We start from the raw sequence: 57671 nt of genomic DNA, 5'->3' as shown, positions 1-57671 counted from the left end.
TTTTCTTCGAGAGTGCTGAGGAAACCGCCGCGCGGCGGACTGGACGCCTTGGTCGCTTTGCCGGAGCCTGACGTCGATCCTTCGAGCTTTGTTTTAGTGGTGGCGTAGTACACACCCGCGCCCATGACGAGGAATCCAAGCACTCCGACAGGAATGAACTGGTTCCAGATTCCCAAAAGCAGCACGGCGAGACCCGCGATGGTTACAAGCGATCCGATCACGATGCGACGCGTAGACATTGAGCGGTTACTGCTCGACGCCATGGAGTGTGCAAACTTGGGATCGTCGGCATGAAGCTGTTGTTCCAATTGATCAAGCAGTCGCTGCTCGTGCTCCGAGAGTGCCATCACTGCCTCCTTGCTACTGATACCGAATCCCGTTAATCCAACAACGAACTCAGCCGGGAACTAGTTCCCGGCTGCCGCCGCCGCGGATATGCTGCAGCTTGCTGATTTGGGCGGGTCAACACCTGGTCGAATCCCTACTAATAAGGATAGTTTGCATTGAGGCCTAGGGAAAGCCACAGTAAGGCAACGGAGGCCCTGCCAGCTACGGAATATCACTCCTGCGACGCCTGCTTCGACTGGTGTCCCTCCCCCGTGGCGGACGGGGGCTTCAGCAACCGGGCAGGCATGACCATTGACGCCCCGAATCTCACGTTCACCTTGTCGAGGGCCTGCTCTGCGAGGCGCCAGTTGTCGTCCTGGCGGTCGATCGTCAGCTGATGCGAACTGCCGGCTGCTCCCTCGAGGCGCTCTGCGCGGATTCCGATGAGACGCACGCTGAGCGGGCGCTCTCCCACTGATTCCAGGAGCTGGCACGCCGCCGTGTACAGCGCATGAGCACTGTCAGTCGGCTCGGGAAGGCGGCGCGAGCGTGTCAGCGTAGAGAAGTCCGCGTAGCGAAGCTTCAGCGACACCCCGGCGGCGCGCAGCTGCGCTGACCGCAGTCGGAATGCCGTGCGGTGCGCAAGGCGAAGCAACTCGGCATGAAGAGTGTCGTCGTCAGCGACATCGGATGCGAAAGTCTCCTCGGCACCAATGCTCTTCTCCTGCCTGCTGACTGTGACCGGACGGGGGTCCTTTCCCCAGGCCAGCCGGTGGACGTGGGCACCGCTTGCACCCAGTGTCCGCTGCAGCACCGCCACGGGCGTACGTGCAACATCCTCAACTGTCCTTATTCCCAACCGCGCGAGGACTTCCTGGGTCTTGGCGCCTACTCCCCAGAGTGCCGATACGGGGAGGGTGTGCAGGTACTCAACCGTTCGTGCGGCGGGGATCAGTAACAGCCCGTCCGGTTTGGCGCGCGTGGACGCGATCTTAGCCACGAACTTGGTGGAGGCTATACCCACGCTGGCCGTAATCCCGAGCTCACGGTGAATCGTTGTTCGGATCAGCTCACCGATAGCCCTGGGGGATCCAAGGCGGCGCAGAGACCCTGCGACGTCGAGGAAAGCTTCATCAACGCTCAGCTGTTCGACAAGTGGGGTGATGGTACCGAAGATCCTCATGACCGAGGCCGACACCTCGGCATACCGGTCATGATGCGGTTCGAGGATCACTGCGTGGGGGCAGAGCCGCATGGCGGTCGCCATGGGCATTGCCGACCGGACCCCAAACCGCCGAGCCTCGTAGGAAGCCGACAGCACAACAGATCGGCCTGAAGGCGAGCCGGCGATCACCGCCCTGCCGCGCAGGTCCGGTCGGGACAGCAGCTCCACCGATACATAGAAGGCGTCCATGTCCACGTGGAGGATTGTGCAGTCCGCGTCCTCGATTCCCGCGAGGTCGGAACGGACGGACATGTTGTCCATTCTAGTGCCGGGCACCGTCAATACCGGCGGCCAGCCCGGCCCGCCATTCCGGAAGGAGGCGGTTGCGAACGCCTAGACTGGGCGTATGACTGACGGTATTGCTGCTCCTTCCACCCACGTACAGGATGAGCAGGATCACTTCCGTGAGTCGCTCTCTGGAGCTACCCGGAGCTTCCTTTCCACCCAGCGCGCCGTTCTCGAGACAGTGTCCGCGGACAGCGCAGTGCTCGTTGATGCGATAGAACGACTGGTGGCCGGGGGCAAGAAGATGCGCCCCCTGCTGTGCTATTGGGGCTGGCGGGGAGCTGGCGGAGCAACGGACGACGCCGGCGTCGTCATTGCCGGAATGTCATTGGAGCTCTTCCAGGCGGCTGCCCTGATGCATGACGACATCATCGACCGCTCCGATCTCAGGCGGGGCGCGCCCAGCGTGCACAAACAGTTTGAGCGCCGCCATGACGAAGGCAGCTGGCATCTCGACGCGGAACGCTTCGGGGCAGGCGCAGCGATTCTGGCCGGCGACATGTGCCTGTCACTCAGCGAAGAGGCATTTGCTTCCATCTCGGGGGTACCGGAAAGGATCAGCAGCGCACGAGCCATCTTCAACCGAATGCGCACCGAAGTCATGGCAGGCCAGTATCTGGATCTGCTGGAGGAAGCGGTTGGACCGGATCGCGAGCCCCGCGACGCGGCTCAGCGCGCGCTCAGCATCGTGCGGTTCAAGTCAGCCAAGTACTCCACGGAGCACCCGCTGTGCATCGGCGGCGCTCTCGCCGGCGCATCACCGTCGACGCTCGCCGGCTATTCGTCCTTCGCACTACCCCTGGGAGAGGCTTTCCAACTGAGGGACGATCTACTGGGCGTCTATGGCGATCCTGTGCTCACGGGGAAGCCTGCCGGTGACGATCTCCGGGAGGGCAAACGCACGGTTCTGATTGCCAAGGCCCTCCAGGCCGGAAGTACAAGCCAGAACAGCGCCCTCAACGCGGGTCTCGGGCGTGAGGGACTGAGCGAGGACGAAGTCCTGCACCTGCGAAGCATCATCGATGCAACGGGTGCACGCGATGAAGTGGAAGACCTCATCGCGGAACGTGCCCGCGCAAGCTATGAGGCCCTGGAATCGCTCTCCCTGGATTCACACTGCAGGGAGGCGCTCTCGACCCTTGCCGATGCCGCGGTCACCCGGGTTGCCTGACGGAAGTACGGTCACCACGCCATAGCTTGGGCACGACGGCGGATCTCGGTCTTGCGCCCGGCCTTCAGCGCGTCAATGGGCCGGCCGGGAAGGGACTCGTCTTCAGTGAAGAGCCAGCGGATGATCTCTTCATCCGAAAAACCTGAGTCGCCAAGGACAGCGACGGTTCCCTTGAGGCTTTCGAGCACGCGCCCATCAGTGATGAATTCAGCGGGCACCGATCGGATCCCGCGATCAGTGACGCGCACCGACACCAGGGAACGCTCGTTGATCAGCCCGTGGACCTTGGTGATGGACAGATCGAGCGCTTCCGCGACGTCGGGAAGGGTGAGCCAATCGCCCACGAGGTTCTTCAGTGTATTCACGCCTTAAGGGTGCCATGCCTACCGGCCCCAACTCCACTCAGCGGCTGCCCTGACCCTCACACGTCCGACACGCCAATCCTGCGTAAATACTGAGGTTTTTCGAACTGTTATGGTAAGCGACTCATAGTGTAGATTCACATGAGTCACACAGGTAACAGTAACAACTTGTGTATCAACTGCACCATGGGTCTCGGGGATAACGGCGGCATTTGCTGCGCTCCTTGCCCTGCCACGCGGGGAACGCCCGCCAACACAGATTGAGGACAGACAATGACCGCCCAGCGCCCGTCATCGCCGCTGAACGTGCCAGCCACCCGTACAGAGCCTTTCAGGAACCGCGGAATCGGTATCGCGGTCTCTTCTGCCGCAATCCCCGCCGTCGTACTCTCCTCGCTTGCCCTGGCATCTCCCGCCGCGGCAGCGCCGGCCTCGAGCCATCCCGCCTACCAGCCGTTGAAGACCATCCCGGCTGCCGCTGCTTCTACCCCCACCATCATCCCCGCCGCCCTGGTGGCGACGCAGATACCCCGCGTTGTGCCCATGCAGAGCTCACCTGCAACGTATGTTGTCCGTGCAGGTGACACCATCAGCGGCATCGCCGCACGGCACGGGCTGAACATGAACGCGGTTCTAGCAGCAAATGGTTTGAAGGCCAGTTCGGTCATCTACCCCGGCCAGAAGATCAAGCTCTCCGGTTCGGCGTCCGGCGCTGCCCCGGCCAAGCAGGCTGCTCCCGCGAAGCAGCAGTCGTCCGCCACGTACACGGTGAAGTCCGGTGACACGCTCGGAGCGATCGCAGCCCGCCATGGAATCAGCCTTTCAGCAGTGCTGAAGGCTAACGGACTGTCGACGTCTTCCATCATTTATCCCGGCCAGAAAATCAAGCTCTCGGGCTCTTCGACAACACCGGCGCCTAAGCCCGCAGCACCCAAACCATCCACCCCGTCCTCGTCCTCGTCCTCGTCGGCAACGTATGTCGTCAAGCCTGGCGACACTCTGGGGGGAATCGCCGCCCGCCACAAGGTGAATCTTGGGTCCATCCTCTCGGCGAATGGGTTCTCGATGACCTCGGTCATCTACCCGGGCCAGAAGATCAAGCTGGGCGGCGGTTCGAACACTGCCGTCCAGACACCCGCGGCACCGAAGCCGTCCACCCCGTCGGCCGGGGGCACGTACACCATCAAGGCGGGCGACACACTGGGTGCTATTGCGGCCAGGCACGGCGTCAGCCTCAATGCGCTGCTCTCCGCCAACAAACTCACCGCAAGCACGATCATTTATCCCGGCAAGAAGCTCACCATTCCCGGCGGGTCGAAGGCGACGTCGGAGAAGAAGCCTGCCGACCTCGTACCATCGACCTTCCTGCACTACACGTACCCCGATGCAGTGGTGGCTGAAGCCAACAAAAACAAGCACACGCTGAACAACCTGCCGGCACCTTCACAGGCGGAGATGAAGGCGATCGTCGCGGACACTGCGCGCAAGATGGGAGTTGATCCAAGCCTGGCGCTCGCGTTCTCCTACCAGGAATCGGGATTCAACCAGCGGGCGGTCTCTCCGGCCAATGCGATCGGTGCCATGCAGGTCATTCCGATGTCCGGTCAGTGGGCCTCCGAGCTTGTGGGCCGGAAGCTGAACCTGCTTGACCCCTATGACAATGCAACCGCAGGTGTCGCGATCATCAAGGCTCTCATCCAATCAAGCCCCAACCTTGACACGGCCATCGCGTCCTACTATCAGGGTCAGTACTCCGTGAAGACGCACGGCATGTTCGCAGATACCAAGAACTACGTCGCAGCTATCAAAGCGCACCAGAAGAACTTCCGCTAAACGCACCGTCCTCGCTGCGCCTGAACAGCGGCCGATGCCCCACCGACCTGTGTTGGTGCGGGGGTCGGCCGCTGTTTCACTTAGTATCGAAGGGTGCGCGAGCGGCCGAAAGACTCACTGGTGGACACCGTTGTGGACGGGCGTTACCACGTTCGTTCGCGGTTGGCGCGCGGCGGCATGTCGACCGTTTACCTCGCAACCGACCAGCGGCTTGAACGGGATGTCGCGCTCAAGGTGCTCTACCCGCATCTTGCTGAGGACCAGCGTTTCCTGGAACGGTTCGAGCGCGAGGCCAAGTCCGCCGCAAGGCTCTCCCACCCCCATGTCGTAGGGGTGTTGGATCAGGGCGTGGAGGATGGGACCGACCACGGAGTCGCCTATCTGGTCATGGAATATGTACCCGGCAAGACGCTCCGCGATCTCCTGAGCGAACGTGGTCGCCTGACGCCGCGTCAGGCACTCGCCATGCTCGATCCAGTGATCGAGGGATTGGGTGCGGCGCATGACGCCGGGCTTATCCACCGGGACGTGAAGCCCGAGAATGTGCTGCTCGCCGAACGGGGGAGGATCAAGATCGCCGATTTCGGGCTGGCGCGTGCAGCCTCCGTCGGAACCAATACCGGCACGCTGGTGGGTACGGCCGCGTATCTGCCCCCGGAACTGGTGACGGGTGAGGCCGCGGACGCCCGCAGTGATATCTACTCGGTCGGCATCATGCTGTTCGAACTCCTCACTGGTACGCAGCCGTACCACGGCGAAGCACCCATACAGATTGCATTCCAGCACGTTAACTCACGGGTCCCGGCGCCCTCCACCGTTGTGCCGGGACTGGCCGAAGATCTCGATGAACTGGTGCTCTGGTGCACCGCCGTCGATCCGGAAGAACGCCCCATAGACGGAAACGCGCTTCTTGGCGAAGTGCGCCATATCCGCACCACGCTCAGTGACGCCGAGCTCGACTTCGGCCGCGAACACCAGCTCCCCACGCCTGCCGGCAGCACACGCTCAAACTCATCCGACGACGACGGCGGCGGCCCCACGGAAGTGATCGCCACGCCCTTCCCTGACACGGAGGCAGCGGGAACGCACCCCCATCCAACGGAGGTCATCGGTGACCGGGGTTCCCCCACCACCGCGCTGGGCATCGGTTCCAACCCCACCGCCGTTCTTCGCTCCACCCCGGTTGCGGGATCGATGCCGGAGCGGCAACTGGACGCCGCCGCACGCGAGAAACTCGCAGCCCGGGATTTCAAGACTTACCGGAAAGAGCAGGCAAAGGCTGCGCAGCGGCCGGAAAAGACCCTGCGGCCAGGGAACGGGCGCCGCCGGAATGCTCTCCTCATCATCCTTCTGACCCTCCTTGCCCTTCTGGCCGCCGCGGCCGGCTGGTTCTTCGGCGTGGGACCGGGTGCCCTCGTGGCTGTTCCGGATGTCTCCAGCAGACCGGTGAGCTCCGCGGAGGCACTCCTCACGCAGGTCGGACTATCGTCGAGCGCAGAACAGATTCACTCCGATTCCGTCGCCGAGGGACTTGTCATCGCAAGTGATCCCGGGGCCTCCACTCCCGTTCGGCCGTGGGAGGAAATACAGTTACTCGTGTCCCTCGGGCCTGAACTTTTCGCTGTACCCGCGGTTTCTGGTCTTGCCGAGGCAACAGCGGCGGCCACTCTCGTTGCAGCCGGTTTTGATGTGGAAGAGGTAACGCGCCAGTTCAGCGACTCCGTCGCCGAAGGCGAAGTCATCGCCACTGCGCCTGCGGTCGGTGAACCGGTACCGGCGGGGACGCCCGTAATCCTGGTGGTTTCACAGGGCCCTGAGCCGGTCACGGTTCCCCCGGTCCTGGGGCTCCCTAAGGACGAAGCTGTCAGCGCAGTGGAGGCTGCCGGGCTTACTGCCATTACTGCGCCCGAGCCGGTCAACGACGTCGAGGTACCAGCCGGGTCAGTCCTCGCGCAGAGCCCTGAAAACGGGCAGCTGCGGCCGGACGAGGCGGTCACACTGACCATCTCCGCCGGACCTCGCATCCTTCCGGTGCCGGACGTATTTTCCGACCCGGAAACATCGGCCATCGCCGAGCTGGAAGCGGCCGGTTTCACCGTTGAAGTCGACTACGCGTTCGGACGGCCCGTGCTGGGACTCATTGCCGGGCAGAACCTGACAGGCGAACATCCCGAGGGGTCAACGGTCACCATCACGGTGACCTGACAGCCATCGGAAGCGACCGGTGTACCCCGTTCAGCGCCGTGAGAGCGCGCCGGCCACGAGGAAGGCCATCTCCAGTGACTGCATGTGGTTCAGACGGGGATCACATACTGACTCATAGCGGTCCAGGAAGGCTTCCTGATCGATCGGGTCCGCTCCGCCGAGGCACTCAGCGACGTCGTCACCGGTCATTTCAACGTGAAGCCCACCGGGGAACGTGCCCAATTCATTGTGCACCTCGAAGAATCCGCGCACTTCGTCCATGACGTCGTCGAAATTACGGGTCTTGTACCCGTTCGGAGAAGTGACGGTATTACCGTGCATCGGGTCAGTCACCCAGAGGACCTGCGCACCGGAGTCGGTCACCCGCGATACCAGCTTTGGCAGCTTTTCCCGGATGTTCTTCGCACCCATGCGGGTAATGAATGTCAGGCGCCCGGGCTCCCGGTTCGGATCGAGCTTGTCGATCAGGGCCAGGGCATCATCCGGCGAGGTGCCCGGACCGAGCTTCACGCCGATCGGGTTCCGGACGCGTGAAAGAAAATCGATGTGGGCGCCGTCGATGTCACGGGTACGCTCGCCGATCCACAGGAAGTGTGCGGAGGTGTCGTAAGGCAGGCCCGTCCGCGAGTCAGTGCGCGTCAGCGCGCGCTCGTACTCGAGCAGCAGCGCCTCGTGGCTGGCGAAGAACTCGACGCGCGTCAGGGCATCGAAGTCTGCCCCGCACGCTTCCATGAAACGGACAGCGCGGTCGATCTCGCGTGCAAGCGATTCGTAGCGTGAGTGGGCCGGGTTGGCCGTGAAACCCTTGTTCCAGTGATGGACGAGGCGAAGATCCGCGAAACCGCCCTGAGTGAACGCGCGGATGAGGTTCAGCGTGGACGCGGAGGTGTGGTAGGCGCGCACCATCCGGGATGCGTCGTGTCCACGGCTTTCCGGAGTGAACTCATACCCGTTCACCATGTCACCGCGGTACGCGGGCAGTGTCACGCCTTCACGCGTTTCGTCATTCGATGAGCGCGGCTTGGCAAACTGGCCGGCCATGCGGCCCATCTTGATCACGGGAAGGGAGGCACCGTAGGTGAGCACTACCGCCATCTGCAGGATGGTCTTCACACGGGCGCTGATCTTGTCAGCAGTGGCGCCGTCGAACGTTTCTGCGCAGTCGCCTCCCTGGAGGAGGAATGCCTTACCCTGCGCGGCGGCAGCAAGCCTTTCGCGGAGCACATCCACCTCGCCGGCGAATACCAACGGCGGGAGCATCGAAAGCTCCGCCATAGCAGACCGGTGCACCGCTGCATCCTGCCAGCTGGGCTGCTGCGAGATTGCCAGCTCCCGCCAGTTGTCCAGCCCCTGATCGGGTACTGCTGAATGGGGAGCGGAGGTCAAGGTTGTTTCGGTCACCACTTAAGCGTAATGGCTCCACAGGACGACGACAGACTCCTCTGTCATTCAGCGGCCCGTTGCGTCACACAGCATGGCTGCTGGGATCGCCGTCATGCTTCGCCCTGGACTTTTTGGGGCGGGCAGGAGATCTCGCCCCATCCTCGTCGGCTTCGACCGGCTCACGCCCGACAGTGCGGACTTCGCCCGGCAAGGGACTGTCAACGCTCGGGGGCAGGGATGTGTCCGATGACGGCGGTACAGCATTCGCCGGTATGGAACCTCCCAGCCGAACGGCAGCCTGACGGGTCGGATCAGCGGGCCGCTCGACCTTTTTCCCTGTCTTTTTGCCTGCCGTCTTGGCACCCGCCAGACGTTCCTTCACGCTGCTGGCATAGACATCCACGTACTCCTGGCCGGACAGCCTCATCAGCGCGTACATGATCTCATCGGTCACGGAGCGCTGGACGAAGCGGTCGTCGCCCATTCCGGCGTAGCGGCTGAAGTCCATCGGCTCACCGACGATGATGCCGACGCGTCGGATGTTCGGGATCCGCCTGCCGATGGGCTGCACCTTGTCAGTGCCGATCATGGCTACCGGAATGACCGGCACTCCGGTTGCGAGAATCAGTTTCGCCACGCCGGTTTTGCCGCGGTACAGCCGGCCGTCGGGGCTTCGCGTCCCCTCGGGGTAGATGCCCAGCACACCGCCGGACTTCAGAACCGCTTCACCCGCGGAGAGCGAGGTTGCCGAAGCAGCACCGCCGGAACGGTCCATGGGCAACTGGTTGGAGAGCCTGAAAAATGTTGCGGTCAACTTTCCCTTCAGGCCCTTACCGGTGAAGTACTCCGATTTGGCGAGGAAAACCACGGGACGCGGCACAGCAAGGGGGAGAAATATGGAATCCGAGAAGGACAGGTGGTTGCTCACGATCACAGCTGCACCGGTTGCCGGAATGTTGTCCAGGCCCTTGACCCACGGCCTGAACAGGAGATTCACAAGAGGACCAATAAAGATCCGCTTCATGATCCAGTAGAACACTCTGCCAGCCTTCCTGCGTGGATGTTCCGATTATCTGGAAACAGGCAAAAACCATGCGTTCCGCTAACGGGCTTCTTGGAACACTACTCTAAGGGCGGACGGTGTGCGGGATCTCACTGGCAGTGTGCCGAACGCGGTGACACCATTGAAACCATGACGGCTGATCCCGCTCTTGCAGCGTTCACCTCCAACGGTTCGGGTAGCCGCGCGCGGGTTGGTGTGGTCCTCAGTCATGGCTTCACCGGCTCGCCGGCAAGCATGATCGAGTGGGCGCGGTACCTCGCGGACCAGGGTTTCGCGGTGCGGCTGCCGTTGCTTGCAGGTCACGGCACCACATGGCAGGAGCTAGCGAGGACGCCGTGGCAGCACTGGTACACGGGAGTCGAAACCGCCTACCAGGAGCTCGCCCGTGACACGGACGCGGTGGTAATGGCAGGGCTGTCGATGGGCGGTGCGCTTGCTCTTCGGCTCGCCGCGCTGGAACCGGTGGCCGGCGTCGTCGTCGTCAATCCGGGTCTCACCATGGCTGATCCTCGCGCCCGCTATGTGGGCGTATTGAAGTATCTGCTCAAGTCTGTGCCGGCGATCGGCAATGACATCCGTAAAGAGGGCATGGACGAGCGGGCCTACACCCGCACGCCGGTTGCGGCCGTCCACCAGCTTGTACAGCTCTTCCGTGATACCACCGACCGCCTCCCGCAGGTCACGGCGCCCACGCTGGTGTTCCGTTCAAATACCGACCGGATCGTGCCGGAGAGCAGCCTCGAAGTTCTCCAGCGGCGCATAGGGAGTGCAGACTTGGAGATAATACGGTTGGAGAACAGTTATCACGTGGCCACCATGGACCACGACCAGGAGCTTATCTTCGAGCGCTCCGCAGCATTCATCGAGCACGTGACGGCAGGAACCACCGCATGAGTCCCCGAGCACAGGACCCCAACGAGTCCACTGACGACGCCGTTTGGCGGGACCTCGTCGCACGTCTGGAAGAAACGCCCAGCAGCGAACTGGCCGAGCGGCAGTCATCCGACCCTGCGTCCTCGGACGAGGAACGGGTGCGAGCCATTTTCGAGGGCCAACCCGCACAGGTTTCCGCAGGCCCACGAGACTACTCAGCACCCGAGGACGAGGATGACGAGGTCTACGAGCCTCCCGAGCCTCCCCCGCTGGGGGTGGGTGATCCGCTCGTGGTGCTTGCCTGGCTGGGAGCGGCAGGTGGTCCCGTCGTGCTGCTGCTGATCGCGATGTTCTGGCGCGCGGCGTCCACCACAGTAATGCTGGGCATTGTCGCCATCTTCATCGCGAGCGTGACCTTCCTGATTTTCCGTCTCCCGAAGACACGCGATTACGGCGACGACGGCGCGGAAGTCTGACTTCCTGCCGGCGGCTCAGCGCCGTTCGCTGAATCGGCCTGACGACAAGGTGCCGTACGGTCTGCCCAACAGCGGTCGGTACCGGATACGCGAAAGGTCCGCCGCACCGACGAGCCCTGCATCCGGACCCAGCGCAGCGGAGGTGATTCTCGCCGCGGGCCGGAAGCCGCGTCCGGTCAGGTTCCGTTCAAAGGCACGCCGCGCCGGGTCGATCAGGAGTTGTCCGGCCGCCCCGAGTCCGCCGCCGATGACGAAGGTCCCGGGGTCCAGTGCCGCTCCAAGGTTCGCGAGGCCGAGTCCGAGCCACTGCCCGACGTCGTCAATCAGTTCCCGGCACACCGGGTCACCCTGGAGGGCCAGGCGCGTGACCACCGCGCCGGTGATCGCGTCAACGTCACCGCCCACCTCCTGCAACAGCGTCTGTGCCACAGGCGAGTTGGCTGTGGCCAGTTCCCGGGCTTCGCGTCCGAGCGCGTTGCCCGAGGCATACTGCTCCCAGCATCCGCGGTTGCCGCATTCGCACCGATGCCCGTTGGGAACGATGATTTGGTGCCCGAACTCCCCCGCCACGCCATGGCGGCCACGTTCAAGCACCCCGTCCATGATCATCGCGCCGCCTATTCCGGTGCCCAGTGTGATGAGCACGAGCCGCGGCTCACCCCGCCCTGCCCCAAAACGCCATTCGGCCCAGGCAGCGGCGTCGGCATCGTTGAGGACGGTAACGCGCCGGCGCAGGGTTGCCTCGAGGTTGGCTCTCAGGGGTTCGTTGCGCCACGCAAGATGGGGGCTGAAGAGCACGGTCCCGTTGTCCAGGTCCATCCATCCCGCCGCACCGATTCCCACCGAGCGGATACGGCGACCTCGCCCGAGCTCGCGCACGAGGTCAACGATGACCGATTCCACCGCCCGCGCATTTTGCCCGGGTGTCTCCCGCCGGGCCGAGGCGACAATCGTGCCGTCCGGGTCGACAACTCCGGCCGCCACTTTCGTCCCGCCGATATCTATCCCGATCGCGAGCCCACGTGCACGACGAGGCCGGGCAGCGTACCGGGAACTCGCCGCCTGCTGCGCGCGGAGGGGCCGACGGTTCCCGGCGCCGTGGCGAAATCCGCCTGCTGTAGCGCCCTCTTCTGGTTCCACCTGCATGGATGCCGGCCTCCCGCCGTCGTTCTGGGACTGCGCCGCGCTGAAAGCAACGGTTCACCGTTACCGTTTCGTACATTACTGGAGAGTAAGAGCGACCGGAAAAGCTATAGGCTAGAAAAATCTCGCAGGATGTGACGAATATCAAAGGAGATTCCCGTGCGCGAAAACAGCGTTCCGGTCAAAGTGCAGGTCCCTCGGGACAGTAACACCACTCACCTGGTGGTGAAGCAGGCCGAGAAAGCCAGTAATCCTGCCCTGTTTGCCACCAAGGATGCCTCAGGGCAATGGTCCGATATCCGCGCCACGGAATTTCTTTCCGATGTTCGCAAAATCGCCAAGGGTCTGATGGCGAACGGTGTGGGACCCGGCGATCGAGTGGCCATCATGGCGCGCACCCGTTACGAGTGGGCGCTGGTGGATTTCGCCATCTGGTTTGCGGGCGCCGTGTCCGTGCCGGTGTATGAGACCTCCTCTCCGTCGCAGGTCGCCTGGATCCTCGGTGACTCAGGCGCCCTCGCAGCGTTCGTTGAATCCGGCCGGCACGAAAATGTCGTCCGCCAGGCGGTCGCTTCCGAGAACCTGGATGCCTTCCGGGAGGTCTGGCAGTTCGACGGCGGCGGGTTGGACACGCTTCGGGCAGCAGGAACCGATATCGACGATGCAGCGCTCGAGGAGCGTCGCCTGATCGCGAACCTTGACGATGTCGCGACCATCATCTACACCTCGGGGACCACGGGAAAGCCGAAGGGCTGCGAACTCACGCACGGCAACTTCGTGGAACTGTCCGAAAACGCCGCTGCGTCGCTGCCCGAGGTTGCCCACGAGGGCGCGCAGACCATCATGTTCCTTCCCCTGGCGCACGTCTTCGCGCGATTCATCTCTGTACTGTGCGTCGCGGCAGGTGCCACGGTTGCGCACACGCCTGATGTGAAGAACCTGCTTCCGGACCTGCAGAGCTACAAGCCGAGCTTCATCCTGGCCGTGCCGCGCGTGTTCGAAAAGGTCTACAACAACTCGATGCTCAAGGCCGAGGACAGCGGCAAGGGCAAGATCTTCCATGCCGGTGCGGACGTTGCGATCGCCTGGTCCAAGGCGGACCAGGCCGGCAAGGTAGGCCTCGGTCTGAAGGTCAAGCACGCCGTGTTCGATAAGCTGCTCTACGGCAAGATCCGAACCGCAATGGGCGGCAGGGTGCAGCACGCAGTGTCCGGTGGCGCACCGCTGGGCGACCGGCTGGGCCATTTCTTCCACGGCATCGGCCTGATGGTGCTCGAGGGTTACGGGTTGACCGAGACCACCGCGCCTATTTCGGTGAACACACCGCAGAAGATCAAGATCGGCACGGTGGGCGCTCCCCTGCCCGGCAACGCGGTCAAGATCGCGGACGACGGCGAAATCCTCGCCAAGGGCGTCTCCGTCCTGAAGGGCTACTTCAAGCGTCCCGACCTCACGGAGGAAGCCTTCACCGACGGCTGGTTCCACACCGGCGACATCGGGCAGCTCGACGAGGACGGATTCCTGAGCATCACCGGCCGCAAGAAGGAAATAATTGTGACCGCCGGCGGGAAGAACGTCATTCCTGCACAGCTTGAGGACACAATCCGTGCCAACGCGCTCGTGTCGCAGTGCGTCGTTGTTGGAGACCAGCGGCCGTACATCTCAGCGCTGATCACCCTCGATGAGGAGGCTCTGCCCGGGTGGCTCGAGCGGCACGACCTTCCGGCTGAAACCACCATGGCTGAAGCAGCCCGCCACCCCGCGGTTGAGGCGGAGATCCAGGCGCTCGTGGATTCGGCTAACGAGTCGGTTTCGCAGGCTGAAGCAATCAAGGTCTTCCGCATCGTTGAGCAGGACTTCACCGAGGCAAGCGGCCATCTCACGCCGTCGATGAAGATCAAGCGCGCGCAGGTGCTCAAGGACTACTCCAGCGTGGTAGAGGAGATCTACTCGCAGCCCCGCACACAGCCGGCGGGATAACCTCAGGTGGAGGGCGCCTTCAGCGAAAGCAGGGCGTTCTCCACCACCTCGGTCAGCGCCGGGTGTATCCAGTACTGGCCCCGGGCCATGGTGAAGGCGTCCAGGCCGAAGTGCATCGCCTGGACAATCGGCTGGATAAGGTTCGAGGCTTCATGGCCCATGATGTGTGCGCCGAGAATAGTGCCCGTGTCCGCTTCAGCGATGACCTTCACAATCCCGGTTGCGTCCTCCATTGCCCAGCCATACGCCGTTGACCCATACTGCTGAACTGCAACCGCAAGGCGCGAACCTGTCTTTTCCGCCCGTTCCAGTGCCTGTTCCTCAGTGAGACCGACCGTTGCGATCTGTGGGTGGGTGAACACGGCCGCCGGGACATACCGGTGGTCGCTGGCGTGCAGAGCTTCGGGGTGGAGCAGGTTGTGAGAGACCACCCGTGCCTCATGGTTCGCCACGTGCTTGAGCTGGAAAGGGCTCGAGATGTCCCCGAGCGCCCAGACACCCGGGACAGGATCACCCTGCCGCAGCACCCGCTGGAAGGCATCAACCGCAATCCGGCCGTCGCCGGTCCGATCGAAACCGACGTCCGAAGCTCCCACACGGTCGCTGTTCGGAGTACGTCCCGTCGCAACCAGCACGACGTCGGCCTCCACGGCCACTTCAGCCCCATCCGGACCAGTCAGCAGGGCCGTCACCGACCCGTCGGCGTTACTGTGCACCCGGCCCACCTGGTGCCTGGTCAGTACATTCCACTGCGACCGTGCACTGTCCGTGAAACGTTCGGAGACGGTGTCGTCGAGGGAGCGCAGCATGTGTCCCGATCGCACGGCGAGGGTCACCTCGGTACCGAGGGAGGAGAAGATGTGCGCGAACTCGGCTGCGATGTATCCGCCGCCGATGATCAGCATGCGCGCGGGCTGTTCCTCCAGTCTCATGACTGTGTCGGAGGTGTGGATCTGCGGGAGGTCCAGCCCCGGGATGCCCGGTACCGCTGGGCGGGAGCCGGCCGATATGACCACCTGATCGGCCGTGATCACCGCACCGGATCCGGTGACCAGGGTGCGGTCCTCGGTGAAGTGGACGTCCTCCTCGAAGAGGTCCACATGGTCCAGTTCGTCCGCGCGGTACACCCGTCCAGCCTCGGAGATGCTGTCGACGCGGGTGAAAATTCGGTCCCTCAGGTCTTTCCAGCGCGTCGCGGTGTGCCGCAGGTCGACACCCAGCCGACCCGCGTCCTCGGCAGCGCGTGCAAGGTCTGCCGGGTAGACGAGCATCTTTGTGGGGATGCATCCCACGTTCAGGCAGGTTCCGCCGAAGGTCCCGCCTTCAATGACGGCAATCTTTTTCGCCTGCCACTCGGGCGTGATGATCGTGTTCCCGGAGCCGGAACCGATAATCGCCAGGTCGTAGTGAACCACGAATCAGTGCAGCTGATCCACGACAAGCGCTGCGAGCTCAACCACGGCGTCGCGCGTTCGGGGCTGCAGCTTGGAGAGTTCCACCCGGGAACCTTCGGCGAGGTGGCGGTCATACGGAATGCGCACCACGGTGCCGACCCGGGACCTGAAGTGTTCCTCGATCTCTTCGACGTTGACCTCGGTGCGGTTCCCCGACGACATATTGACCACTACGATCGCCTTCTCCACAAGCTCATGCTGACCATGCGCTTCGAGCCATGAGAGTGTTTCGGATGCCAGTCGCGCCTCATCAACGCTCCCGCCCGAAACGAGCACGACGGCGTCGGCTTTCTCCAGGGTGCCCTTCATCACCGAGTGCACCATGCCGGTGCCGGAATCAGTAAGCACGATGGAGTAGTACCGGCCGAGGATGTCGGTGACGGCGCGGTAGTCGGCGTCGTCGAAGGCCTGGGCCACCGTCGGATCGGTGTCAGAAGCGAGGACATGCAGGCGCGAGCCCTCGCGCGCAACATAGCTCGACAGTTGGGCGAAGGAATCCACCATGAACCGGTTCTGCACCAGCTGGCGTGCCGTGAACTCCGCTTTACCGGGTGAACGGTCCGAGAGCGTTCCCCGGTCGGGATTCGCATCCATTGCGATGATCCGGTCCTCGCGGATCTCGGCCAGCGCCATCCCGAGCAGGGTCGTCACAGTCGTCTTGCCGACACCGCCCTTGCGGGAGAGCACTGGGACGTACCTGGTCCGCTCCCCCAACCGGACGCTCACCCGGTGCTCGAGTGCACGACGGATCCGCACCGCGTCCGAGTCACCCAGGTTCAGGTACCCGAAACTCGCCTTATACAGCCAGAAGCGCCATCCGCTGATGGGCGCGCGCCGCTGTGAAGTCAACAGCCGGTCTGCCGTTAACGACGACGCCGGCTCCGGGCCTTCGCCCTTGTCCCGGCGGGCGCTCCGGTCAGTAACCGCCGGAGTAACGGCCTGGGGTACCGGTGGCACCTCGTTGGCGGGCCCGCCCGAGGGCATCCACCCGGTCCCATCCTCATCGTCGGAAATCCGGATGTCGCTGTCGGCCAGTGTTAGGTCTGCAGGATCAGTGGGGTGCTGTCCCGGGAACTGCCCCTCCGTGGCGGGGGTGATTCCCATGTGCGGCAAGCGCTCGGGCACCGCGGCCTGAGGCACAGCGGGGCCGGGTGTACCAGCGCTACCCGGCTCCGCGTCGTCGTCCTCGGAGCTCAACGTGTACTCCTCAGCGGCTTCCTCCCCCGTATCCGTGTCGGCTTGAGTCGCCACTTCGCTGTTAGCCCTCCCAGTTTCAGGGTGGTCCTGGTCATTCACGGTCTCGCCGGGTTCCCGCGGAGCAGGGCTCTCCTCCGTGGACTGTCCTGCCGGCACTTTCTCGTTGGCCATGATTCCTCACGCTAGGGTAACGCCCGCAACAGGTGCTGCAGGTTGATTCTGCATCACCTTAGCGCAGGCACCGTCTCAGCGCAGTCACAGGTCAGGCGGGGTCGATCACCAACAGAAGGTCTCCGCCCTGCACCTGTTCGACCGCACCGATCGCGAGCCGCTTGACTGTGCCGCCGACAGTGGTGGTGATGCCGGCTTCCATCTTCATCGCTTCGATGGTTGCCACGGTGTCACCGGCCTTGACGGTGTCTCCCTCGGCCACGCCGAGGCTCACTGCCCCGGCGAACGGGGCGGCCACATGGCCGGGCTGGGTGGGATCTGCCTTCTCAGCGGCCTTGACATCGGTGTGGACGCTGCGGTCACGCACGACGACAGGACGCATCTGCCCGTTCAGGGTGCACATCACGGTGCGCATGCCCTTCTCGTCGGCGTCGGACACGGCTTCGAGCGTGGCGATGAGCCGGACGCCCTTTTCAAGCTGGATGACGTGCTCGCCACCCTGCTGCAGTCCGTAGAGGTAGTCGCGGGTGTCCAGCACCGACACGTCACCGAAAGTGTTGCGGGTGGTCTGGAAGTCCTTGGTGGGCCCGGCGAACAGGAGCCGGTTCAGCGTGGCGCGGCGGGTTGCAGAGTCCCCATCCAGTGCCTGCTGGTCCTCGGCGCTCAGATCGGCGTCGCGGACCTTGACGGTGCGGCCCTGAAGCGCCTTGGTCCGGAACGGTTCCGGCCAGCCTCCGGGCGGGTCCCCGAGTTCACCGCTGAGGAAGCCGATGACGGAGTCCGGAATGTCGTACTTCTGCGGGTTCTCCTCGAATGCCTTCGGGTCCACGTTGGAACCAACAAGCTGAAGCGCAAGGTCGCCGACGACCTTCGAGGACGGGGTGACCTTCACGAGCCGACCAAGCATGCGGTCAGCGGCCGTGTACATGTCCTCCACGGCCTCGAACCGCTCGCCGAGGCCAAGGGCGATGGCCTGCTGGCGGAGGTTGGAGAGCTGGCCTCCCGGGATTTCATGACGGTAGACCCGGCCCGTCGGTCCGGGAAGGCCCGACTCGAACGGTGCGTAGACGCGGCGGACGGCTTCCCAGTAGGGCTCGAGGGAGCTGACATCCTCCAGCGACATGCCGGTGTCGCGTTCGGTGTGCGCAAGCGCGGCGACCAGCGCTGAAGCGGAGGGCTGGCTGGTGGTTCCGGCGAGCGAGGCGCTGGCGACGTCGACGGCGTCGACTCCCGCGTTGGAGGCCGCCAGCAGAGTGGCCAGCTGACCGCCTGCGGTGTCGTGGGTGTGCAGGTGGACCGGCAGGTCGAAACGCTCGCGCAGGGCCGTGACAAGCTTCGCGGCAGCAGCGGGGCGCAGCAGCCCTGCCATGTCCTTGATTGCGAGGATGTGGGCTCCGGCGTCGACGATGCGCTGCGCCAGGTCCAGGTAGTAATCGAGGGTGTAGAGCTTTTCCTCAGGGTCGAGCATGTCGGAGGTGTAGCACAGGGCCACCTCGGCAACCGCGGTTCCCGTTTCCCGAACGGCGCGGATGGCCGGTTCCATCTGTGAGACGTCGTTGAGCGCATCGAAGATACGGAAGATGTCAATGCCGGTGGCTGCGGCTTCCTCCACGAAGGCTTTGGTGACCGCTTCCGGGTAGGGCGTGTAGCCAACGGTGTTGCGGCCGCGGAGCAGCATCTGCAGACAGATGTTCGGCATCTCGGCGCGAAGGACGGCGAGCCGCTCCCATGGGTCCTCGCCCAGGAAGCGGAGTGCGACGTCGTACGTTGCGCCGCCCCAGGCTTCGACCGACAGGAGTTGCGGCATCTTCGCGGAGACCGCCTTGCCCGCCGCGACGAGGTCACGGGTGCGTACGCGGGTGGCCAGCAGTGACTGGTGCGCGTCGCGGAAGGTGGTGTCTGTGACCGCAAGGGCGGTCTGGGCGCGCAGCTCGGCCGCGAAACCCTCCGGGCCGAGCTCCTGGAGGCGCTGGCGGGTTCCCGGCCGCTGCTCCATCCCGACAACCTTCGGCAGCTTCTCCGCCGGATCAAGCTCAACGGTGAGCTCACCGTTGGGCTTGTTGACCGTGACATCGGCCAGCCAGTTCAGAAGCTTGGTTCCGCGGTCAGCCGGGACCCGCGCGGTCAGCAGTTCCGGCCGCTCGTCAATGAACGAGGTGGCCACATCACCGGCAATGAACGCCGGATCGTCAAGGACCGACTGCAGGAAGGAAATGTTGGTGGATACGCCACGCACACGGAACTCGGCCAACGCACGCCGTGCACGGCGTACAGCGGACTCATAATCACGACCGCGGCAGGTGAGTTTGACCAGCATGGAGTCGAAGTGGGGGCTGATTTCGGCGCCCGCATACACGGTGCCGCCGTCGAGCCGAACGCCCGCGCCGCCGGCCGACCGGTACGCGGTGATTTTCCCGACGTCGGGACGGAACCCGTTGGCAGGGTCTTCGGTGGTGATCCTGCTCTGCAGGGCGGCACCCCGCAACCGCACGCTCTCCTGGGACAGACCGAGGTCAGCCAGCGTCTCCCCCGCCGCGATGCGCAGCTGGGACTGGACGAGGTCTACGTCTGTAACCTCTTCCGTTACGGTGTGCTCAACCTGGATGCGGGGATTCATCTCAATGAAAACGTGCTGTCCGGCGCGCTCACCGACGGTATCGACGAGGAATTCAACGGTTCCCGCGTTGACGTAGTTCAGTGCCTTCGCGAACGCAACGGCGTCACGGTACAGCGCCTGCCGGATGTTCTCGTCCAGGTTCGGCGCCGGCGCGATCTCAATGACCTTCTGGTGGCGGCGCTGCAGGGAGCAGTCCCGCTCAAAGAGGTGCATGACATTGCCCTCGGCGTCAGCGAGGATCTGTACCTCGATATGACGCGGGCGCAGCACAGCCTGCTCGAGGAACATGGTCGGATCTCCGAACGCCGAATCTGCCTCGCGCATCGCTGATTCGAGCGCTTCACGCAGGTTTTCGCGGTTATCCACCCGGCGCATGCCTCGGCCACCGCCGCCGGCTACCGCCTTGGCGAAGATGGGGAATCCGATCTCATCCGCTGCGGCGACGAGTTCCTCAAGGTCCGAGCTCGGCTGGGAGGACTTCAGGACAGGGATGCCCGCCTTCTGCGCGGCTTCCAGCGCACGGACCTTGTTACCAGCCAGTTCCAGCACCTCAGCCGGCGGACCCACGAAGGTAATGCCCGCGTCGGCCGCTGCGCGTGCCAGATTCGGGTTCTCGGACAGGAAACCATAGCCCGGGTAGATGGCATCGCAGCCCGCTTCCTTGGCTACCCGGACGATCTCCTCCACATCGAGGTACGCACGGACCGGGTGGCCTTCCTCACCAATGAGGTAGGCTTCGTCAGCCTTCTGCCGGTGAATTGAATTGCGGTCCTCATGAGGAAATACCGCGACGGTCTTTGCGCCGGTTTCATAACCCGCCCTCATCGCGCGAATGGCGATCTCGCCTCGGTTGGCTACCAAAATCTTCGAGAACATTGCTCTCCTGCGTCCTTGCGGGTCGATGGAACGACGACTTAGCGTGCCCAGCCTACATTTGGTCTTTCTGGTCAAAGTAATTTGTAGTCACATGCCGGTAATTCTTCGACTTGGCGGCCCACCGCCGAGCCGTGTTCGTACGGTCTATGGGTCCACCTATGATGAATAGGGTGTGCGGGGACGAACGATCCTGCGATCTGTAGCATCTCAAACGTTAGGTATTGGTTCAACAAGTGCAAGTAGTGAGCATCAGCAGCCTCAAAGGCGGGGTCGGCAAGACCTCGGTCACCCTGGGACTGGCATCCGCGGCATTGTCCGCAGGGATCCCCACACTTGTCGTTGACCTTGATCCGCACGCGGACGCAACCACCGGGCTTGGGGTTCAGGCAAACGAGCAGACTGATATCGGCCGCCTGCTGAAAAACGCCCGTCGAGGCGATCTCGCCGCCAACGTTGTGCCGAGCGGCTGGGTCAATAATGCTCTCAAGCGCAGCTCAAACAACGCGGCGCACGTGCTCGACGTGGCGATGGGTTCCGCCTACTCAGGCATCTATGACCGGCCTGACCTCGCCAAGCGGGATCTGCGGCGCCTCTCCATGCTGCTGGATCGTGTTCAGGGATACCGTCTTGTCCTGGTTGACTGCCCGCCATCCCTGAACGGGCTCACCCGCATGGCCTGGACTGCAAGCAACAGGGTAATGCTCGTTGCCGAACCCGGACTGTTTTCCGTCGCCGGCACCGAACGGACCATGCGTGCCATCGAACTGTTCAAGAACGAGTTCGCACCAAATCTCGCACCGGCGGGCATCGTGGCAAACCGGGTACGCACCGGCTCAAACGAGCACACGTTCCGGCTGAACGAAATGAAGCAGATGTTCGGTGATTTGCTGCTCAGCCCCACCATAACGGAGCAGGCCAACTGGCAGCAGATCCAGGGTGCAGCGCATGCAGTGCACCACTGGCCGGGTGAATCAGCGAAGCAGGCAGCAGGGCACTTTGATGACCTGCTGCGCTCCCTGCTGGACTCCGGGCGCATGCGTAACCGCGTCGCCCGCCGCTAGCGCCGCTGGGCCTCCGCCGGCCACAAAAATGCCCCGCACTTGGCGGGGCACAATGGTGGATCCGGGTCAGCTGATTTTGCGGGCTGCCCGTCGCTTGCTCAGTTCGTCGTCGGGAAAGTCCTGGTCGGCTGCGTGCTCACTCGGCAACGCTGCAAGACTTCCTTCGACCTCCCGCCATACGCGCCCAACGGCGATGCCGAAGACTCCCTGCCCGCCCTGGACAAGGTCGATCACTTCATCAGCGGACGTGCACTCGTAGACGCTGGCGCCATCACTCATCAGGGTGATCTGCGCGAGGTCCTCAACTCCGCGTTCCCGCAGGTGTTCCACAGCGCTGCGGATCTGCTGGAGAGAAACCCCGGTGTCGAGCAGCCGCTTGACGACCTTGAGCACGAGGATGTCGCGGAATCCGTAGAGCCGCTGGGAGCCGGACCCGGAGGCGCCGCGAACTGCGGGTTCAACGAGACCGGTGCGGGCCCAGTAGTCGAGCTGGCGATAGGTAATGCCCGCAGCTTTGCAGGCGGTAGGTCCACGGTAACCCGCGTCCTCATCAAGCACAGGAAGGTCTTCGGTGAAGAGCAGGCCCTGCGCGCTGGCGGGTATCGATCCACCCGTAGCGGCCGCGTTGGAACCCGTACCGGCGTCGCCTTTCGGACTCACGTGTTGCCTCCTCGTTCTGGTTCCCGGGGGGAAGTGGCACAAGCCGAGGTCCACAGGGGGATTAAATGAATGTCTGCCCTGAGTTTACAGCTAGTGCAATGGGAACTGTATGCTTCGACGTTAGATCCCCGGGTACCCGAGGTCAAAGATGCCGCACATAACAATCAAGGCGTGTCGTCTGTGGCTACTTCTCAAAGTCTTCGGGCTCGACGTCGGCCAGAAACTCGCGGAACTGTTTCAGCTCGCGCTCGGCGTTGGCCTGGCCTTCCGCGGAGGAGGTGTCGCTGTCGTCGTCGTCCGCCTCCGCTATCTCCACGCCCGTGTCCTCCATGACCTGCGGTGCGCAATAAATGGGGCACGGCACGCGGAGAGCAATAGCGATGGCATCAGATGCCCGGGAGTTGACCGTTGTGCCGTCCTCAAAGACAACCTCGGCGTGGAACACGGTGTCCTCCACCCGGACAATCCTGACCTCGGTCACTGTGTGGTTGAGGGCCGCGACGATACTTACGAGGAGATCGTGGGTCATGGGGCGCGGCGGGACAATTCCCTGCTGGACGAACGCTATTGCGCTGGCTTCCGGTGCGCCGATCCAAATGGGAATGTGGCGGGTTCCTGCCGCCTCCTTGAGAAGGACAAGGGGCTGATTGGACGGTAGCTCGATGCGAACGCCTACTACATCCATCTCGATCATGTCTGCCTCCTAGTTTTCCATCCGTGCAATCTGACCCTGGACGAGGGCGCTGTGGAGGTTTAGGCAGAGCTCGCTGATCTCGCGCGCGGTTTCTGCCGCCCGAGCCTTGGAGGCCACGTCGCGGCGGGAGGCCACCGGCGCAACGACGCTCTCAACAAGACCGAGTTCACGGTCTGCTGCGGCACGGAAGGGACGTAGGTGGCGAGGCTCGATCCCGTGTGATTCGAGCTGCACACAAGAGCGGGTGATCTTCAGGGCGTGCTCGTCGAAGCGGCCGTCAACCTCCGCTATGAGGCCGAACGCAATCAGGTCGCGGATCAGTTCGGGACGGGCTCCGGCTTCGGCGGCGAGAGTCTCCCGGGTGAGCCGGCGGGCGTGGGATCCGAGCTCACGCGCAAGTTGGTCCGAGACCATGCGTGGAGCCAGGGTGACGCCGCCGGGCAGGTTCTCCGGCCGCTCTCCCCGATCGATCGCGTCAAGGTAATCCTTGATGACTTTGAGCGGGAGGTACTGATCTCGCTGCAGCGCCAGAACAAACCGCAGGCGTTCGACGTCGACCGGAGTGTATTTCCGGTAGCCCGCCCGGGTGCGCTGCGGGGTGATGAGCCCCTTTTCTTCAAGGAACCGGATCTTCGAGGCGCTGATCTGCGGAAAGTCCCCAGCCAGCTCGGTGAGGACCTCCCCAATATTCAGGACGTTCCCGCTGACACGCTCCGGGGCTATACCCACGGGTCGCCGGGACGGCTGGGAGGAGGGCATGTAGGTGCCTAGACCCGACCCTGCGACTGCGGCACGCTCCCGGCGGCGTAGAAGGTGAGGCGGAACTTGCCGATCTGGACCTCATGGCCGTTGCGCAGCACAACGCTGTCAACGCGATCGTTATTCACGTACGTACCGTTGAGGCTCCGGGAATCGACAACCCGGAAACCCTCAGGTCCACGACGGAACTCTGCATGCTTGCGGGACACCGTCACATCATCGAGGAAAATATCGGCGTTGGGGTGGCGTCCGGCGGTAGTGACGTCTTCATCCAGGAGGAAGCGCGCGCCGGCGTTAGGGCCTGTGTGGGCGATGAGCAGTGCTGAACCAGCGGGCAGGGCCGCAACGGCGGCGCGTTCCTCGTTGGTCAGACGCGGCTCAACGGTTGGGGCGGCCGACTGGGGCGGCAAGCCGATGGTGGTCGTCTCAGGCGAAGGCATATGCGATCCCGAAGCGTCCTGTCCGGCTGCGTTGTTCTCGCCTACCATTTCAAAATTCCTTCCCCAAAAACACGTGGCCAACCGGTTTCCCGGCTGGCCACAAACTATTAGCCTCAGCCGGTGACTCTAGCCTACCTGCTGAGAGTATTCCGAAGAACTGAGAAGCTCCTCAACCACCGAGCTGTCCTCAACCTTTATTTCCATGAGCCAGCCATCGCCGTACGGATCCGAGTTGATCAGCGCAGGATCGCCGTCGAGCGCTTCGTTACGGTTGATGACCTCGCCGCTGACCGGCGCGTAAATGTCGCTGACGCTTTTGGTGGATTCAACCTCCCCTACGACGTCGGAAGCGCCCACTTTCGAGCCGCCCTCGGGCATCTGGACATAAACAACGTCGCCAAGAGCGTCCTGAGCGAAGTCGGTGATACCAACACGGACAACTCCGTTGTTGTCGGGTGCGGTGACCCACTCGTGTTCGGCGGTGTAGTAAAGGTCTTCGGGAATGTTGCTCATTGTCGGCCTTTCGTGGGCACCGGACGGATTTATTCGTGGAAAGCGATGAACAAGCGGCGGCCCTTTTCTCTCGATCGGGGGCCTCACGATCGAGTATAGGCACAGTGTCCGTGCGGTGCGTCACCCTTCTCTCCCGCGCCGGTTACCTCCCCGCTCCACCCACGTACGCGTGGCGTCCATGGCAATTCAAGTGCTCATGAGACAGGATCGATCTATGACCGATCTGCCCTTTCCGATTCAGCCCATGCTCGCCAAGGCCGTGGACGCAGTGCCGGACGCAGACAGTGTTCCCGGCGGCCTGGTCTACGAGCCCAAGTGGGACGGCTTCCGCGCCGTCATCCATGTCGAAGACGGCAAATGCGAAATTGGGAGCCGCGGGTCGAAGACACTCACCCGGTACTTCCCGGAGCTTGTCGAGGCGCTGCTTGAGAACCTTCCGGAGCGGTGTGTCATCGACGGCGAGATTGTGGTCCGCCGCGGAGAATGGGGCGCTGAGCGCCTTGACTGGGACGCACTATCGCAGCGGATCCACCCAGCCGACAGCAGGGTGCGCCTGCTCGCGAAGGAGACACCGGCGTCGTTCATTGCTTTTGACCTGCTGGGGATCGACGACCACGATTTGCTCGACGTGCCCTTCGCGGAGCGGCGGAAGGTGTTGGAGGGGATCGGTGAGACTTTCTCTGAACCGGTGCATCTCTCGCAGGTGACGGACGACGTCGAACTCGCCCGGCGCTGGCTGGTCGAATTCGAGGGGGCCGGCCTGGACGGCGTAGTGGCCAAACCGCTGACCGCAGCGTACGAGCCGAACAAGCGGCGCATGCTCAAGGTGAAGCACCATCGCACCGCCGACGCCGTGGTACTCGGTTACCGGGTGCACAAGAGCGGCCAGGGTGTCGGTTCGCTTCTTCTCGGCCTCTACGACGACGGCGGTGAATTGCGAAACGTCGGCGGTGCGTCCGCATTCTCGGACAAGCGGCGGCTGGAATTGATCGGTGAGCTGGAACCGGATGTGATGCGCGACGACGACGGAGAAATAGTTCGCGGTGAAACCGACCGCAGTCGATTCGCTTCCGCAAAGGACGTGTCCTATGTCCGGCTGCACCCGCGACGCGTGGTCGAGGTGCGTTACGACCAGATGGAGGGCGACCGGTTCCGGCACACAGCGCAGTTCGAGCGGTGGCGGCCGGACAGGGATGCGCGTTCCTGCACGTTCGAGCAGTTGGAGATTCCGGCGGCGTACGACCTCAGCAAGGTGCTGGCTTAGGGTTCATTACCCCGTCTTGTGGATAACCTCCAGGCTGGTAACTGACTCTGGTTAGGATGGTTGGCAGTCCACACGGAATCACATTGTCGGGGAAATCTATGTCTCAGTCTCGCGTGGCTTGCACCCTAGCCGGTACAGCCCTCTCTGTTCTTGTCCTTGCCGGATGCCAGGGCGGCGGCGCCGGCGCGGCACAGACGCCGTCGGAATCTCCATCCGTATCGGGCTCCGCCTCTGCGTCACCGTCAGCTACGCCTACACCGACGCCGTCCCCCGCCTCTGCGGCCGGGCCTGCAGTGAACATCCCTGTCCCGGAGAAACCCGCGCTTGCGGATGAGAACACCGTTGAGGGGCTCGAGGCGTTCACGGAGTGGTGGTTTGAACTGCTGAATTACGCGTACGCCACTAATGGTCTTGAGCCGCTTAAGGCCGTCACCGACGACGGATGCACGACGTGTAGCAATATCAGCGGATCCATCGAGGAAGCCTTCGCTGAGGGAGGTTGGATCGCTGGCGGAGATATCCAGTTGAAGAGCTTCGACAGCACTTTTGAACCGAACGTACATGGTTCTGTCTCGTCATTCATCACCATTACGCAAAGGCCTGCGACGTACTATGCCGCAGGAGGGGCCAGCGTGAACAAAACTCCCGGTTTTTCTGAGCCCGACCTGAACGAGCTGATTGCCTTCTATGACAACGGTGAGTGGATACTCCTCGATGTGGGGGCAGTGAGCGTTGACGACGGCAATGGCTGACGCAACCCGGATAGGGCGCTTACGGTCGCCTTTCATGCGTACGTTTGCATTGGTCGTCCTATTGGGTGCCACAGCAACTCCTGCAGTTGCCGAGTCTGAGAGGAAAACCGATGCTGGCTGGCAACCCGGAAAGGTCGCCGTTGATAACAGAGATCCCGGCGCTTCGCCTGCTGCTCCATCCACCCCTCCCAACGTCTCGGTAGGAAGAGCAGAACCAGAACCAGACAGCAGCTCGCCAGACGTCACGTACACATATGAACGAGTGTGCACAAAAGGGCGATTGAACAACCTCGATCCCGGATTGTGCGTTAATCTCAATTCTGCCTGCGATTCAGAACCTGACGGCGAGTTGGTGGAGTGGATTGCGATCGACAGCTCGACCAGCCCACCCACGGAAACCCGAACAGGCGACAGGTCCTGCCTCTACCCCGGCTCCCCCGCGCCGGAACCCCCGAACGGCGGCGAAGTAGCGGAGCCCGAAGTTGTCATCACGCTGGAAGATTTCCAGAGTCAGCCGATCATCGCTGCGACCGTAGTATCGGAGCCCAACAACTTCGGCCTCCTAGGCGGACACAACAACTTCCGGGCCGACGTCGCCGAGCAGGAGTTCACCTTCGAAACCCTCGGGGACGAGGTACACATCCGGGCCTGGCCGGTGGCGTACGACTGGAATTACGGCGACGGCACCACCAGAACCACACAGACCGCCGGAAACGCCGTCCCCGAGGGTGAATGGCTTCTGGTGGAGACGCCTACCAGCCACGTCTACGCTGCGACCGGCGACTACAACGTAGTCCTCACCACGCGCTTCAACGGCGACTACTCCGTCAACGGCGGGCCCTGGATACCTATCGCCGGACAAGCCGCGGTCCAGTCAGAGCCGCACCTCGTCAGCATCTGGCGTTCCGACAACCGGCTCGTGGACGGCACCTGCGCGGAGAACCCGACTGCATGGGGCTGCAGGTAAGCCCTACTTATCCTTCTTGGCCCGGCTCGGCTGAACCCTTGGCGGCTCCCCCGGCATCTTCGGATAGTCGGGTGGGAACGGCAGTTCCCCGAGGCCGGCATCCAGATCCCGCTGCCACCAGTCAAGCAACGTATCGATAGTCCCGGGCTTGTCGTGAAAATTGGCCCAGGGGTCACCGACGGTCCGCAGCCGCTCCGGCACGGTCAGGATCGTGAAGTCCTTCGGTTGAACTTTCTCAAGCTCTTCCCACGTAATCGGACAGGAAACCGGCGCATGAGCCAGCGCCCGGGGACTGTACGCACCAGCAATCGTGCGATCCCGATTCGCCTGGTTGAAGTCAACGAACACCCGTTCCCCGCGTTCCTCCTTCCACCAGGAGGTAGTCACCTTGTCCGGCATGCGACGCTCGAGTTCCCGCGCAGCGGCAATCACCGCATGTCGCACATCAAGGAACTCGCGCACCGGCTCAATCGGCGCATACACATGGATGCCGCGGTTGCCCGAAGTCTTCAGGAAGGCACTGAGGCCCGCCTCCGCAAGAACCTTCCGGAGCTCGATCGCGGCGGGCACAGCGTCATCGAAATCGGTGCCGGGCTGAGGATCAAGGTCGATCCTCAGCTGGTCCGGGTTGTCCGAATTATCCGCACGCGAAGGCCAGGGATGGAAAACCACCGTGTTCATCTGGGCAGCCCACACCGCGGCAGCCGGCTCGTCGATCACCAATTGCGGGTGGGATCGCGCGCTCGGATACTCGACCTTCACGGATCGGATGTACTCCGGGGCACCCTTCGGCGGATTCTTCGAGAAGAACTGTTCGCCGTCGATGTTGTCACCGAAGCGCTGCAATGCAAGCGGCCTGTCACCATTCGCTGCGATGAAGGCATCGCCCACGTCGATCAGGTACTTGGCCAGGTCCAGCTTCGTCAGTCCCAGCGCCGGCCACATGACGCGGCTCGGACTCGATATGCGAACTTCCCGGGTGCCGTGCGGCCCATCAACGGATAGAACTGTCGCCTCGGATGCCATGGGTCCAACATACTCTTCAGGGCAACGAACATACCCGGTGCGGCACGCCGCAGCGTGCGGTCAGGCTGGGAGAATGACCCCGATGGGTTCACGCTTCTCGGCCTGGAACTTGTCTTCGGTCCGGCCGGCGGCCCAGTAACCCGAGAGGGAGAGCTGGTCTTTGGTCAGTCCGCGATCCTTCAGGAACACATCGCGTAGGGCCTTCATCGACTCCCGCTCCCCGTGTGCGAATACCTGCACACGGCCAGCCGGCCAGCGGTAGGCAGAGACTGCGGCGGCGAGTAGAGACCTCGTCGTATCGTCCCGCACTTCACGGCGCACCCAGACAACCTCGACGCCGGACGGCTTTGCCAGCTCGATGACATCTTCCGGGCCACCGTATTCAAGGAAAGCAACGCCGTGAGTTTCTGCCGGCAGTGCTTCGAGTGCAGCACTGATGGCCGGAAGAGCCGACTCATCACCGGCGAACAGGTGCCAGTCGGCCGCCGGATCAGGAGAGTAGGCGCCGTTAGGACCCATCAGGGCGATTCGGTCCCCCGACTGCGCGTTAGCCGCCCACGGACCAGCCAGTCCTTCGTCCCCATGGACGACGAAGTCGATCTCGATCGTGCGCTCAGCTGAATTGGTCCGCCGGACGGTGTAAGTGCGCGTCACCGGAACATCCTCGGGCGGAAGGTGCTCGCGTAGAGCAGCGAGGTCGTACGGCGGCTCGAGTTCGAGTTCCGGCTTGGCGAGAAGCAACTTGACGTAATTGTCCGTTACATCCTTCGGCTGGAACTGCTCGAACGCCGGACCGCCCAGCGTGACGCGAACCATGTGGGGCGTCACCCATGACTTGTCCAAAACGTCGAAGACAAGTTGGGGGCGAGGAGGCTTCGTCTTCTCCTGAGCTGTATTCACCCATCCAATTTCTCACGCCCGATAGCGTGAACAGAACTGCAGGTCATTCGAAAGATTGGCCGCCGCTCTATCGACGGCGTTTCAAGGAACGAAAAAGGTCCCGGAAACTTTGAGTTTCCAGGACCTTACCGTCGGGATGACAGGATTTGAACCTGCGACCCCTTGACCCCCAGTCAAGTGCGCTACCAAGCTGCGCCACATCCCGATCAGCACGGACATTCCGTCCGAACCACCTGAAGAATCTTATCCTATCGATGCCCTGACCGACGAACCGGTCGGCCCTGAATCGATAGAGGAGCTCTACTTCTTGCGGCCGCGCTTCTCACGGACGCGCATGCTGACCTCAATCGGCGTGCCCTCGAAACCGAACGTCTCACGCAGCCGGCGTGTGATGAACCGGCGGTATCCGGGATCGAGGAAACCGGTGGTGAAGAGAACAAAGCGCGGGGGACGTGATGACGCCTGCGTGCCGAACAGGATGCGGGGCTGCTTTCCACCTCGCACCGGGTGCGGATGCGCTGCAACGAGCTCGCCGAGGAAGGCGTTCAGCTTGCCGGTCGGAATGCGCTTGTCCCAGGACTCCAGCGCGCGGTCGAGTGCGGGTACCAGACGGTCCTTGTGCCAACCCGTCTTCGCGGAGATGTTGACGCGCGGCGCCCACTCGACATGGGCGAGGTCCTGCTCGATCTCGCGCTCAAGGTAACGACGGCGTTCGTCGTCGAGCAGGTCCCACTTGTTGAATGCCAGAACGAGCGCGCGGCCGGACTCAATCGTGAGGTTCAGGATGCGCACATCCTGCTCGCTCAGCACTTCATCAACGGCGAGGAGGACAACGGCGACCTCCGCTTTCTCCAGCGCGGACTGCGTACGCAGCGACGCGTAGAAATCGGCGCCTTGCTGCATGTGGACTCGACGACGGATACCGGCGGTATCCACGAAGCGCCAAACGCGGCCGCCGAGCTCGATCATCTCGTCCACCGGATCACGGGTGGTACCCGCCAACGGGTCAACGACAACGCGCTCCGTCCCGGCCAGCTTGTTCAGGAGGGACGACTTGCCAACGTTGGGGCGCCCGATCAATGCCACGCGGCGAGGTCCGCCTGACCGCTCCAGGCCCCCGTGTTCGGAGAACTCCGGCATGATTTCCACTGCCCTGTCGAGCATGTCGGCCGTACCGCGGCCGTGCAGCGCCGACACCGGCATCGGCTCGCCGAAGCCCAGCGACCAGAGGGCGGCCGCGTCGGCCTCGTTCTGGATGTCGTCGACCTTGTTCGCGATGAGAATGACAGGCTTCTTCTTGCGCCGCAGCATGCGGACAATCGCCTCATCTGTCGCGGTCGCGCCTACAGTCGCGTCGACGACCAGCAGCACGGCGTCGGCGAGGTCGACGGCGGCTTCGGCCTGGTCAGCGACGCGTGCGTGGATGCCCCGGGCGTCGTGCTCCCAACCACCGGTGTCAACCAGCGTGAAGTTGGTGCCGTTCCAGGTGGCTGAGTACATGACACGGTCGCGTGTGACACCCGGGGTGTCCTCCACGACTGCCTCCCGGCGTCCGAGGATACGGTTCACCAGGGTCGACTTGCCCACGTTCGGACGGCCCACGATCGCAAGGACAGGGTCCAGCTGAACGGGTGCGTCGTCGTCGTAGTCGCCGAGTTCCTGCGCGAGGAGAGCTGCATCCTCCTCGTCCAGCTCATAGTCCTCCAGACCGGCGCGCAGGGATTCAGCACGACGCTCAGCCTCCGCTTCATCCAGGGCATGGATGTGCTCGGCTACGGAGTCCTCGCCCGTAGGCTCATACTCTTCCTCAAGTTCAGTCTGGTTCTCGCTCATATTCGCGATCCTTCGTTTTATTGGTGGGCGACGGTGCGAACAACGTCGAGCACCGCCGTCACTGTCTGCTCGAAATCCAGGTCCGACGAATCAACGGTTACTACACCGTTGGCGGCCTGATGAAAATTCACTACGGAAGAGTCCTTGGCATCACGGCCGAGAACCTGCTGTTTCAGCTGCTCCGCAGTTTGGGAACCGCCAAGCTGGTCACCACGCCGCCGGAGCCGCGCTTCCTCGCTTGCGGTCAGGAGAATGCGCACCTCCGCGTCCGGCGCGACGACGGTGGTGATGTCCCTGCCCTCGGCCACGATGCGGTGGTGTGAGTCTGCGATGATCTGCCGCTGTCTCCGAATCAGCTCGCTGCGGGCGCCGAGTGTGGTGGCGACTGCGCTGACGGCACGCGAAACCCGTGGCTCCCGAATGGCATCCGTCACGTCGATACCGCTGATCAGGACCGATTCAGTATCCGGTCGGGTGCTGAGGGACAGGTCGAGTTCACGGGAAGCACGTTCCACTGCCCCGGCGTCGGAGAAGTCCACGCCCTTCTCAAGGCAGTGCAGGGTCACCGCGCGATACATTGCACCGGTGTCAAGGTACGCCGCATGCAACCGGCTGGCGGCTTCACGACTGACGCTGGACTTGCCGGAACCGGACGGTCCGTCGATCGCCACAACGAGGGACTTGCCCAATCGGAAGTGTGCAAGAGATGCAGTCACTGAACTACCTTCCATCCGCGATCCGTGAGGAAATCAGTGAGCTCGTGCCGTTTGCCCGGCAGCACCGAGACCTCGGCCATACCTACCTGGCGCTCGGGCGAATGCTCGATTCGCAGGTCCTCAAGGTTTATGCCGGTGTCCCCGATTTCGGTGAGCAGCCGTGCAATCTGTCCGGGAACGTCATCCACAAGCACGGTGAGCTTGGCGAACGCTTCGGGGGGTGCGCCATGCTTGCCGGGAATGCGTGCCTGCCCGATGTTGCCCTCGGCCATCAGCTGCGCCATGTCCAGTCGCGCACCCTCACCCAGCGGATTCTCGAGCGTGCCGATCAGGCGATTCAGGTCTTCACGCACACCGTAGAGGATCTCCACCAGCCGGCTCGCGTTCGCAGAGAGAATCTGCACCCACAACCGCGGATCGCTGGCGGCAATCCGCGTGACGTCCCGGAGCCCGTTCCCCGCCAGGGAGAGGGCGTGCGCGGGGGTGTCCTGCAGCCGGCTCGCGAGAAGGGACGACAGCACCTGGGGCAGGTGGGAAATGACCGCAACCGATTGGTCGTGTTCCTCGCTCGACATGCGGGAAACGACCGCCCCGAGGTCAATCGCCAGCGCCTCGGCAGTGCGCACCGATTCAGGCGCGCTGTGCTTCGACGCGCAAATGACCCACGGCATGGAGGTAAACAGCTCAGCGCGGGCAGCAACCGGCCCCGACTTCTCCCGTCCTGCCATGGGATGGGTGCCCACGTAGCGTGAGAGGGCAGCGTCGTCGGCTGCTTCAGCTACTGACTTCAGCACCGCGTCCTTGACGCTGGCAATATCGACGACGACGGCGGCCGGGTAAGCTGCCAGCGCATCGACGACCAGTGCGCCGGTGACGTCCGGTGGCGCAGCAACAACCACGAGTTCAGGCGCGAACGCCGACTCGGCCGGGTTCAACAGGCGGCCAGCGCCAATGTCCTGTGCCACAGCCTGGGTGGACGGCGAGATGTCGGAGAGGACGACGTCGAGTCCCCGTGCACGCAGTCCGAGCCCGATGCTTGTGCCGAGCAGACCGGTGCCGACTATCAGCACCGGCCCGGACAGGTGTGTGCCGCCGTTTGTTACGACCATCGGCTACATCTCCACAGCGGCCAAGAGGTGCCCAACTTCCTGACGGCCGAGAACGCGGATACTGCCCTGGCGCTGATCGCCGACGCGGATGGGGCCGAACTGGGTGCGCACCAGACGCTCAACCGGGTGACCGATGGCGTCGAACAAGCGGCGTACAACACGGTTGCGTCCTGAATGGAGCACAACCTCAACCAGCACGTGACCGGGGGTCGAATCGACCAGTTTGAAGGAATCGACCTTCGCGATGCCGTCCTCCAGCTCGATGCCCTCCTTCATCTGGGCGCCGATGCCGTGCGCCATCGGCCCGCGGACCTGCACAAGGTAGGTCTTGGACACTTCGAAGGACGGGTGAGTGAGGCGGTTGGTGAGTTCGCCGTCATTGGTCAGCAGGATCAGACCTTCAGTCGCGACATCAAGACGCCCGACATGGAAGAGCCGCTCCCCTTTGCGGTTCTTCAGGAAGTCGCTGATGCAGGGGCGGCCCTCGGGGTCCTCCATGGTGGAGACAACGCCCTTGGGCTTGTTGAACGCGTAGTAGAGCATGGTCTCGTTCAGTTGGAGGCGGATGCCGTCCACGTGGATCGCTGCGCTCGATGCGTCAACCCGGACACCGAGGTCGGTCACGATGCTGCCGTCCACTTCAACCCGGCCGTCGCGGATCATGTCCTCGCATACCCGGCGCGATGCAACACCGGCCGACGCCATGACTTTTTGCAGGCGGACACCATCGGGATCGTGCACGTCCAGCCGGTCAACGGGTGGAGCCTTCGGGCGGCGCGGGCGGTGTACCGGCCCGAGGTTGCGGCCGAAGCGCTCCTTACCGAAGGGCGCCGAACCCGCGGACGCACCCTTTTGACCGCTGCGTGCGGCTTTCGGAGCGCCCTTGCCTGCGCCCTTGGGAGCATCCTTGCCTGCACTCTTGCCGGCGCGCGCCTGATTCGCGCCACCAGCATCCCTCCCGCTTTTTCCCGCGGGATCGGAGGCAGAGTTACGGCCGGCGCGGTTCCTTCCGGATCCGGAGCGGGGCGCCTGTGTCATTGAAATTCCTTAGCTGTTGTACGTCAGTACGTGGTGTCGTCGAAGTCCTGCAGGTTTTCGAGGCCGGGCAGGTGCGGAGAAAGCTTGGGCAGATCGGCAACGGTGCCAATACCCAATCTTTCCAGAAAAAGCGGCGTGGTTCCGTAGAGCACCGCTCCGGTCTCCGGATCGGTAGCGACGTCGGCGATAAGTCCACGTTGAACAAGGGTGCGAACCACCGAGTCCACGTTCACCCCACGAATTGCCGACACCCGTGATCGTGAGACCGGCTGCCGGTAAGCGATGACGGCGAGGGTTTCGAGAGCCGCCTGTGAAAGCCGCGCGCTCTGACCGTCCAGGACAAACCGTCCGACGACGACAGCGAACTCGCTGCGCGTGTAGAACCGCCACCCGCCGGCGACATTTCGAAGCTCAATGCCCCGACGCCGCGTTGGTCCGGTTTCCGGGCCCTGACCAGTATAGCCGTCATACTCGGCCTTCAGTTCCCCGAGCGCATCACGCACCTCATCCACCGGCACCTCGAGCGCCGTCGCGAGCTGAATATCGGTCACCGGTTCCTCGATAACGAGGAGCACGGCCTCGACCGCGGCCGGCACTCCGCCGGGCAAAGATGGGACGTCCGGTACCGGCTCTTCTTCCGATGCAGTGCGGTTGCCCACGTGCGTTTGTTCAGTTCGCTCGCTCATGGACTCCTCCTTCCATGAAGTCACCGGCGACCGGCAGGCCGGCTTGATCCTGATTGTCCCTGTCGTATTCTTCGCTGATGTTGTCCGCAGTCCAACTGCTTTCACCTGCGGACCACCGAACAGTCAACTCCCCCAGCGGCGCAGTCTGGTCCATGGTGATCACCATGTCGCGGAACATTTCCAGCAGGGCGAGGAAGCGGGCTACCACGACTAGCATCGAGTCCGCATCCGCCGTGAGCTGCCGGAAGGACAGGACGCCCTGCTCCCGCAGCCGCTGCCCGATGATGTCTGCCTGCTCACGGACGCTGACTGCAGGTGCGTGCAGATGGCCGATTCCCACTTCCGTGGGCGCCGGTTCGCGGGGCTCCAACGCTTTCGCGGCCAACGCTGCAAAGTCCGACGGCGACATCCGCCAGGTTAGTTCCGGCATCATCGCCGCGAACTGCGGCTCAAGAGCCACCGCCCTCGGGAACCGCTCGCTCTCCTCGGTGAGTCGCTCCCCCATCTGGCGGGCAATCTCCTTGAACGCCTTGTATTGCAGGAGACGCGCGAAAAGAAGGTCGCGGGCCTCGAGCAGGGCGATGTCCTCCTCATCCTCCACCTCGCCGGAAGGCAGCAGGCGGGCGGCCTTGAGATCCAGCAGCGTCGCGGCGATGACCAGGAATTCGCTGGCTTCGTCGAGCGAAAAGCTGTCGCCGGCAGCACTGAAGGCGCGGATGTAGGCGATGAACTCGTCGGTTACTTTCGCCAACGCTATCTCTGTGATGTTCAGCTCATGCTTGGAGATAAGGCTCAGCAGCAGGTCGAACGGCCCGTTGAAGTTCTCGAGCCGGACTTCGAACTTTCCCTCCCTCTCACCCTGGGGCGCCGCGGGAGGGGCGCCGCCGTCGTCGTTAGCGTCCTGCGCCATCAGGTACGGAGGCGGCTACGGTGCGCCGCCGCGGGAAATCAGCTCACGGGCGAGGCTGCGGTATGCATCCGCACCTGAGTGATTGCCGGCATAGGTGGTGATTGGCTCCGCGGCAACCGTGGCGTCGGCGAACTTGATGGTGCGCTTGATGACCGTCTCGAACACCTTGTCGCCAAATGCTTCCACGAGGCGGGCGATAACTTCACGGCTGTGGAGGGTCCGCGCGTCATACATGGTGGCCAGGACGCCGTCCACCTGCAGACGGGGATTGAGGCGGTCCTGGACCTTCTCGATGGTTTCGACCAGCAGCGCGACGGCGCGGAGCGCGAAGAACTCACAGATCAGCGGGATGATCACGCCATGGGCGGCCGTCAGCGCGTTGACCGTCAGCAGGCCGAGTGAGGGCTGGCAATCGATCAGGATGACGTCGTAGTTGTCCTCGACCTTGCGCAGCGCGCGGTCCAGTACCTGTTCCCGGGCAACCTCGTTCACCAGCTGCACTTCGGCGGCGGAGAGGTCGATATTCGCGGGCAGGAGATCGATGTTCTCCACACCGGTGTGCTGGATGGCGTCCTCGATGTTGACCTTGCGGTCCATCAGCACGTTGTAGACGGTGACGTCGAGCTCGTGCGGATTTGTTCCCAGGCCTGCGGACAGCGCACCCTGCGGATCGAAATCGACGAGAAGGACGCGTCGTCCAGCTTCGGCGAGCGCAGCTCCCAGGTTGATGGTGGAGGTGGTCTTGCCGACGCCGCCCTTCTGGTTCACCATGGCGATGACCCGGGCCGGACCGTGGGAGGCCAGAACCGGTGGCTCGGGGAATTCCGTGACCGGACGTCCGGTGGGGCCGATCTCTGAGTCGGTTGCGTCCTTCAGAGTTGTGGAACCCTGTTCGCTACTCACGTATCTATCCACGCTTCCGTCTATAGCTGTTTTTTGCTCGCTTACTTGCTTCACCACGTTACAGCCGGTCCACCGCGGAACTTTGGAAATACCCGGTGATCAAAACAGCGAGCCTTTAGTCTCAACCTGAGGTTCAATGTTCGATGATCCATGCCGCTACCGCCTGCCGAAGACAGCGCACCCGGTGAAGTTGGTCAGTGCGCGGGCCTCGGACATGGAGCGGTCGATGCCGACAATGAGGCCGACGCCGCCCACGAGGTCGGGGCGGTGGGACTGCAGGCCGCCGGCCAGGGTTGCCAGGCCGGCGCCGGTGACTCCGGCAGGGCCCTTGGAAGCGATGAGCATGAAGAGCAGCACGGAGACGTCAGCTCCGTGCCGTCGTCTCATTCCTGTCCTCGGCGGCCGCGCCGGTGTCCGCAGTGGAGGTCGCGAGCTCGCTGGAGCTGTCCAGGGTTACCGCGAGGCGCTACCTCGAGCACCCTAGCGCTCGTCCACCGTGGCGGGGAGTCCGAACTCAGGGAACAGATCCGGGTAAAGGAAGTTATGGTGCCCGACGATGTGCCCGTCCGAGGCCTCGACAATCTGGATCGCGAACGGCTCCCAGAGTCCGGGCTCAACGAGGTGGTACGCTCCGAACCCCGCGGTGCCGTTCACCATGACCGGTAGCAACCGGCTGTCCTTGCATACGATCCCCTGACCGCGGAACCATGCGGCGCAGTTGTCCGGGCCGCTGAGCCAGAGTTTGAACGGCGGCATGGACAGCACCACGTCATCCCTCAGCAGGGAAACCAGCCGGTCGATGTCGTAGCTTTCGAACGCTTCAACGTACTGCTGGACAAGCGCGGTGTGCCTGCTGTCCATGGTGGACATGAGTATCGGTTCCCGCCGTGCAGCCAACGTCTTCCGGGCACGCTGCAGCGCGCTGTTTACTGCCGCGACCGTCTGCTCCAGCAGCTCAGCGGCCTCAGTCGCTCTCCACGCGAGCACCTCACACAGGATCAGCACCGACCGCTGCAGCGGCGGCAGGTGCTGCAGCGCAGCGACGAAGGCCAGGCGGATCGATTCCCTCGCAAGGGCGACGTCCGCCGGATCCGCGGTGAGGTCGATGACCGTGCTGTCCGCGATCGGCTGGACGAAAGCTGTCTCGGGCAGTGGCGCACCCAGCCGCGCGTCAGAGGTTGGCGTCGAGGGTCCCAGTTCCATTGGGCGTGCCCGCCGCTGGGGGCTGCGTAGCATGTCGACGCAGACGTTGTGGGCTATCTTGTACAGCCATGTCCGGGTGGAGGACCGTCCGCTGAATTCATTCCGACCGTTCCAGGCCTTGATCATCGTTTCCTGAACGGCATCTTCCGCTTCGGAGCCGGAACCCAGCATCCGATAGCAGTAACCGGTCAGTTCTCTCCTGTACGTCTCGAGATCCTGCAGAGGCACCTCGGCGGGCGGCTCCAGCCGTCCCGATTCCATTGCGGAATGCATGGTCACAGCGTATCGGCGGGTGTGCGCTGCAGGGTGGGAAGTTCGCCGAAAATTTCTCCCGGAACCGATGATTTCCCGTTGATCGCCCCGTCTACCGTGTAAGCGAGCATCTAAGGCCGCGGAAACCAGCTAGCAAGGAGCGCATCGTGACCAGCATCTTCGTTAACCTTCCAGTGAAGAACCTTCAGAAGTCGAAGGATTTCTACACCAGCTTCGGTTGGACGCTGAACCCGGCATTCACCGACGAGAACGCCGGCTGTATCGTCATCAGCGACACCATCTACGTCATGATCCTTACACACGAGCACTACAGGCAGTTCACCGACAAGCAGATCGCTGATACCTCGACGACCTCCGCCGTCCTGAACGCCATCAGTGTGGACAGCCCTGAGGACATCGACGACCTCGTTGACCGGGCACTGGCCGCGGGAGCCACCGAGGGCAAACCGCAGGACTACGGCTTCATGCGCTCGCGCACCTTCTCGGATCCGGACGGGCATTCGTGGGAGGTTCTCTGGATGGATCCGATCGCCCAGACCGGCGACTGGGCTGCCGTGCAGGAAAAGTACCCCCAGCAGGCCTGAACTACTGCACACCACGACGACGGCGGCACCCGGCCAGGTGCCCCCGTCGTCGTACGCTGACCCACCGTTTTGTATACAGTGTGTGCTTGCAGAGGCGGATTTTCATCATAGCGATTGCCGCGCAGAAACTTTCTGTATACATTGGAGCCGTGCGAGGAGCGATGGAGCAGGCAAATGCGGGCCAGTGACCGTGCCTACCAGACGCTGCGCGCCGACATCATCGAATGGCGCCTTGGCCCCGGCACCCTGCTCGGGGAAGTCGAGCAGTCCGCGCGGTTGGGAGTCTCCCGGACACCGTTGCGCGAAGCGCTATCCCGGCTCACTGCAGAAGGACTGACGGCAGCCCACCCAGGCCGTGGCGTCGTCGTCACCGAGGTGTCACTGGAGAAAATCACCGGCCTCTTCGACGTCCGGATTTCGCTGGACTGCACAGCAGCCGCCCTCGCTGCGGCGCGCGCGGACCGGAGGACCTTCCAGGCCCTGACCGCGCGCTTCGAATCCGCGGCCCCGCTCATTCAGGCGTCCGACGACGGACAGCATGAGTACTACGAGTTGGTCGCCGAATTCGACGCAGCCATTGACGCTGCCGCTGCCAATCCGTACCTCCTGCAGGCCCAACGGCAGCTGCGCACCCATCTGAGCCGTGTGCGCCGGCTCGCCCGGGACGACGTCGCGCGCCTCACCGCCTCGGCCTCAGAGCACGCGCAGATCGCCCGGTCGATTACGCTGGCCAACCCCGATCTGGCCGTTGCGTCCACCAAAGTCCACCTTCACAACAGCCTGGAGTATCTGCTGGCTGCCCGAGCAGACATCAATGCGAAAACCACCCGAGAGGAAGAACCCCATGGTTGAACTCCACCCCGTCCGCGTGCACCGCAGCGAGGAGAACCTGCCCCGAACCGGCCAGTTGGCCTGGAAGATCGCCGAGGTGGCCGCCGATCCGGTCGGAGTCGACGACGACGTCACCGACATGGTGATCAACCGCATCATCGACAACGCGTCGGTTGCCGTGGCCTCGCTTTCGCGTGCACCGATCGTCGCCGCACGGGCACAGGCGCTGAGCCACCCCGTTTCGGTCAACGGACGCGGTGCGACAGTGTTCGGGATCGGTGAGAAGTCATCACCCGAATGGGCGGCCTGGGCCAACGGCGTCGCGGTCCGCGAACTGGACTACCACGACACGTTCCTGGCTGCGGACTACTCCCACCCCGGAGACAACATTCCCCCGGTCCTCGCCGTCGCCCAGCACACCGGTGCATCCGGCGCCGACCTCCTGCGCGGCATCACCACCGGGTACGAGATCCAGGTGGATCTCGTCAAGGCAATCTGCCTGCACAAGCACAAGATCGACCATGTCGCGCACCTCGGTCCCTCCGCCGCCGCCGGAATCGGTACGCTGCTGGGTCTCGACGTCGAAACAATCTTCCAGGCGGTCGGCCAGGCCCTGCATACGACCACGGCCACCCGCCAGTCACGCAAGGGCGAGATCTCGACGTGGAAGGCACACGCGCCGGCCTTCGCCGGGAAGATGGCGGTCGAAGCCGTGGACCGCGCCATGCGCGGACAGACCTCCCCCACGCCCATCTACGAGGGCGAAGACGGCGTCATCGCCTGGCTCCTGGACGGTCCGGACGCCCGATATGAGGTTCCGCTGCCTGCCGCCGGTGAAGCAAAGCGCGCCATCCTCGACACCTACACGAAGGAGCACTCGGCCGAGTACCAGGCCCAGGCCTGGATTGACCTCGCGCGCCGGTTGCACGGAGCACATCCGGAGGTCACCGACCCGGCGAAGGTCGAGTCTGTCCGCATCCACACGTCCCACCACACGCACTATGTGATCGGTTCAGGCGCTAACGACCCGCAGAAGTACGATCCGACGGCGTCCCGCGAAACACTCGACCACTCCATTCCCTACATCTTCACGGTCGCGCTGCAGGATGGGCGCTGGCACCACGTCGATTCCTACACACCGGAACGCGCTTCGCGCCTCGACACTGTCCAGCTCTGGGGCAAGGTCACCACGGTGGAGGACGCGGAGTGGACACGCCGCTACCACTCGCTGGACATCAGCGAGAAAGCGTTCGGCGGCCGGGTTGAGATCACCATGACGGACGGCACCGTCATCACCGACGAGATCGCCGTCGCCGACGCACACCCGCTGGGAGCACGTCCCTTCGCGCGCGAGCAGTACATCCGCAAACTGCGGACTCTTGCTGACGGTGTCGTGGAGGATGCGGAGGTTGACCGGTTCCTTGACGCGGTGCAGCGACTCCCCCAACTCGCGCCCGGGGAACTTGACCAGCTGAACCTGACTGCGGCCGTCGGTATCCTTGCCGCAGAAGCACCGAAGGGACTGTTCTAAATGCTGTATTCCTCCGTGACGCCTGAGAAGAAGCGCGAGACGCTGCGCGCCGGCCTTGCCTCCGGCCGGATCCAGCAGTTCCCTGGAGCGTTCAATCCGCTCTCCGCACGGCTGATCGAAGACAAGGGGTTCGACGGCGTCTACATCTCCGGTGCGGTCCTCGCCAATGACCTCGGCCTGCCGGACATTGGGCTCACGACACTCACCGAGGTAGCCACACGGGCCGCCCAGATCGCCCGCATGACCGATCTCCCCGCCCTGGTCGATGCAGACACGGGCTTCGGTGAACCGATGAACGTTGCCCGTACAGTCCAGGAGCTTGAAAACGCAGGCCTGGCCGGCTGCCACATCGAGGACCAGTTCAATCCGAAACGGTGCGGCCACCTGGACGGCAAGAACGTGGTGGACACGGACACTGCCGTCAAGCGCATCCATGCGGCTGTCGATGCACGCCGTGACCCGAACTTCCTGATAATGGCGCGGACTGATATCCGCGGCACGGACAGCCTGGACGCGGCCCAGGATCGGGCGAAAGCTCTGGTCGACGCCGGTGCAGATGCAATTTTCCCGGAGGCGATGCGCGACCTGTCCGAGTTCGAAGCCGTCCGCGGTGCGGTCGATGTACCCATCCTGGCCAACATGACGGAGTTCGGGAGAAGCGAGCTTTTCCCCGCTGCAGACCTGGAGTCGGTCGGAGTGAACATGGTGATCTACCCCGTCACGCTGCTGCGTAGTGCGATGGGCGCCGCGGAGCGTACGCTGGAAACAATCAAGGCAGACAGCACCCAACAGGCCGCCGTCGGCTCCATGCAGACCCGAGCCCGACTCTACGAGCTGGTCGATTACGAGGCGTACAACCGATTCGACACCTCAGTGTTCAACTTCCAGGTGCCCGGCGGGCACTGAGCCGGTCCCGGCAACCGCCGGACCCACCCCAGACATAGGAGTCAAGGCATGACCGAACCCCAGATCCACAAGGGCCTCGCCGGAGTCACCGCGGACACCACCGCAATCTCGAAGGTCAACCCCCAAACCAACTCGTTGCTCTACCGGGGCTACCCCGTGCAGGAGTTGGCGGCGGCAGTGAGCTTTGAGGACGTCGCGTGGCTTCTGTGGCACGGAGAACTTCCCTCGGAGTCGGAGGCTCACGAGTTCCGTCTCCAGGGACGCTCCTCGCGCGCACTCGCCAAGGACGTGAAGGCCGCCATCGATCTGCTCCCGCTCAGCTGCCATCCCATGGATGTCGGGCGGACGGCGGTTTCCGTGATCGGAGCCAGTCACCCCAAGGCCGAAGATAATTCCCCGGAAGCTGAACTGGAAAAGGCGACTGAGCTGCTGGCGGCGTTTCCCGCCGTCGTCGCGTATGACCAGCGCCGCCGCCGCGGACTCGACCCGGTAGAACCGCGCGAGGACCTTGGCTACTCCGCCAACTTCCTGTGGATGACATTCGGCGAAGAAGCGGCCCCGGAGGTGGTGGAGGCTTTCAACACCTCGATGATCCTGTACGCGGAGCACTCCTTTAACGCATCCACTTTCACCGCACGCGTCATCACCTCCACCCTGGCGGACCTGCACTCGGCCATCACTGGGGCCATCGGCGCACTCAAGGGACCACTGCACGGCGGCGCAAATGAGGCCGTCATGCACACCTTCGAGGAGATCGGCATCAGGCAGGACGAGTCTGTCGAGGAGGCAACTGCCCGCGCCAAGGTATGGATGGACGAAGCCCTCTCGCAGAAGAAGAAGATCATGGGTTTCGGGCACCGTGTCTACAAGAGCGGCGACTCCAGGGTTCCGACCATGAAGGCGGCGCTCGACGCCATGGTCAAGCACTACGGGCGTCCGGAGATCCTCGGCCTGTACGAGGGCCTGGAGACAGCCATGCAGGAGGCGAAGGGCATCAAGCCAAATCTCGATTACCCGGCCGGGCCCACCTACCACCTCATGGGATTCGACACCGAGATGTTCACGCCGCTCTTCATCGCCGCCCGGATTACCGGTTGGACCGCGCATGTGATGGAGCAGCGTGCAGATAATTCGCTCATCCGGCCGCTGGCTGCCTACAACGGCCCGGAGGAACGGCACGTCTCCTGACCGCGGACCGGATCTGTCCTCAAGTCACGTCCCGTCCGTTCACCCGAAGCGGTCGGCCCGGTAGGGTTCCGGTCATGGACATCATCCTGGTTCCCGGTTTCTGGTTGGACGCTTCATCGTGGTCCAACGTCACCCCGCCGCTCACAGCTGCGGGACACCGCGTTCATCCGCTCACGCTTCCCGGGTTGGAAGCTGTGGATGCGCCGCGGGCGGGCATCGGCCTGCAAACCCATATCGACGCCGTCGTCTCAGTGGTGGATGAAATGGCTGACCCGGTGGTGCTTGTTGGGCACTCGGGCGGCGGGGCGATCATCCATGGAGTGGCGGATAAACGTCCGGACCGCGTTGCGCGGGCGATCTTCGTGGACAGCGGCCCGCTCGGCGAGGGTGGAGTCATCAATGACGAGCTTCCTGCGGACGGGGACGAGATCCCGCTGCCCCCGTGGGAGCTCTTCGATGCTGAGGATCTCGCCGATCTGGACGACGGGTTGCGGGCGGACTTCCGACGGCGGGCGATCCCGCAGCCCCGGGGTGTCGCCTGCGATCCGCAAAAGCTAGGCAACGAGCAGCGGTACAACGTGCCGGCCACCGTCATCGCCTGTGAATTTCCATCGGCCCAGCTGCAGGAATGGGTCGCCCAGGGGCACCCCTACGTCGCGGAGCTTGGCAGGATGAAGGACGTTGAGTATGTCGATCTGCCAACAGGACACTGGCCGCAGTTCACGCGTCCGCGAGAGCTCGGTGACATCATCCTGGCCGCGGTGAGCGGTCCGGAGCGACCTTCCGCGGTCTAGGCGAAATCCGCCGTCCGCACCGTCTGGTTGTCGGCGTTGAGGGTGACGGTCACGTTCAGGGGCTGACTGCGGAGAACGTGGCCGAGCCAGTGCTTCGCATCGTCCCACATACCTTCCCAGGGCACCTGCTCCACCGGGTACCAGCAGGGATCGATCTCGTCCGTTGCGGCCGGCTCTCCCGAGAATCGGTCCGTCGTGAAGACGACTGCATCCATGTCCAGCACAGGCTTGATGGGGAAGCGCCACCGCACCGGACCGAGTTCCACCAGATCCGCGACGTCGACCACCATCCCGGATTCTTCCTGGACTTCCCGTGCGGCGGCTTCACTGGCAGATTCCCCGGGTTCGATGCCGCCGCCCAGGGCGACGATGCGACCGATTCCGAAACCGGAGCGCTTCATTCCGAGCAGCACTTCGCGGCCGCCGGCGGTTTGCCGGAACAGGAAGCAGAGCGCGACTCGCCGTGGGGTCATGCGACACAAGTCTAGTCACGGCGTGGCGCCGACGGTGTTCCAACGTCCGGCTTCGGTCGCAGCCGATCGTCCTCCCGAAGGAAGAACGCACCGAGGGAACCCGCCAGCGTGGCGAAGACAGCGATCGAGTAGACCGCGAGAACCACCTGTACCACGCGCGCGAACGCGGTCTGCGGGGTGATGCCGGTGCCGGTGATGGTGGCCATCGCCGTCTCATAGAGCGCGTCGCCGTACTCAGTGTGCTCCCCCGTTGCGTAGAGCAGCTGGCTTGTCGCGAGGATTACGACGGCGGTCACGGCCGCCATCCAGCCGATCCTGCTGGAGAGCAGCCGCCCGGCGGAACGGGAGCCGCGGATTCCGGCCGAGACGATGCCGCCAACGCGAGCCACCCGGGCCAGCCGCAGGAGCCGAACAGCCTGGAGTGCGCGGAGGAAGCGCAGGAACGGCACGAGCAGGAAGATGACCTGCCACCAGCTCTTTTTCCAGAAGGCCGCGCTGAACCGCGCGATATAGGCGCGCAGCAGGAATTCGGCGACGAAAACAGCCCAGAACACCCATCCGGTAACGGTGAGTGCCAGGACCAGCCCCGGGTCGGTAGCTAGAAGCTGGCCCAGGACGACGAACAGGAAGACGAGCCCGAGCACGCCCATGGGACGGTCCAGGCGACGGGCAAGAACTTCTGCGGCGCTCAACCCATCCTCTGGTTCAGCGGGCCGGGAATCGTTGAGGCGTGCGTCGGCGTCGTTCACCTCCCCCATCTTTCCACGCCCTCGTGATGAACCGGTTAGACTGCTCCAACCCGACATCGAACAGGCGGGAGATTGTTGTGCTGTGGCTGCTTTCCCTCCTTGGTGCCCTTGTGATTCTGATCGGACTCATCGAGGTGTTCCACACTCTTCTTCACCCGAGCGGGCGCGGACGGTTCAGCCGGCTGTGCGTCGTGGCGGTCTGGCTCGTCATACGCCGGTTGAGTGAGAAGGCAGCCTCGGTGGCAGGACCGCTGGCAATGGTGTCGGTCATCGTCTTCTGGGCATCCCTTCAGGCAATCGGTTGGGCGCTGCTTTACTACCCGCATATCCCGCAGGGCTTCAGCTACGCACCAGGCCTGGATCCCACGCGGTACAGCAATGCAGCCGAAGCCTTCTATATCTCCACCGTCACTCTGACGACACTCGGGTTCGGTGACGTCGTCGCAACCGACCCTCTGATCCGGTTCCTGATGCCATTCGAAGCGCTGACAGGCTTTGCGCTGCTGACAGCAGCGGTGTCCTGGTTCATGCAGATCTACCCCGCACTGGGCCGCCGTCGTGCGCTTGCAATACGCCTCACGCTGCTTCAGAACGCCGACTATGCCGTCAGGTTGGACAAACTCGACCCTGCCGCCGTAACCAACACCCTGGAAACGCTTGTTGCGGATCTGGTGCAGATCCGGGTCGACCTCACGCAGACCTCGGAGTCCTACTACTTCTGGGAAGCTGACAAGGAACTGTCATTGCCTGCTTCGCTGTCCTACGCCGTCGACCTCGCGAATCAGGCTGCCCGCTCCCCCCAGCCGACACTGCAGACAGCCGGCGCTCTCCTGCACGACGCTCTCGACTCGCTCGCCGTATTCCTGAAGGGCGAATTCAAGCATGACGGCGAAGTGACACAGGAAGTCTTCCGTTCCTACGCCACCGACCACCGGCACCCCTACCGCGAGAACTCCTGAAACAACGCAGCCCCGTTCCCTGTACCGAGGAGGTAGAGGGAACGGGGCTGGTGCTGTGTGGAATCCGCCGATCAGGTTCCGTCAGGGCCTTCACCGACCAGTTCCGGCCGCAATTCCACCGGGATTCCCGCGTCGATGAACTGCTGGTCCATCATTTCCTGTGCTGTGCGGCCCTCCACGACGGGGAGGAAGTCCCACTTCACGATCAGGCTGTAGCCGGCCGATTCAAACAGCCACTGTCCATCGACCCGGCGGGCGATGTAGAACCAGGTGTTTCCGCCATCCTGCGGATTGGCTTCGAATGCGGCGTCGGTCACTTCCATGGCCATCCAGTCATCGGTGCAGCCGACCACCTCGTAATCGTCCGGATTGGTCGCGAAAGGTGTCAGGCTCATGAAGTCGCTGCCCTGTTCCATTACCCGGTCGACGTCCTGTACCCGGCAACCTTCATCCGCTGGCGGTCCAGTGGGCACTCCGCCGGGCTCGACGCTTGGCTCCACGGTCGGTTCCAGCGTCGGCTTCGGCGTGGGATCCGGCAATGGAGAGGGGTCCGCAGTCGGTTCCTGGGAGGGTTCCGGCGTCGGCGACGGTTCAAGCGTCGGCGTGGCATCCGAGGTAGCCGCCGGCAGGGGCGCCTCGGTTCCGAGCGCCCCACCGAGTACGACGGCGCCCGCCACGGCTGCCGCCGCAGCGGCCCCTGCCACGATCGCCGCCATCCTGCGCCGGCGCTGCAGGGGAACCACAACCGGGCGATCATCGCTGAAGGCGTCGTTCTCACTGTTCTCCGGGCCATGGCCCGCCGCTCCGCTGTTGGTTGTTTCACTGTTCATGGCAGTGTCAGACTCCTCGTGGCCACCATGGGCCGGGAAAGCAATAATCTCAGTTGGTGATTCGGAGGATCCCCGTTCGGCGCGCACGGGGTCCAGTCCTCGGATCAGGTTCTCAATGCGGTCCATTTCAGGCTCCTTCCTCTGCCATCAGAGCGGCAGGCATCATCTGTGCAAACGCGGCGCGAGCCCGGTGCAGGCGTACTTTGGCGGCAGAGGCGCTGCAGCCGAGCACCTCGCTGATTTCTACGGTGGATAGATCGTCCCAGTAGGCCAGCAGAAGGATCTCGCGCTCCTTCTCCCGAAGCCGCAGCAACGCGTCGGCCACCGCTTGCTGTTGAGCGCCCTGGCCCGTACGTGCGGCTATGACGACAGAGTCCCTTACGCGTTGCATGAGATGCTCTGCGCGTTCCCTGCGCCGGTATTCGTTGCCTATGACGTTGCGGGCAACGGTGAGCAGCCATGCCGGCGTGACGTCCGCGGCATCGGGATTCTTCTGCCATGCAATCCGAAACACATCGTTGGTGAGTTCCTCGGATGCTTCACGGCTGCTGACTCGGCGGTGGATGAAGGAAAACACGCGGTCGCGATGTTCCCTGTGCAGGGCCGCGAACACGTCATCGTATCGCCGCAACACTGTCCCCCCTGATGTATGTGTCCTGTCCATACCCCTTTAGTTTCCGGCACGCCGGGCGGGGTTACAGGTTCTCCCAATTAAAGGGCGCGGGGATGCGCTGCGGCATAGATTTCGCGCAGCGTGTCAGCCGTGACGAGCGTGTACACCTGGGTTGTAGTCACCGAAGCATGTCCCAGAAGCTCCTGAACTACCCGCACATCCGCCCCGCCCTGGAGCAGGTGCGTAGCGAAAGAGTGACGAAGGGTGTGCGGTGACACTTCCCCCGCAACCTTGGCGCGTTCGGCGGCGGCTTTCAGGATGGTCCACGCACTTTGCCTGCTCAGCCGCCCACCGCGCAGATTGAGGAACAGTGCCGGCGCGCTGCTCCTTTCGGATGCGTTGGCGGCCAGGGCGGGCCGGGCGCGCACCAGATATGCCTCAATGGCGCGGGCCGCATAGGAGCCGAGCGGAACCAGACGTTCCTTGGATCCTTTGCCGAATAGCCGGACGACGGCGGGACCGTCGAGCGCTGCGTCGACCGACACATCGTCGACATCGAGTCCCACGGCTTCGCTGATGCGCGCCCCGGTCGAGTAGAGGAACTCAAGCAGCGCACGGTCACGCAGACCCCCCGGCGTGGACGTGTCGACCGCTTCGAGAATCCGCGTGACGTCGTCCACGGAGATCGCTTTCGGCAGGCGCTGGCCTGCGGTAGGTGGGTGCACATCTTCGGCGGGGTCCGCCGTCGTCGTTCCTTCGAGTGCAAGGAAGCGGTGGAGGCCACGGACGGCGACAACGGTGCGGGCTGCGGAGCGCGGGCTCAGCGGCGCCTGCCCGTCCTCGCCGGTGGCCAGTCCCTGCGCGAAGGCCGAGACCAACTGCCGGGTCACGGCGCTCATTGAGTCGATGCCATGTGCCGTGAGGAAGCGGTGGTACCGCAGCAGATCCCGTCGATAGGCCGCGAGGGTGTTCGCAGAGAGACCGCGCTCCACCAGCATGTGCTGAAGGTACTCGCTGATGAGCCGGCCAGGGCCGGTGGCCTGGAGTTCGTCCTGCGCGATCGCCTGCCCGCCCTCGGCCATGGGTCAGCCCTGCAGCACAGGGCCCAGGGGCCACGTTCCGTGCTGGCTGTGATGTTCCGGCCATGGAGCATCCGCAGGGCGGAGTGAGCGGTAGCCGGACTGTTTGGCCGCCGCTGCTGCGAGGATTGCTGCCGCGGCGGAGGGACTATGGATCCGCCCTTCCAGCACCGCCTGCACAGCGTCGGGCAAAGGCACCCACGCGAGCTCAATCTCAGCTTCCTCGTGAGTGCGGGTATGCCGCTCATCGTGCGGCACTTCGGCGATGCCCTGTGCGAGGTAGATACGCAGGGCTTCGCTGGAGGAGCCGGGCGACAGGAACAGGTCGGACAGAACATGCCAGGAACCTGCCGTCACATCCGCTTCCTCGGCCAGTTCGCGGGCCGCGGCAACGGCGAAGTCCTCACCGTCGACGTCCAGGAGGCCGGCCGGAATCTCCCACAGGTCCATCCGGACAGGGTGGCGGTACTGGCGAAGCAGCAGGACACGTTCCCGGTCATCCATCGCGAGGATAGCGACTGCTCCCGGGTGCCGGATGTACTCGCGAGTGATCGGCTCGCCGTCCTCGTCCAGACGGAACGTCTCGCTCACGACGTCCCAGATCTTCCCCTGGAAAACCGTGGTGGACCCCAGCAGCCGGCGGGGGCTTTGCCTGTCCGATATCGCGACGTCCTGGGGTTCTCCTCCCACGGCTAGGCCTTGACGCCCCGACGGGAAAGCGCAGCCTTGACCAGCCCGGCGAACAAGGGATGCGGCCGGGTGGGTCGCGAGCTCAGTTCAGGGTGGGCCTGGGTGGAGACGTAGTACGGGTGCGCCTGCGCCGGCAGTTCCACGAACTCAACGAGCTTGCCGTCCGTGGTGGTGCCGGATACAACCAGACCGGCAGCCTCAAGCTTCTCCCGGTACTCGTTGTTGACTTCATAGCGGTGGCGGTGGCGTTCACTGACAGCGGTACGGCCGTACGTCTTGGCGATGACGGATCCGTCCTTCAGCGATGCGTCCCACAGGCCGAGGCGCATGGTGCCGCCCATGTCGCCCTCACCGGCGACGATCTCGAGCTGTTCGGCCATGGTGGCAATGACCGGGAACTCGGTCTCGGGGTCGAACTCAGTGGACGAAGCGCCCTTCAGACCCACAACGTTCCGGGCGAATTCGATCACCATGCACTGCAGACCGAGGCACAGGCCGAGCGTCGGCACTCCGTTTTCACGGGCGTGGCGCAGGGCACCGAGCTTGCCCTCCAGGCCGCGGATTCCGAAGCCGCCGGGCACGCAGATCGCGTCGGCGCCTTCGAGCGCCTTAGCCGCACCTTCCGGGGTGGCGCACTCGTCCGAGGGCACCCAGCGGATCTGTACCTTGGCCTTGTTCGCGAACCCGCCGGCGCGCAGCGCTTCCGTCACGGACAGGTACGCGTCCGGCAGGTCGATGTACTTGCCGACCAGCGCAATCTCCACGTGGTGCTTCGGGTGGTGTACAGCGTCCAGGAGCTTGTTCCACTTGGTCCAGTTGACGTCCTTGAACTTCAGGTCGAGAGCCTGAACGATGTAGGCGTCAAGTCCCTGGGCGTGCAGCGTCTTGGGAATGTCATAGATACTCGGGGCATCCGCCGCGTTGACCACCGCGTCGACATCGACGTCGCACATACGGCCGATTTTCTCCCGCATGGCGTCCGGGACCTCGCGGTCGGAGCGGATGACGATAGCGTCCGGCTGGATACCGATCGAGCGCAGCATCGCCACTGAGTGCTGCGTGGGCTTGGTCTTCAGTTCCTGGGAGGGGCCGATGTAGGGCACCAGGGACACGTGCAGGAAGAAGACGTTGTTCCGCCCGATGTCCTGGCGCACCTGCCGTGCGGACTCGAGGAACGGCTGGGACTCGATGTCTCCGACGGTGCCGCCGATTTCGGTGATGATGACGTCGGGCGCCTTGCGGGTCCCGGTCGGTTCGGCGGGCAGGCGCATGCGGCGCTTGATCTCATCCGTGATGTGCGGGATGACCTGCACGGTGTCGCCCAGATACTCCCCGCGGCGTTCCTTGGCAATGACAGTGGAGTACACCTGACCGGTGGTGACGTTGGCTGATCCGTCGAGGCTCTCATCGAGGAAGCGCTCATAGTGGCCGATATCAAGGTCCGTCTCAGCGCCGTCGTCGGTCACGAAGACCTCGCCGTGCTGGAAGGGATTCATGGTGCCGGGATCAACGTTTAGATACGGATCCAGCTTCTGCATGGTTACAGACAGACCACGCGCCCGCAGCAGGTGCCCGAGGCTCGAAGCCGTCAGCCCCTTACCGAGGGAAGACGCCACACCACCGGTGACGAAGATGTGCTTGGTAGTCTTGGCGGACTTTTGGAACCGGGAGATTGTTTGCTGCACCACGGAGTTCGAGCCTATCACCTGGCGGCTGTCCGCGCTGCATCAAGCAGCAGTTCCTCGGCGTGTGCCTGGGCACTGGCCGACTCCTCCTGCCCGGCCAGCATGCGCGCGAGCTCGCGTACCCGTTCCGATTCCGGAAGGACCTCGACGTCGCTGGCGGTGAAGCCTCCGTCGGCTGCGCGGGTCTTGGTCACCCGGATATGGTGCGATGCGAACGCGGCCACCTGCGGCAGGTGTGTGACCACCACAACCTGGACGTGCTGGGCGAGCATCGCGAGGCGGCGTCCGATTTCGACGGCGGCCTTCCCGCCAACCCCCGCGTCCACTTCGTCGAAGACAAAGGTGGGGACGGGGTCGACGGCGGCGAGAACCACCTCTATTGCCAGCATCACCCTTGACAGTTCACCGCCCGAGGCGCCCTTGCCCAACGGGCGCGGTGACGAGCCGGCGTGCGGCTGCAGGGAGAAGGAGACCTCGTCCGCTCCCGACACGCCGGGAGTGCCGCCGGAGGTTACATCGATGATGAGTTTTGCGTCAGGCATCGCGAGGGCAGTGAGCTCGTCACTGACTCTGACGGCAAGGTCCTCGCCGGCAGCCCGACGCAATCGGCTCAGAACCTGCGCTTCCTCAACCAGCCGCCCTTCCAGCGCGGCGGCTTCCTGCTGGAGCTCTTCGATCCGGTCCGAGTCGCCGCTGAGCTCATCGAGGCGCTCCCGACCGACGGCTGCCCACTCGATCACCTCGTTGACGGACGGCGCGTACTTGCGGATGAGGACATTTAGATCTGCACGGCGAGCCTCGACCTCAGCCAGCCGTTCCGGTCCCTCAGAGTCCAGGGACGTTGCGTAACCGGCCAGCTCGGTTGAGATGTCAGCCAGGATGTACCCGACTTCCGCGAGCCGCTCCGCCAGGGATGCCAGCTCCGCATCGTGAGCGCCGACCGCTTCGAGCTGCCGCTTCGCGGCATCCACCAGGGTAGTAGCGTCACCCGTTTCCGGAAACTCACCGGAGACCAGCGCCTGGTGCGCTGCCGCTGCAGCAGTGCGAAGCTCCTCAACGTTGCCGAGCTTCATCGCTTCGGCTTTCAGCGTCTCGTCCTCGTCTGGTTGAGGGTCGACGGCGTCGATCTCCTCGAGCGCTGCCTGCAGCGATTCCGCTTCCCTCAGGCGGTCGCGCTCCGCGCTCCGCAGCTGTTCCAGATGAGCGGTTACCTCCCGCCAGCGACGGTAGGCCGCCTGATAGGAAGCCAGGGCGCCCGCCAGCTCGGAACCGCCGAACTTGTCCAATGCCTCGCGCTGGGCTGTTGCGCTGCGCAGCCGCAGCTGATCCGACTGGCCGTGAACCACCACCAGCTTCTCCCCCACCTCAGCGAGGACGCCGGCGGGAGCTGATCTTCCGCCAACGTAGGCGCGGCTTCGGCCGTCACCGTTCACTGTGCGGGCAAGGATCAGTCCTGCGCCGCCGTCGTCGTCTGTTTCCAGTTCACCACCGGCCTCCACCGCGCGCTGGGCGGCAGCGCCCTCGGGGTCCACGCGCAGCAGGGCTTCCGCGGAAGCGTTCTTCGCGCCGAGGCGCACCGCGCCGGCGTCCGAACGGGCGCCCATCAGCAAACCCAGTGCCGACAGGACCATGGTCTTGCCCGCGCCGGTCTCACCGGTGACGACACTGAACCCGGGCCCGAGGGAGAGCGTCGCGTCGGCGATGACGCCGAGGTCGCGGATGCGGATTTCCTCGATCATCGGGCGGGCTCACCGTCGTGGCTGGCAGGACCGCGCCAGCCCTGGGTGGGCAACTCGAACTTACGGACGAGCCGCTCCGAGAAGGGAGTCTGGTGCGTGCGTGCCAGACGGACCGGGATGTCGGACCGGGTTGCTTCGACGCGAGCTCCGGGTGGAAGGTCCACGGTGCGTCGCCCGTCACACCAGAGGACTCCTGAAGCGTCTGTCCGGGTGAGGATTTCCACTGCGAGCAGCGATGTGGGTGCGACGACGAGCGGCTTGGCGAAGAGCGCGTGCGCGCTGATCGGAGCCACCAGGAGCGCCTCGACCTCCGGCCAGACCACCGGCCCACCGGATGAGAAGGCGTAGGCCGTGGACCCCGTGGGCGTGGCCAGTACCACGCCGTCACAACCGAATGAGCTGACCGGCCTGCCGTCGACTTCGAGGACCACCTCGATCATGCGTTCCCGGTTGGCTTTCTCGATCGCCGCCTCGTTGAGCGCCCAGGTCCGGGCGGCCAATTGGTCACCTCGCCAGACCTGCACATCGATGGCCATCCGTTCCTCGACGGTGTAATCCCTGTCCACGACCCAGCGGACCGCTTCGGCGAGGTCGGCGCGCTCACTCTCGGCGAGAAAGCCGACATGGCCAAGGTTCACGCCGAGCAGGGGAACGTCCGTACCGCGAACCAGCTCAGCGGCACGGAGGATGGTCCCGTCACCGCCGAGCACCATGCCCAGTTCGATTTCGCCGAGCGTGACGTCGGTTCCGAGCGTTTCCGTGGGTGCCGCCAGCGTGCCGTATTCGGCCTGGATGTCGCGCAGCTCTTCACCACGCATGACCGGGGTCAGCCCGGACGCATGGAGTCGCGTGCAGGCCTCCTGGGCAGCCGCCATGGCGTCATGGCGTCCAGTGTGGGCGAGTACCAGTATGCGTCTAGTCATCACGCTCCGTTGTATCAGGTGTGGACGGCCTCACGCATTGCCGCTGGTGCGAAACGCAGCACTGCCGTCCACTCTCTCGTGAGCCAGCCGATCTGCGTCCTTACCGATCCTAGGCACCATAGCGCCTGCTGGCACCTTCATCCACAGGAAGAACTCGACATTTCCGTTCTGCCCCGGGAGCGGGCTACGGGCGACGCCTTCAACGTCAAGGCCCGTTTCCAGCGCCGAGCGCACCACACCGACGACGGCGCCGCGCCGCTGCGTCTCGTCGGTCACCACACCGGTGCGGCTGAGTGCGCTCTTGCCCACCTCGAACTGTGGCTTGACCATCAGGACGAGGTCGCCGCCGCTTCGTGTCGCGTGCGCGAGCGGTTTCATCACAAGGGTCAGCGAAATGAATGAGAGATCGGCAACCGTGAGGTCTGCCTGCCCGCCGATCTGCGCCGGTTCCAGGAACCGGACGTTAAGCCCTTCGTGCACGCGGACCCGCGGATCATTGCGCAGCTGGTCGACCAGCTGCCCGTGCCCGACATCCACGGCCACCACTTCATCCGCCCCCCGGCGCAGCAGCACGTCTGTGAAGCCGCCTGTGGACGCTCCTGCGTCGAGGCACCGCTTGTCACGGACGACAACGCTGGAGAATGCCTCGAGGGCACCGTCCAGCTTATGACCGGCACGGCTGAGATAGTCGGGGCTGCCGCCGTCCGTGACAACCAGCTCGTCGCTGTCGGTGATTGACGAGGAGGCCTTGGTCAGTACGACCCCGGAACGCAGCACACGTCCCGCCGTGATCAGCTGTGCTGCATGGGATCTGGAACGCGCCAACCCCCGGGACACCAGCGCCTGGTCAAGCCGTGCCACCGTCAGCCGTGCTCCGTGTTGAGCTCAGCGAGCAGCTCGTCGTGAAGCCGCTCATACGCGGCGTGCTGGGCCGACTCATCCAGATCCTGCATTGAAGTGAGCGTATTCAGCACCTCGTCAACTGAAGCATCCCCCGTGGGTGACACCTCTGGAAACCCGGAGCGGCCGCCGCTGTCCAGCGTAGAGCTTCTCTCGAAGGAAGACTCTTCAGTGGGTTCCACTGCGGCTCCTCACCGTTGTGCGTCCTCTTCACCATTCGTGAATCTCAGCCGGGGCAGGGTCGGGGTGTCCTGCTGCGGACAGGCCGCCCACCACGCTGCGCAGCCTGCGCGCCAGGCGTCCAGATTCTCGCGCCCACCGCCCATTATGACGACGCCGTCCTCAACCTTCGCGGAGGACTCACCGCACGTGAAGATACCGTCCTGCTCGATAGTGTCCGGGTAGGGGCGGTGCAGCTCACCGAGGTCGGCGACCAGGTAGGTGGGGCGCTGGTCCGTGACGGCGGCGAGAGCATTCGCTGCCGTATCGACGCCGGTAAGAACCAGCGCCGTCGCCATGCCTGCACGGTTTCCACCGAGAATGTCGGTGTCGAGCCGGTCGCCGACCACGAGCGCGTCCTCGACACCAAGGTGATTCGCCGCCGTCGTGAACAGCTGCGCTTCTGGCTTGCCGGCAACCAGCGGGCTCTTGCCGGTGGCAGCGCTCACTGCAGCCACGAGTGAGCCGTTGCCGGGCGCGATACCGCGTGCCTGAGGTATGGACATGTCCGTGTTCGTGGCCACCCACACGGCTCCTCCAGCGACCGCGAACGAAGCTTCAGCAAGGTCTTTCCATCCGAGCGAGGGCTCGAAACCCTGAATGACCGCATCGGGAACAGGATCTGCAGTGGTCACCGGCACGAGTCCCTGGTCTGCAACATGCTGTGCAAGAACTGCACTGCCGGTCACCAGTACCGTCGCGCCCTGCCGCACCTTCGTGGCGAGGAGCTCCGCACCCGCGAGGGCCGAACCGAAGACCTGCTCCGCCGCTGCCGGCGCGCCCAGCTCGCGAAGGTGTGCCGCTACTTCCGCAGAGGACCGGGACGCGTTGTTGGTGATGTACGCGAGGGCCACGCCGATGTCCCCCAGCTTCTCCAGTGCATCGGTGGCACCGGGGATGGCCGAGGGGCCGGCGTAGACCACGCCGTCCAGATCCGCGAGCACAGCACCGTAGCGGCGCGCCAGAACTTCACTCACCATCACGGCGCTCCTCGCTTGCGGCGTCATTCACGTCCTTGATCTCGGGTTCGGGCTCGGATTCCGGCTCGGTCTCTGAGGTTGCTGAGTCTTCCCCTCCCGCATCGGCACTGCCCTCCTCCTCCGGAGACGTGCCGACGCTTTCGACAGTTCCCCGGGCCGCGTTGCGGTCCAGCTCGGCCGTTTCGTCATCGCCGACGAGGTCGATTATGTCGGGATCCTCAAATGCACCGACCCCGAGCGCGTTCTCGGCGACCTCTGCCTGACGGCGCCAGGATGCCGCTTCTTCGCTACGGCCGACCGCAGCAAGAGCGTCCGCATAGACACGGAACAGGCGCGGGCTGTAGCTGAATGCACGGTTCTTGGTCAGCTGTGGAATCTCCAGGGCCGCTACGGCAGCATCTGGCTGGCCAAGGTCGGTCCGTGCTCCGGACTCGACAATCGCCAGCTCAACCTTCCCTGCGGCGTCGAGTGATGATGCGTCCTCGGATTTGGCAAGATCGAGGGCTCGATCCGGACGGCCCAGACCCCGTTCACAATCGGCCATCACGGGCAGGTGGACATTGGAGCCGCTGATCCGGCGGTAGGTCCGGAACTCCCGCAGCGCTTCACCATAGTGGCCGGCAGCGTACGCCGTCAGACCAACAGCTTCGCGGACAACTGCGAGGCGCCCGCCACGACGGCTGGCTGCAAGAGCGTGCTGAAAAGCGAGCTCCGGCTCATCGTCGATGAGACGCCCTGCCATCACGAGGTGCTTCGCTACCCAGAGGGCGCTTCGTTCCTCAAGATTGCGGATCTCCGCGCGGGTGATCTTGTCCAGTTCGCTTCCGGTGACATCTTCATCGATTTCCGGCGAACGCTCACGGTCTGGCCGGTTGGCGCTCCGAAGATCACGGGCGTTGTGCGGGCGGGCAAAGGGTGCATCCTCCGGGCCCGTTTCCCCGGAAAAACGCTCGGGACTGCGACCGCGGTCCGTCTCGCGCCGTTCCCCTGCCCGAGGTGCATCACCATAGGTGCGACCTGGACGGCGGTCGTCGCCGAAGCTGCGAGCCGGCCGGCGCTCATCACTACGTGCGAAGCCATCGCGGTTGGAGGAGCTCCCGGCGTCGCGCGAGCCGGTTCCCCGCGAGTACCCACCACTGCCGCTCTCGCGGTATGAACGGCGTTCGGTGCCGGCCTCACGCGACCGGTTGTCCCCACCTGTCGGTCGTTCCCAACGCCGTCCTGCATCGCCGGAGTCACGGCGTTCATGGTCCCGACCGGTACGACGCTCTCCGCGCTGGCCTTCGCGGTCCTGCCAACTGCCGCGGCTACCTGATTCACTTCCCCGCCCGGCGCCTCCGAAGGCCTTGCGAGGACCGCGCTCACCCCGGTCGTCGCGGCCACGCTGGCTACCCTCACGGGAGAAACCACCCTGGCCACCGCTTTCACGACGGGGCCCACCCTCGCGAGAGAAACCGCCCTGGCCACCACCTTCACGACGGGGCCCACCCTCGCGAGAGAAACCGCCCTCACGACGCTGGCCACCCTCACGGGAGAAACCGCCCTGACCGCCGCCTTCACGACGGGGCCCACCCTCGCGAGAGAAACCGCCCTCACGACGCTGGCCACCCTCACGGGAGAAACCGCCCTGACCGCCGCCTTCACGACGGG

General features: G+C 64.0%; 54 protein-coding genes, 1 tRNA gene and 1 pseudogene (1 of these 56 running past the window's edge). 17 read left to right on the top strand and 39 right to left on the bottom strand.

Annotated features, from left to right (window positions below):
- On the bottom strand, nt 1-347 hold the 5' portion of the coding sequence (locus AC5RTB_RS12800; RefSeq protein ID WP_494061453.1) for an SCO2097 family morphological protein. 31 nt of this gene lie to the left of the window's left edge; 347 of the gene's 378 nt are visible here — the first part of the coding sequence; its start codon is at nt 345-347; its stop codon lies beyond the left edge, outside the window.
- A 212-nt stretch (nt 348-559) separates the two neighbouring features.
- Nucleotides 560-1804, bottom strand: coding sequence for a DNA polymerase IV (gene dinB, locus AC5RTB_RS12795; protein ID WP_494061452.1), 1245 nt, complete (start codon nt 1802-1804; stop codon nt 560-562).
- A 94-nt stretch (nt 1805-1898) separates the two neighbouring features.
- Between dinB and AC5RTB_RS12790 the strand changes: the two genes are divergently transcribed.
- Nucleotides 1899-3008 (top strand): polyprenyl synthetase family protein, encoded by a 1110-nt coding sequence (locus AC5RTB_RS12790; RefSeq protein WP_494061451.1) that lies wholly within the window; start codon nt 1899-1901, stop codon nt 3006-3008.
- An 11-nt stretch (nt 3009-3019) separates the two neighbouring features.
- Here the strand turns inward: AC5RTB_RS12790 and AC5RTB_RS12785 are convergent, their stop codons facing one another.
- Nucleotides 3020-3352: an Rv2175c family DNA-binding protein gene (locus AC5RTB_RS12785; protein ID WP_494061565.1), complete on the bottom strand. Its 333-nt coding sequence runs from the start codon at nt 3350-3352 to the stop codon at nt 3020-3022.
- 291 nt (nt 3353-3643) lie between these two features.
- Here AC5RTB_RS12785 and AC5RTB_RS12780 point away from each other — a divergent pair, with 291 nt between their 5' ends.
- A complete protein-coding gene (locus AC5RTB_RS12780; RefSeq protein ID WP_494061450.1) occupies nt 3644-5203 on the top strand; it encodes a LysM peptidoglycan-binding domain-containing protein in 1560 nt (519 codons plus the stop codon).
- A 93-nt stretch (nt 5204-5296) separates the two neighbouring features.
- The gene (pknB, locus tag AC5RTB_RS12775; protein ID WP_494061449.1) at nt 5297-7408 is read left to right on the top strand and encodes a Stk1 family PASTA domain-containing Ser/Thr kinase; all 2112 of its coding nucleotides are present in this window, start codon (nt 5297-5299) and stop codon (nt 7406-7408) included.
- Between the two features lie 30 nt (nt 7409-7438).
- On the opposite strand, the gene AC5RTB_RS12770 is transcribed toward pknB, so the two are convergent.
- Nucleotides 7439-8809, bottom strand: a complete 1371-nt coding sequence (locus AC5RTB_RS12770) for a class II 3-deoxy-7-phosphoheptulonate synthase (RefSeq protein WP_494061448.1) — start codon at nt 8807-8809, stop codon at nt 7439-7441.
- Between the two features lie 64 nt (nt 8810-8873).
- Nucleotides 8874-9830: a lysophospholipid acyltransferase family protein gene (locus AC5RTB_RS12765; RefSeq protein ID WP_494061447.1), complete on the bottom strand. Its 957-nt coding sequence runs from the start codon at nt 9828-9830 to the stop codon at nt 8874-8876.
- A gap of 153 nt (nt 9831-9983) precedes the next feature.
- On the opposite strand from AC5RTB_RS12765, the gene AC5RTB_RS12760 reads away from it, so the two are divergent.
- Both AC5RTB_RS12760 and AC5RTB_RS12755 read left to right on the top strand, forming a co-directional pair.
- Complete coding sequence (locus AC5RTB_RS12760) at nt 9984-10748, top strand: alpha/beta hydrolase (RefSeq protein ID WP_494061446.1); 765 nt, start codon at nt 9984-9986, stop codon at nt 10746-10748.
- Entirely contained in the window at nt 10745-11203 is a 459-nt protein-coding gene (locus AC5RTB_RS12755) for a hypothetical protein (protein WP_494061445.1), read from the top strand. Before AC5RTB_RS12760 ends, AC5RTB_RS12755 begins: the two co-directional genes overlap by 4 nt.
- 15 nt (nt 11204-11218) lie before the next feature.
- On the opposite strand, the gene AC5RTB_RS12750 is transcribed toward AC5RTB_RS12755, so the two are convergent.
- Complete coding sequence (locus tag AC5RTB_RS12750) at nt 11219-12349, bottom strand: ROK family glucokinase (protein WP_494061444.1); 1131 nt, start codon at nt 12347-12349, stop codon at nt 11219-11221.
- A gap of 156 nt (nt 12350-12505) precedes the next feature.
- Here AC5RTB_RS12750 and AC5RTB_RS12745 point away from each other — a divergent pair, with 156 nt between their 5' ends.
- On the top strand, nt 12506-14326 hold the full coding sequence (locus tag AC5RTB_RS12745) for an AMP-dependent synthetase/ligase (RefSeq protein WP_494061443.1): 1821 nt from the start codon (nt 12506-12508) through the stop codon (nt 14324-14326).
- A gap of 2 nt (nt 14327-14328) precedes the next feature.
- Here AC5RTB_RS12745 and AC5RTB_RS12740 read toward each other — a convergent pair whose 3' ends face one another.
- From AC5RTB_RS12740 to AC5RTB_RS12730, 3 genes are all read right to left on the bottom strand, one after another.
- Nucleotides 14329-15741, bottom strand: a complete 1413-nt coding sequence (locus tag AC5RTB_RS12740; protein WP_494061442.1) for a mycothione reductase — start codon at nt 15739-15741, stop codon at nt 14329-14331.
- A 3-nt stretch (nt 15742-15744) separates the two neighbouring features.
- Nucleotides 15745-17148: a MinD/ParA family ATP-binding protein gene (locus AC5RTB_RS12735; protein ID WP_494061441.1), complete on the bottom strand. Its 1404-nt coding sequence runs from the start codon at nt 17146-17148 to the stop codon at nt 15745-15747.
- A 91-nt stretch (nt 17149-17239) separates the two neighbouring features.
- The gene (locus AC5RTB_RS12730) at nt 17240-20641 is read right to left on the bottom strand and encodes a pyruvate carboxylase (protein ID WP_494061440.1); all 3402 of its coding nucleotides are present in this window, start codon (nt 20639-20641) and stop codon (nt 17240-17242) included.
- A 233-nt stretch (nt 20642-20874) separates the two neighbouring features.
- On the opposite strand from AC5RTB_RS12730, the gene AC5RTB_RS12725 reads away from it, so the two are divergent.
- Complete coding sequence (locus tag AC5RTB_RS12725; RefSeq protein ID WP_494061439.1) at nt 20875-21702, top strand: ParA family protein; 828 nt, start codon at nt 20875-20877, stop codon at nt 21700-21702.
- A gap of 66 nt (nt 21703-21768) precedes the next feature.
- On the opposite strand, the gene AC5RTB_RS12720 is transcribed toward AC5RTB_RS12725, so the two are convergent.
- From AC5RTB_RS12720 to gcvH, 5 genes are all read right to left on the bottom strand, one after another.
- Nucleotides 21769-22362 (bottom strand): MerR family transcriptional regulator, encoded by a 594-nt coding sequence (locus tag AC5RTB_RS12720; protein WP_494061438.1) that lies wholly within the window; start codon nt 22360-22362, stop codon nt 21769-21771.
- A gap of 184 nt (nt 22363-22546) precedes the next feature.
- Nucleotides 22547-23056, bottom strand: coding sequence for a bifunctional nuclease family protein (locus AC5RTB_RS12715; RefSeq protein ID WP_494061437.1), 510 nt, complete (start codon nt 23054-23056; stop codon nt 22547-22549).
- A gap of 9 nt (nt 23057-23065) precedes the next feature.
- Complete coding sequence (gene ftsR / locus AC5RTB_RS12710) at nt 23066-23815, bottom strand: transcriptional regulator FtsR (RefSeq protein ID WP_494061436.1); 750 nt, start codon at nt 23813-23815, stop codon at nt 23066-23068.
- 8 nt (nt 23816-23823) lie between these two features.
- On the bottom strand, nt 23824-24303 hold the full coding sequence (locus AC5RTB_RS12705) for an FHA domain-containing protein (RefSeq protein ID WP_494061435.1): 480 nt from the start codon (nt 24301-24303) through the stop codon (nt 23824-23826).
- Between the two features lie 78 nt (nt 24304-24381).
- Entirely contained in the window at nt 24382-24768 is a 387-nt protein-coding gene (gene gcvH, locus AC5RTB_RS12700; protein ID WP_494061434.1) for a glycine cleavage system protein GcvH, read from the bottom strand.
- A 214-nt stretch (nt 24769-24982) separates the two neighbouring features.
- Between gcvH and AC5RTB_RS12695 the strand changes: the two genes are divergently transcribed.
- From AC5RTB_RS12695 to AC5RTB_RS12685, 3 genes are all read left to right on the top strand, one after another.
- Complete coding sequence (locus tag AC5RTB_RS12695; RefSeq protein WP_494061433.1) at nt 24983-26032, top strand: ATP-dependent DNA ligase; 1050 nt, start codon at nt 24983-24985, stop codon at nt 26030-26032.
- A gap of 56 nt (nt 26033-26088) precedes the next feature.
- On the top strand, nt 26089-26784 hold the full coding sequence (locus AC5RTB_RS12690) for a DUF6318 family protein (RefSeq protein ID WP_494061432.1): 696 nt from the start codon (nt 26089-26091) through the stop codon (nt 26782-26784).
- A 352-nt stretch (nt 26785-27136) separates the two neighbouring features.
- Nucleotides 27137-27751: a PKD domain-containing protein gene (locus AC5RTB_RS12685; protein ID WP_494061431.1), complete on the top strand. Its 615-nt coding sequence runs from the start codon at nt 27137-27139 to the stop codon at nt 27749-27751.
- A 3-nt stretch (nt 27752-27754) separates the two neighbouring features.
- Here the strand turns inward: AC5RTB_RS12685 and ligD are convergent, their stop codons facing one another.
- The 12 genes and pseudogenes from ligD to AC5RTB_RS12625 form a co-directional block, all read right to left on the bottom strand.
- Entirely contained in the window at nt 27755-28777 is a 1023-nt protein-coding gene (gene ligD, locus AC5RTB_RS12680) for a non-homologous end-joining DNA ligase (RefSeq protein ID WP_494061430.1), read from the bottom strand.
- Between the two features lie 60 nt (nt 28778-28837).
- Nucleotides 28838-29677 (bottom strand): siderophore-interacting protein, encoded by an 840-nt coding sequence (locus AC5RTB_RS12675; protein WP_494061429.1) that lies wholly within the window; start codon nt 29675-29677, stop codon nt 28838-28840.
- Between the two features lie 131 nt (nt 29678-29808).
- Nucleotides 29809-29882 (bottom strand) — tRNA-Pro (locus AC5RTB_RS12670).
- 95 nt (nt 29883-29977) lie between these two features.
- Nucleotides 29978-31510, bottom strand: a complete 1533-nt coding sequence (gene der, locus AC5RTB_RS12665; RefSeq protein ID WP_494061428.1) for a ribosome biogenesis GTPase Der — start codon at nt 31508-31510, stop codon at nt 29978-29980.
- Between the two features lie 17 nt (nt 31511-31527).
- Entirely contained in the window at nt 31528-32226 is a 699-nt protein-coding gene (cmk, locus tag AC5RTB_RS12660; RefSeq protein WP_494061427.1) for a (d)CMP kinase, read from the bottom strand.
- The gene (locus tag AC5RTB_RS12655; protein ID WP_494061426.1) at nt 32223-33335 is read right to left on the bottom strand and encodes a prephenate dehydrogenase; all 1113 of its coding nucleotides are present in this window, start codon (nt 33333-33335) and stop codon (nt 32223-32225) included. Before AC5RTB_RS12655 ends, cmk begins: the two co-directional genes overlap by 4 nt.
- Nucleotides 33336-33338: 3 nt before the next feature.
- On the bottom strand, nt 33339-34373 hold the full coding sequence (locus AC5RTB_RS12650; protein ID WP_494061425.1) for a pseudouridine synthase: 1035 nt from the start codon (nt 34371-34373) through the stop codon (nt 33339-33341).
- A gap of 23 nt (nt 34374-34396) precedes the next feature.
- A complete protein-coding gene (scpB, locus tag AC5RTB_RS12645; protein ID WP_494061424.1) occupies nt 34397-35059 on the bottom strand; it encodes an SMC-Scp complex subunit ScpB in 663 nt (220 codons plus the stop codon).
- Entirely contained in the window at nt 35043-35969 is a 927-nt protein-coding gene (locus tag AC5RTB_RS12640; protein ID WP_494061423.1) for a segregation and condensation protein A, read from the bottom strand. The genes scpB and AC5RTB_RS12640 overlap by 17 nt, the downstream gene beginning before the upstream one ends.
- A gap of 15 nt (nt 35970-35984) precedes the next feature.
- On the bottom strand, nt 35985-36872 hold the full coding sequence (locus tag AC5RTB_RS12635; protein WP_494061422.1) for a ParA family protein: 888 nt from the start codon (nt 36870-36872) through the stop codon (nt 35985-35987).
- A 171-nt stretch (nt 36873-37043) separates the two neighbouring features.
- Nucleotides 37044-37244: pseudogene (locus AC5RTB_RS12630) on the bottom strand (cation:dicarboxylate symporter family transporter); the annotation flags it as partial.
- 108 nt (nt 37245-37352) lie between these two features.
- Nucleotides 37353-38348 (bottom strand): sigma-70 family RNA polymerase sigma factor, encoded by a 996-nt coding sequence (locus AC5RTB_RS12625; protein ID WP_494061421.1) that lies wholly within the window; start codon nt 38346-38348, stop codon nt 37353-37355.
- Nucleotides 38349-38494: 146 nt separating this feature from the next.
- Between AC5RTB_RS12625 and AC5RTB_RS12620 the strand changes: the two genes are divergently transcribed.
- The 6 genes from AC5RTB_RS12620 to AC5RTB_RS12595 all read left to right on the top strand — a co-directional run bounded on the left by AC5RTB_RS12620 (nt 38495) and on the right by AC5RTB_RS12595 (nt 44182).
- Nucleotides 38495-38932: a VOC family protein gene (locus AC5RTB_RS12620; RefSeq protein WP_494061420.1), complete on the top strand. Its 438-nt coding sequence runs from the start codon at nt 38495-38497 to the stop codon at nt 38930-38932.
- A gap of 174 nt (nt 38933-39106) precedes the next feature.
- The gene (locus tag AC5RTB_RS12615; protein ID WP_494061419.1) at nt 39107-39784 is read left to right on the top strand and encodes a GntR family transcriptional regulator; all 678 of its coding nucleotides are present in this window, start codon (nt 39107-39109) and stop codon (nt 39782-39784) included.
- Entirely contained in the window at nt 39777-41294 is a 1518-nt protein-coding gene (locus AC5RTB_RS12610) for an MmgE/PrpD family protein (protein WP_494061418.1), read from the top strand. Before AC5RTB_RS12615 ends, AC5RTB_RS12610 begins: the two co-directional genes overlap by 8 nt.
- Nucleotides 41295-42200, top strand: coding sequence for a methylisocitrate lyase (gene prpB, locus AC5RTB_RS12605; RefSeq protein ID WP_494061417.1), 906 nt, complete (start codon nt 41295-41297; stop codon nt 42198-42200).
- Between the two features lie 48 nt (nt 42201-42248).
- Nucleotides 42249-43388: a bifunctional 2-methylcitrate synthase/citrate synthase gene (locus AC5RTB_RS12600; protein ID WP_494061416.1), complete on the top strand. Its 1140-nt coding sequence runs from the start codon at nt 42249-42251 to the stop codon at nt 43386-43388.
- Between the two features lie 74 nt (nt 43389-43462).
- Nucleotides 43463-44182, top strand: coding sequence for an alpha/beta fold hydrolase (locus AC5RTB_RS12595; protein ID WP_494061415.1), 720 nt, complete (start codon nt 43463-43465; stop codon nt 44180-44182).
- Here the strand turns inward: AC5RTB_RS12595 and AC5RTB_RS12590 are convergent.
- Together AC5RTB_RS12590 and AC5RTB_RS12585 are read right to left on the bottom strand one after the other, a co-directional pair.
- Nucleotides 44179-44655, bottom strand: coding sequence for an 8-oxo-dGTP diphosphatase (locus AC5RTB_RS12590; RefSeq protein WP_494061414.1), 477 nt, complete (start codon nt 44653-44655; stop codon nt 44179-44181). The genes AC5RTB_RS12595 and AC5RTB_RS12590 overlap by 4 nt on opposite strands.
- Nucleotides 44656-44666: 11 nt before the next feature.
- Nucleotides 44667-45413, bottom strand: a complete 747-nt coding sequence (locus AC5RTB_RS12585) for an ion transporter (protein ID WP_494061413.1) — start codon at nt 45411-45413, stop codon at nt 44667-44669.
- A gap of 17 nt (nt 45414-45430) precedes the next feature.
- On the opposite strand from AC5RTB_RS12585, the gene AC5RTB_RS12580 reads away from it, so the two are divergent.
- Entirely contained in the window at nt 45431-46363 is a 933-nt protein-coding gene (locus AC5RTB_RS12580) for a potassium channel family protein (RefSeq protein ID WP_494061412.1), read from the top strand.
- Between the two features lie 71 nt (nt 46364-46434).
- Here the strand turns inward: AC5RTB_RS12580 and AC5RTB_RS12575 are convergent, their stop codons facing one another.
- The 11 genes from AC5RTB_RS12575 to AC5RTB_RS12525 all read right to left on the bottom strand — a co-directional run.
- Nucleotides 46435-47319, bottom strand: coding sequence for a hypothetical protein (locus tag AC5RTB_RS12575; RefSeq protein ID WP_494061411.1), 885 nt, complete (start codon nt 47317-47319; stop codon nt 46435-46437).
- Between the two features lies 1 nt (nt 47320).
- Nucleotides 47321-47827 carry an RNA polymerase sigma factor gene (locus tag AC5RTB_RS12570; protein WP_494061410.1) on the bottom strand — a complete coding sequence of 169 codons (507 nt, stop codon included), beginning with the start codon at nt 47825-47827 and terminating at the stop codon, nt 47321-47323.
- Between the two features lie 77 nt (nt 47828-47904).
- Complete coding sequence (gene xerD, locus AC5RTB_RS12565) at nt 47905-48888, bottom strand: site-specific tyrosine recombinase XerD (protein WP_494061409.1); 984 nt, start codon at nt 48886-48888, stop codon at nt 47905-47907.
- Between the two features lie 3 nt (nt 48889-48891).
- Nucleotides 48892-49575, bottom strand: coding sequence for an NUDIX domain-containing protein (locus AC5RTB_RS12560; protein WP_494061408.1), 684 nt, complete (start codon nt 49573-49575; stop codon nt 48892-48894).
- A gap of 2 nt (nt 49576-49577) precedes the next feature.
- Nucleotides 49578-51281 (bottom strand): CTP synthase, encoded by a 1704-nt coding sequence (gene pyrG, locus AC5RTB_RS12555; protein WP_494061407.1) that lies wholly within the window; start codon nt 51279-51281, stop codon nt 49578-49580.
- Nucleotides 51278-52999, bottom strand: a complete 1722-nt coding sequence (gene recN / locus AC5RTB_RS12550) for a DNA repair protein RecN (protein WP_494061406.1) — start codon at nt 52997-52999, stop codon at nt 51278-51280. Before recN ends, pyrG begins: the two co-directional genes overlap by 4 nt.
- Complete coding sequence (locus tag AC5RTB_RS12545; protein WP_494061405.1) at nt 52996-53922, bottom strand: NAD kinase; 927 nt, start codon at nt 53920-53922, stop codon at nt 52996-52998. The genes recN and AC5RTB_RS12545 overlap by 4 nt, the downstream gene beginning before the upstream one ends.
- A gap of 30 nt (nt 53923-53952) precedes the next feature.
- Nucleotides 53953-54783, bottom strand: a complete 831-nt coding sequence (locus tag AC5RTB_RS12540; RefSeq protein WP_494061404.1) for a TlyA family RNA methyltransferase — start codon at nt 54781-54783, stop codon at nt 53953-53955.
- A gap of 2 nt (nt 54784-54785) precedes the next feature.
- Nucleotides 54786-55004, bottom strand: a complete 219-nt coding sequence (locus AC5RTB_RS12535; protein ID WP_494061403.1) for a hypothetical protein — start codon at nt 55002-55004, stop codon at nt 54786-54788.
- A gap of 9 nt (nt 55005-55013) precedes the next feature.
- The gene (locus AC5RTB_RS12530) at nt 55014-56021 is read right to left on the bottom strand and encodes an HAD-IIA family hydrolase (protein ID WP_494061402.1); all 1008 of its coding nucleotides are present in this window, start codon (nt 56019-56021) and stop codon (nt 55014-55016) included.
- The coding region (locus AC5RTB_RS12525; RefSeq protein WP_494061401.1) for a hypothetical protein at nt 56011-57671 on the bottom strand (1661 nt) is incomplete at its 5' end. The genes AC5RTB_RS12525 and AC5RTB_RS12530, both read right to left, overlap by 11 nt.

The sequence above is a fragment of the Arthrobacter sp. M71 S08 genome, from assembly GCF_059089725.1.
Note: the sequence above shows the minus strand (reverse complement) of the source record. Positions and strands in the feature narration are given on the sequence as shown.

Coding starts and splice junctions, on each gene's coding strand:
- dinB (WP_494061452.1), bottom strand. CDS start 1,804: ATGTCCGTCCGTTCCGACCTCGCGGGAATCGAGGACGCGGACTGCACA.
- AC5RTB_RS12790 (WP_494061451.1), top strand. CDS start 1,899: ATGACTGACGGTATTGCTGCTCCTTCCACCCACGTACAGGATGAGCAG.
- AC5RTB_RS12780 (WP_494061450.1), top strand. CDS start 3,644: ATGACCGCCCAGCGCCCGTCATCGCCGCTGAACGTGCCAGCCACCCGT.
- AC5RTB_RS12760 (WP_494061446.1), top strand. CDS start 9,984: ATGACGGCTGATCCCGCTCTTGCAGCGTTCACCTCCAACGGTTCGGGT.
- AC5RTB_RS12755 (WP_494061445.1), top strand. CDS start 10,745: ATGAGTCCCCGAGCACAGGACCCCAACGAGTCCACTGACGACGCCGTT.
- AC5RTB_RS12750 (WP_494061444.1), bottom strand. CDS start 12,349: ATGCAGGTGGAACCAGAAGAGGGCGCTACAGCAGGCGGATTTCGCCAC.
- AC5RTB_RS12735 (WP_494061441.1), bottom strand. CDS start 17,148: ATGGCCAACGAGAAAGTGCCGGCAGGACAGTCCACGGAGGAGAGCCCT.
- AC5RTB_RS12730 (WP_494061440.1), bottom strand. CDS start 20,641: ATGTTCTCGAAGATTTTGGTAGCCAACCGAGGCGAGATCGCCATTCGC.
- AC5RTB_RS12715 (WP_494061437.1), bottom strand. CDS start 23,056: ATGATCGAGATGGATGTAGTAGGCGTTCGCATCGAGCTACCGTCCAAT.
- ftsR (WP_494061436.1), bottom strand. CDS start 23,815: ATGCCCTCCTCCCAGCCGTCCCGGCGACCCGTGGGTATAGCCCCGGAG.
- AC5RTB_RS12705 (WP_494061435.1), bottom strand. CDS start 24,303: ATGGTAGGCGAGAACAACGCAGCCGGACAGGACGCTTCGGGATCGCAT.
- gcvH (WP_494061434.1), bottom strand. CDS start 24,768: ATGAGCAACATTCCCGAAGACCTTTACTACACCGCCGAACACGAGTGG.
- AC5RTB_RS12695 (WP_494061433.1), top strand. CDS start 24,983: ATGACCGATCTGCCCTTTCCGATTCAGCCCATGCTCGCCAAGGCCGTG.
- AC5RTB_RS12690 (WP_494061432.1), top strand. CDS start 26,089: ATGGTTGGCAGTCCACACGGAATCACATTGTCGGGGAAATCTATGTCT.
- ligD (WP_494061430.1), bottom strand. CDS start 28,777: ATGGCATCCGAGGCGACAGTTCTATCCGTTGATGGGCCGCACGGCACC.
- der (WP_494061428.1), bottom strand. CDS start 31,510: ATGAGCGAGAACCAGACTGAACTTGAGGAAGAGTATGAGCCTACGGGC.
- AC5RTB_RS12655 (WP_494061426.1), bottom strand. CDS start 33,335: ATGGTCGTAACAAACGGCGGCACACACCTGTCCGGGCCGGTGCTGATA.
- AC5RTB_RS12650 (WP_494061425.1), bottom strand. CDS start 34,373: ATGACACAGGCGCCCCGCTCCGGATCCGGAAGGAACCGCGCCGGCCGT.
- scpB (WP_494061424.1), bottom strand. CDS start 35,059: ATGAGCGAGCGAACTGAACAAACGCACGTGGGCAACCGCACTGCATCG.
- AC5RTB_RS12640 (WP_494061423.1), bottom strand. CDS start 35,969: ATGGCGCAGGACGCTAACGACGACGGCGGCGCCCCTCCCGCGGCGCCC.
- AC5RTB_RS12625 (WP_494061421.1), bottom strand. CDS start 38,348: ATGCATTCCGCAATGGAATCGGGACGGCTGGAGCCGCCCGCCGAGGTG.
- AC5RTB_RS12615 (WP_494061419.1), top strand. CDS start 39,107: ATGCGGGCCAGTGACCGTGCCTACCAGACGCTGCGCGCCGACATCATC.
- AC5RTB_RS12610 (WP_494061418.1), top strand. CDS start 39,777: ATGGTTGAACTCCACCCCGTCCGCGTGCACCGCAGCGAGGAGAACCTG.
- prpB (WP_494061417.1), top strand. CDS start 41,295: ATGCTGTATTCCTCCGTGACGCCTGAGAAGAAGCGCGAGACGCTGCGC.
- AC5RTB_RS12600 (WP_494061416.1), top strand. CDS start 42,249: ATGACCGAACCCCAGATCCACAAGGGCCTCGCCGGAGTCACCGCGGAC.
- AC5RTB_RS12595 (WP_494061415.1), top strand. CDS start 43,463: ATGGACATCATCCTGGTTCCCGGTTTCTGGTTGGACGCTTCATCGTGG.
- AC5RTB_RS12590 (WP_494061414.1), bottom strand. CDS start 44,655: ATGACCCCACGGCGAGTCGCGCTCTGCTTCCTGTTCCGGCAAACCGCC.
- AC5RTB_RS12585 (WP_494061413.1), bottom strand. CDS start 45,413: ATGGGGGAGGTGAACGACGCCGACGCACGCCTCAACGATTCCCGGCCC.
- AC5RTB_RS12580 (WP_494061412.1), top strand. CDS start 45,431: ATGAACCGGTTAGACTGCTCCAACCCGACATCGAACAGGCGGGAGATT.
- AC5RTB_RS12575 (WP_494061411.1), bottom strand. CDS start 47,319: ATGGACCGCATTGAGAACCTGATCCGAGGACTGGACCCCGTGCGCGCC.
- xerD (WP_494061409.1), bottom strand. CDS start 48,888: ATGGCCGAGGGCGGGCAGGCGATCGCGCAGGACGAACTCCAGGCCACC.
- recN (WP_494061406.1), bottom strand. CDS start 52,999: ATGATCGAGGAAATCCGCATCCGCGACCTCGGCGTCATCGCCGACGCG.
- AC5RTB_RS12545 (WP_494061405.1), bottom strand. CDS start 53,922: ATGACTAGACGCATACTGGTACTCGCCCACACTGGACGCCATGACGCC.
- AC5RTB_RS12530 (WP_494061402.1), bottom strand. CDS start 56,021: ATGGTGAGTGAAGTTCTGGCGCGCCGCTACGGTGCTGTGCTCGCGGAT.